This is a genomic window from Pseudomonas sp. LjRoot71, from assembly GCF_964253255.1.
Lineage (GTDB): Bacteria > Pseudomonadota > Gammaproteobacteria > Pseudomonadales > Pseudomonadaceae > Aquipseudomonas.
On sequence record NZ_CAXURA020000001.1, the window covers coordinates 3,685,541 to 3,741,720 of the forward strand.

Consider the following 56,180-nt stretch of genomic DNA (forward strand, 5'->3'; position numbering starts at 1 on the left):
TCTTCTTGCCGGCATACGCCCCGGAGTTGAATCCTGACGAGTATTTGAATTGTGATTTGAAACATCAGGTCCGTACGGGCTTGCCAGCGCGTAATCAGGACGAACTGGAAGGGCGTGTTCGCTCGGTCATGAGACGATTGCAATTACACCCCCAAAGAATCCGTTCTTATTTCCGGCATCCACGTATCGCCTACGCGGCATGATTTGGTGTATTTGATTGCCGGGTTAATAGCATGAAAATCTGCAAGTCCCTCTTTTTCTGAGCAAGGCACGATTACGCAATTTCCTATCATTCGGGCGTGTATAATCGTGCCCGTTCGGCCTGGCGATCATCATTTTTCTGCGTCGGCATCAATAGGCCTTAAAGAACTCCCAGTTTTTGTTGTTAGGTTTTAGTTTCCGGAGTGTGGCCTATGCCAAATACAATGCAGGCGATTATCGCCAAATTCGCCAGCAAAGAGGCCGTTATAGGTATCGTGGGGCTTGGTTATGTAGGGTTGCCGCTGATGCTGCGTTGCAACGCTATCGGCTTTAGAGTCTTAGGCATTGATATTGATGTGGGTAAAGTCAATAGCCTCAATGCAGGCCAGAGCTATATCGAGCATATCGCTGGCGAACACATCGCCAAGGCACGCAATTCGGGTTTTGAGGCGACGACTGATTTCAAGCGTGTGAGCGAGTGCGATGCACTGATTCTGTGTGTTCCTACGCCGTTGAACAAGTATCGCGAACCGGACATGAGCTTCGTGATCAACACCACCGATGCCATCAAGCCATACCTGCGTGCCGGCCAGGTGGTGTCGCTGGAAAGCACCACCTACCCGGGTACCACCGAGGAAGAGCTGCTGCCGCGCGTGCAGGAAGGCGGCCTCACCGTGGGTGAAGACATCTTCCTGGTCTATTCGCCCGAGCGCGAAGACCCGGGCAACCCGAACTTCGAGACGCGCACCATTCCCAAGGTGATCGGCGGTCACACGCCCAACTGCCTGCAGGTCGGCATTGCGCTCTACGAGCAGGCGATCGATCGCGTGGTGCCGGTGAGCTCGACCAAGGCGGCGGAGCTGACCAAGCTGCTGGAGAACATCCACCGCGCGGTCAACATCGGCCTGGTGAACGAAATGAAGATCGTCGCCGACCGCATGGGCATCGATATCTTCGAGGTGGTGGACGCGGCGGCAACCAAGCCGTTCGGCTTTACGCCCTATTACCCCGGTCCTGGCCTGGGCGGTCACTGCATCCCGATCGACCCCTTCTACCTGACCTGGAAAGCCCGGGAATACGGCCTGCATACGCGCTTCATCGAGCTCTCCGGTGAGATCAACAAGGCCATGCCCGAGTACGTGGTGGGTAAGTTGATGGATGGCCTGAATGACATCGGTCGGGCGCTCAAGGGCAGCCGGGTGCTGGTGCTGGGCATTGCCTATAAGAAGAACGTCGACGACATGCGCGAGTCGCCTTCGGTGGAGATCATGGAGCTGCTGGAAGCCAAGGGGGCTCAGGTGGCGTACAGCGATCCGCACGTGCCAGTCTTCCCGAAGATGCGCGAGCATCACTTCGAGCTGTCCAGTGAGGCGCTGACCGCGGAAAACCTGGCGTCCTTCGATGCCGTGGTGCTGGCCACCGACCATGACCGCTTCGATTACCCGCTGATCCAGTCGAGTGCACGCCTGGTTGTCGACTGCCGCGGCAAGTACCGCGCTGCGGCCAGCAACATCATCAAGGCCTGAGCCGTATTGCGGGCCGAGCGTGAGCGCCGGCCCGCCCAACCCGTTCACGAGAGACAGCATGAAACGATTCGCCCTCATCGGCGCCGCCGGCTACATCGCCCCGCGCCACATGCGTGCCATCAAGGACACCGGTAACGAACTGGCCTGTGCCTACGACATCAACGACTCGGTCGGCATCATCGACAGCCTCTCGCCGCAGAGTGAATTCTTCACCGAGTTCGAACGCTTCTACGACCACGCCTGGCGTCTCAAGCGCGATCCGGCCACGGCGCTGGACATTGTTTCGGTCTGCTCGCCCAACTACCTGCACCACCCGCACATCACCGCCGGCCTGCGCCTGGGCTGCGACGTAATCTGCGAGAAGCCGTTGGTGCCCAGCGCCGCCATGCTGGATGACCTGGCACTGGTCGAGCGCGAAACCGGCTGCCGCCTGTACAACATCCTGCAACTGCGCCACCACCAGGCGATCATCGACCTGCAACAGCGGGTCGCGGCGGGCAGCCAGGAGCACAAGCACGAAGTCGAACTGACCTATATCACCAGCCGCGGCAAGTGGTACATGGAAAGCTGGAAGGGTGATCCGCGCAAATCCTTTGGCGTGGCCACCAACATCGGCGTGCACTTCTACGACATGCTGCACTTCATCTTCGGCAAGCTGCAGCGCAACGTGGTGCACTTCGCCAATGAATACAAAGCCGCAGGCTATCTGGAATACGATAATGCGCGGGTGCGCTGGTTCCTGTCCATCGATGCCAACGACCTGCCGGATTCCGTCAAGGGCAAGAAACCGACCTACCGCTCGATTACCTGCGACGGTGCCGAGATCGAATTCTCAGAAGGTTTCACCGACCTGCACACGGTTAGCTATCAGGCGATCCTCGACGGCAAGGGCTACGGCATCGAGGATGCCCGTCACTGCGTGGAGACCGTGGAAACCATCCGCACTCTGGCGCCAAGCCGCGCCCAGGATGGCGAAGGTCACCCGTTCCTTGCCCGGCTGCTGGGCTGAGCCATGGGCTACTACCAGCATCCCAGCGCCATCGTCGATGAGGGCGCGCAGATCGGCGAAGGTTCTCGCGTCTGGCACTTTGTGCATGTCTGCGGCGGGGCGCGCATCGGTCTGGGCGTGTCGCTCGGGCAGAACGTCTTCGTCGGCAATCAGGTGGTCATCGGCGATCACTGCAAGATCCAGAACAATGTCTCGGTGTACGACAACGTGACCCTTGAGGACGGCGTATTCTGCGGGCCGAGCATGGTGTTCACCAATGTCTACAACCCGCGCTCGTTGATCGAACGCAAGGATCAGTACCGCGATACGCTGGTGAAGAAGGGCGCCACCCTCGGCGCCAACTGCACCATCGTCTGTGGCGCCACCATCGGCGAGTTCGCCTTCATCGGCGCCGGTGCGGTGGTCAACAAGGACGTGCCGGCCTACGCCCTGATGGTCGGCGTGCCGGCCCGGCAGGTCGGCTGGATGAGCGAGTTCGGCGAGCAGCTGGACCTGCCGCTGCAGGGCGAGGGCAGTGCCCCCTGCATCCATACCGGCGCCCGCTACGTGCTGCGTGGCGGCGAACTGCGCAAGGAGAGCCAGGCATGATCGAATTCATCGACCTCAAGGCACAGCAGGCGCTGCTCAAGGAGCAGATCGACGCCGGCATCCAGCGCGTGCTTGCGCATGGTCAGTACATCCTCGGCCCGGAAGTCAGCGAGCTGGAAGAAAAACTCGCGGCGTTCGTCGGCGCGAAATACTGCATCAGCGTGGCCAACGGCACCGACGCCCTGCAGATCGCCCAGATGGCGCTGGGCATCGGCCCGGGCGACGAGGTCATCACCCCCGGCTTCACCTACATCGCCACGGCCGAGACCGTCGCTCTGCTGGGCGCCAAGCCGGTGTACGTGGACGTTTGCCCGCGCACCTACAACCTTGATCCGGCGCTGCTTGAAGCCGCCATCACGCCGCGCACCAAGGCGATCATCCCGGTGTCGCTGTATGGCCAGTGCGCCGACTTCGACGCCATCAACGCCATTGCCGCGCGGCATGGCATCCCGGTGATCGAGGATGCCGCGCAGAGCTTCGGCGCTACCTACAAGGGCCAACGCTCCTGCAACCTGACGACCATCGCCTGCACCAGCTTCTTCCCCAGCAAACCGCTGGGCTGCTACGGCGATGGCGGGGCCATCTTCACCAATGACGACGAGCTGGCGCGGGTGCTGCGGCAGATCGCCCGGCATGGCCAGGACCGCCGTTACCACCATATCCGCGTCGGCGTGAACAGCCGTCTGGACACCCTGCAGGCGGCCATCCTGCTGCCCAAGCTGGAAATCTTCCCGCGCGAGCTGGAGCAGCGCGAACGGGTAGCCGAGGGCTATGCCCGCCTGCTCGGCGAGGCCGGCCTCGCCGCGCCCTTCGTCGAGGCGCACAACGTCAGTGCCTGGGCCCAGTACACCGTGCAGGTCGCCGAGCGTGACCAGGTGCAGGAGCGCCTCAAGGTCGCCGGCATTCCGACCGCGGTGCATTACCCGATTCCGCTCAACCGCCAGCCGGCGGTGAAGGACGACGCCGCGCGCCTGCCGGTGGGCGATGCCATTGCCGAGCGGGTGATGAGCCTGCCGATGCATCCGTACCTGGGCGTGGCCCAGCAGGCCACCATCATCCAGTCCCTGCAGGAGAGCCTGGGCGCATGAGCAAGAAAATCGTCACCATCGTCGGGGCGCGCCCGCAGTTCATCAAGGCCGCGGCAGTCTCGCGCGAGATTCTCAAGCACCCCGGCCAGCTCGAAGAGGTCATGGTGCACACCGGCCAGCACTACGATCCGAATATGTCCCAGGTGTTCTTCGACGAGCTGGAAATCCCTGCGCCGCGTTACAACCTGGAAGTCTCCGGTGGCAGCCACGGCGCCATGACCGGGCGCATGCTCGAAGGCATCGAGCGCATTCTGCTCGACGAGAAGCCGGACTGGGTGCTGATCTACGGCGACACCAATTCGACCCTGGCTGGTGCCTTGGCGGCGGCCAAGCTGCATATCCCGGTGGCGCACGTCGAGGCTGGTCTGCGCTCGTTCAATATGCGCATGCCCGAGGAAATCAATCGTATCCTCGCTGATCGTGTATCGAACCTGTTGCTGTGTCCGACGGATGTGGCCATTCAGAACCTGGCCCGCGAAGGCGTGATTCAGGGCGTCCAAAATGTCGGCGATGTGATGTACGACGTGGCGCTTTACTACCGCGAGCGCGCCCGGGTTGGCAGCAGCATCCTGCAGACACTGGGCCTTAAGGAAAAGGCCTTTGCCCTGGCGACCTGCCATCGGGCCGAGAACACCGACGATCCCGTACGCCTAGAGGGCATCGTCAGCGCCCTGGCGCAGATCGCCAGTGACATGCCGGTGGTCCTGCCGCTGCACCCGCGAACCCGCAAGCTGTTGCAGCAGTTCGGCCTGGAGCGGCATCTGGCCGCACTGACCGTGGTTGAGCCGCTGCCGTTCCTCGATATGGTGGCGCTGGAGCAGGCGGCTCGCGTCATCCTCACCGACTCCGGCGGTGTGCAGAAGGAAGCGTTTTTCTATCGCGTGCCGTGCATCACCATGCGCGATGAAACCGAGTGGGTCGAAACCGTCGAGCTGGGCTGGAATCATCTGGTTGGCGCCGATCGGGCACGCATCCTCGAGGCCTACGCGGCATTGGAAGACGGTCGGGCTGAGGTGTCTGGCCAGCCGTATGGCGACGGTCGGGCAGCCGCGCGCATCCTGGCGTTGTTGATGGCGTGAAGCCCCAAGCTGATCTGGGTCAAGGCCATCCGGCAGTGTCGGTAAAGAATCCGCAGGTCTGCGCAGGGGGGCTTCGTCTGCGCAGCCTACTTTTTTATGACGATCACCCCCCTAGCTGCTACAGTGCCTGCCGTTTTGGCCGCCTCGTCAAGGAGATTGAAAATTAACGTTCCCTTTATCGACCTCAAGCGCCTGGAGCCCGGTTTCCATGCGGCGCTGATGGAAAAATTCCACGCCATGACCCTGGGCGCCCAATTCATCGGTGGCGCTGAAGTTTCCACGCTTGAAAGCCGTCTGCAGAGGGAGTTGCAGGTTGCCCATGCTGTGAGCTGCGCCAACGGCACCGACGCCCTGCAGCTGGCGCTGCGTGCGGTTGGCGTGGGCGAGGGCGACGTGGTGCTGGTGCCCAACGTGACCTTCTGGGCGACCTTCGAGGCGGTGGTGAACGTTGGTGCCAAGCCGGTGACGGTGGACGCCGACCTCAGTGATGGCGGCGTCTGCTTCGATGCCTTTGCCCAGGCCATTCGCGAGTCCCGGCCCAAGGCGGCGCTGGTGGCACACTTGTACGGCTGGGGCAGCGCCCGTCTGCTCGAGCTGCGTGCATTGTGCCGCGAGCAGGGCGTGGTGCTGGTCGAGGACGGTGCCCAGGCTTTTGGCGTGCGCTATCAGGGTGAGCCCATCTACAAGGGTGCACACATCTCCACCACCTCGTTCTATCCGGCCAAGGTGCTTGGCGGGGCAGGCGACGGTGGTGCGGTATTCACCGACGACGCCGAGCTCGCCGATAAGGTCCGCCGCCTGGGCAACCACGGTCGCACCGCACACTACGGTTATGGCGACGTGGGCTGGAACTCGCGTCTCGACTCGCTGCAGGCGGCTTTCCTCAACCTGTCGCTGGATCACATCGAAGCCCGTATTGCCTCGCGTCGCGAAGCGGTTGCCTTCTACCAGAAGCACCTGCCCGCCACCGGCATCCAGCTGATGAACGCGCCGGCCGGCTATGAGGGAAACGGCTACTGCAACGTCTGCCTAGTGCCGGATGCGACCATCAAGGCCGGTCTTGAAGCCCGCCTCAAGGCCGAGGGCATTGGTTTTGGCAACATCTATCCCAGTGTCATGTCCAGCCAGCCGGGTGCCGCGGCCTACATCAAGGGCCACTTCGGCGGTCAGGTCGGCGAGCAGCTGTGTGCCTCGGTACTCAACCTGCCGTTGTTCCCCTACATGAATGAAGCCGAGCAGCTGCGCGTGGTTGAAGTGGTGGGTTCGGTCCTCGGAGGTGGCAATGTCCGCTAACGACATCTACATCCATCCCAGTGCCAATGTCTCGGACAAGGCCAGCATCGGCGCCGGCACCAAGATCTGGATCAACGTGCAGATCCGCGAAAATGCGGTGATCGGCGAAGGCTGCATCCTCTCCAAGGACGTCTACGTCGACCACGCGGTGAAGATCGGCAGCCGCTGCAAGATCCAGAACAGCGTCTCGGTCTACAACGGTGTGGAGGTCGGCGACGACGTCTTCGTCGGCCCCAACGCCTGCTTCACCAACGACAAGGTGCCGCGCGCATTCAATGCCGACTGGAAGATCACTCCGACGCGCATCGAAAACGGCGCCAGCATCGGCGCCAACGCCACCATCGTCTGCGGCATCACCATCGGCGAGTTCGCCATGGTTGCCGCCGGCAGCGTGGTGACCAAGGACGTTGCGCCCTACACCCTGGTCATGGGCAACCCCGCGCGTGCGGTAGCCCGCATCGACCGCGAAGGCAATCGAGTTTCCGGAGACGTCTGACGCCATGCAAGAGAAAGTGCTCAAGGTTGGCCTGATCGGCCTCGGCAACATGGGGCGCAACCACTTGCGCGTATTGTCGATGCTCAAGGGCTTCGAACTGGCTTTCGTCGCCGATGCCAATGCCGAGGTCGCCGCTAAGGCTGGCCAGGCGCACGGCATTCCCGGCGTGGTCGATCCGACCCCACTGCTGGCGGAGGCCGATGCGGTGGTGATCTGCACGCCGACCGTGACCCACGCCGACTACATTCGCCTGGCCGCGGCCCATGTGAAGAACATCTTCGTCGAGAAGCCCCTGGCCGCCACGCTGGAAGAGGCGCAGGAGATCGCGACGTTTGCCCGCGAGAAGGGACTTAACGTGCAGGTGGGTTTCATCGAGCGTTTCAATCCGGCGGTACAGGCGCTGAAGACCGTGCTCGATCGTACAGAGCGCGTCATCAGCCTGGACTTCACCCGGACCAACAAGGTCAGCGCGCGCATCACCGATGTCGACGTGGTCACCGACCTGATGATCCACGACATCGACCTGGCGCTGTATCTGAATGGGCCTGCCCGTTCCGTTGCCGCCCATGGTTTTGCCCACGGCAGCATGATCGACTTCGCCTCAGCGTTGATTACCCACGAGAACGGCCAGTTCTCGCGCATCCAGGCCAGCCGCGTGACGGACAAGAAAATCCGCCAGATCGAAGGCACCTGCGTCGACATGTTCGTCGACTGCGACCTGCTGCGTAAGGAAATCCTGATCAACCGCCAGTCCGAGACACGTGACAGCGGCAGCCTGCCCTATGCCATCTCGGCGATTCAGGAAGCTGTGGCCGTACCGCCGCAGGAAGCCTTGCTCACCGAGCTGCAGGCATTCATGGCCAGCTGCCGTCAGCCGGGGGCTGGGCTGGTTCCGGGTGTCGACGCCGGTGTCGATGCAATGAAGATCTGTGCACAAATTCAAGCGGCGGTTCAGGCATGACGATTCGAGAAGGTTTCGCGGGCAAGGGTGTTCTGGTTACCGGCGGCGCCGGTTTCATCGGCAGTCACCTGGTTGACCGGCTGCTGGCCGAAGGCGCCGCGCACGTGGTGGTGATCGACAACCTCTTCGTCGGCTCCGAAGACAACCTGGCTGAGGCCCTGGCCAGCGGCAAGGCGACCTTCTACCGCGACGACGCCGAGCTGAGCACCAGCCTGGAGTACATCTTTGCCAACCACGCCATCGATGTGGTGTTCAACTGCGCCACCAAGGCGCTGAACTACTCCTTCCTCAACCCGGCCAACGCCTTCGACACCAACGTCAAGGTGGTGCTGAACCTGCTCGAGCTGCAGCGCCGCGGGCTGTTCAAGACCCTCTGCCACTTCTCCACCTCGGAGGTGTATGGCTCGGCGGTGTACGAACCCATGGACGAGGCCCATCCGCGCAACCCCACCACCACCTACGCCGCTGGCAAGGCTGCGGCCGACCTGGCGGTGGAAAGCTATGTGCGCATGTTCGGCGTGGACGCCTATATCGTCCGGCCGTTCAACAACTACGGCCCGCGGCAGAACCACAAGGGCATGTTGGCCGGGGTGATTCCGATCACCGCCGTGCGCCTGCTCACCGGCGGCACCCCGGAAATCCACGGCGAAGGTACACAGAGCCGCGACTTCATCTACGTCCACGACACCGTGGACGCGGTGGTGAAACTGCACGACGTGCTGCCGTCCGGCGAAACGGTGAACATCTCCACCGACAACCAGACCACGATCAACGAGCTGATTCCGCGCATCTGTGCCCACTACGGCTACACCGGCGAAATCCTGCGCAAGCCCGCGCGCCATTCCGACGTGCTGTCGCACAACGCCAGCAATGAGAAGGTTAAGGGGCTGATTCAGTACCGCCTGACTCCGTTCGAGCAGGGCCTGGCGGAAACCCTCGACTGGTATACCCATCTGATCGGAAACCGCTCATGAGCCAGATCCGTTTGATGAAGCCCTACATCGGTTTCGATGAAGTCGAAGCCGAGATGCGGCAAATATTTGAAAGTGGCATTTTTACCCGTGGGCAACACGTTGAGGCGTTTCGTAAAGAAATTTGCGCCTATACCGGCGCACGCCACACGCATCTGGCCACTTCTGCCACTACTGCGCTAAGCGTTTGTCTGAAGCTGATTGGTATTGAGCCGGGTGACGAAGTTGTAGTTTCCGATTTCTCTTTCCCCGCCACAGCAAACGTTGTGGAGGATCTGGGAGCGCGTCCGGTCTTTGCCGATGTATCGCTCGATACCTACAACATGCTGCCCAGCGCATTGCGCGCTTGCATGAGTGCAAAAACCAAAGCTGTTATTGCTGTTGACGCGTTTGGTAATCCCAGCGGAATGCATGAAATCGCTGCAATCTGCAAAGAGTATGGCGTGCCGTTCATCGAGGATGCCGCTTGCGCCATCGGCAGCAGCGAACAGGGCGTACGCGTGGGGAATATCGCGGATCTGACCTGCTTCAGTTTCCATCCACGCAAGCTCTTGACCACGGGCGAGGGCGGGGCAATCACAACGAATCGCGATGATTGGTCTGCATGGTTTGACGTGAAGCTCAATCATGGCGCCAGCGGCATGTTGGGCTATGGCCTGGACTTCATCGAGCAGGGCTATAACTATCGTCTTTCCGAACCTCAAGCTCTTATGGGGCGTGTTCAGTTGCGGAAGCTGGATGAAATCGTTGCTGAGCGTAATGAGGTAAGAAGTGAATATGTGCGCTTCTTGGCATCAGCGGGTTTTATACCCCAGCAGCGTGCTTCCGATGTTGTGCACAATGTACAGTCTCTGGTTTTTCGAGTTCCAGAGGGCGTTGACCGTGATTTATTGATAGGTGGTCTGCGTGAAGATGGTATCGAAACAACTATCGGTACCTATTGTCTGAGCGATACGACTTATTACCGCGAGCGTTATGCAGATGTTCAGCGTCACGCAAAACGGCTACAGCAGGAAACCATCACTCTTCCATGCTATCAGGGCGTTGACGTTAAGCGTGTATGCGAGGCTATTGTGCGCAGAGGAATCAAAGCGCGATGATTCAAGGCGTACGTGAATTTCGTTTGCTTAGCGAGTTTCGTGCGCGCCTAGCCCTCGACTTAAACAATCTTGTTGTGGCAACTGAGGCTGGTAGTGGCCCTTTCTTATATTCTTCACTCGCAGCAGCTCTTGCTGGTGCAAGAAAAGTTATTGCAGTTGCTCCTGATAGCGTGTATGCCACGCATCAGGAAATCTCCAAGAAAATTGATAATTTGGCCTCGGCTTGGGGTATCGCAAGTAACTGTATCTCTGTGGTTTCTTCGCGTGAGGAAATTCCAGCAGGAATTGATATTTTCTTAAACCTTGGATTTATTCGCCCTTTGGATGCGAGTCTGCTTGCAAAAGGAAGTCTAAATGCTGTGGTTTCCTATATGTGTGAGGCTTGGGAATATCGGCCTGGGGACTTGGATTTGCAGTTCTGTCGTGAGCTTTCAATTCCAGTGGCAGGTGTGAATGAGGATTATCAGGGCTTTGGGGTCTTTGAGTCCTGTGGACAGTTAGCCTTAAAGCTTCTTTTTGAAGCTGGTGTTGAGGTCGCAGGTTGTAAAGTTGGGCTGCTGAGTGATGATCCTTTTGGTGATGTAATTGAAATTGCACTTCTGGCTAATTCCAGTCAAGTTTTTCGGGTGAAGAGTGCTTCGGAGCTTTCTTTGGAGCATGCTTCGCATCTAGATGCCTTGGTTGTTGCTTCTTACTCGGATTCAGATGATGTGCTCAAGGAGCTAGGTTTTTCATTTGAGTCCCTTGTTGCGACAAATCCTGCCATCAAAATTATTCAGTTTTCAGGTGCCATAGATGTTGAGGCGGTTGTGGCTGCTGGTCTGGATATTTATCCCGCAGCAAGGCTGCAACCTTACAGGATGTCAAAAACCCTATCGTACTTAGGAGTTCGCCCTGTACTTGCCCTTCATTCGCTAGGTCTTAAGGTTGCGCAGTTGCTGTATCAGGAGCGTCGCGGGACTCCCATCCCTTCATCATTTAATGATTTGATTCAAAAAATGATTGACTAGTAGGTGCTCCTCTCTAGGTGAAATGGTCATGAAAATTCTAGCAATTGGTCGTTCTGAGTATTTATTGAATACTCTTCGTGTTTTATCGAAAAGCCATCAGATTGTTGGGGTGATTACAGGGCCTGCTACTGATGAAAGTCTTGCTAAGGAAGAAGATTTTCGAAAATTTGCTGAGCGTCAATCTTGTGGCTATATATGTTCCAGTGTTATTGATAATAGTGTTTTGTCTTTTTGTGATTCTGTAGGGGCTGATGTTGCTGTAAGTGTTAATTGGATTTCAGTTATTGGTTCTCAATTTATTGAGCGTTTTCCTCAGGGCGTCTTAAATGCTCATTGTGGAGATATTCCTGAGTATCGAGGCAATGCAATTCTTAACTGGGCTATTCTTCGTGGTGAAAAGGAATTGACAATTTCGGTTCATAAGATGATGGCTGGAGAATTGGATGTTGGTGATGTTTATGCTCGGCGCTCTTTTTTGCTAAATAAGCAGGATAGTGTTGGTGACTTGGTTGAAAGGTTGGGTAGTGAGATTCCGCTCGCTTACAGTCAGGCTTTAGGTAATTTGGAGCGAGGGGTTTGTCTTCGAGACTATTCTGAAGTTCTGCTTAGGCAGGGTTTTAGATGTTATCCGCGTCTCCCAGAAGATGGCTGTATCGAATGGTCATGCTCTGCTGTAGAAATAGATAAGCTGGTGCGTGCATCTTCTCGTCCGTACCCAGGTGCATTTACTGTTCTTATGTATAAGGGTGAACTGAGAAAACTCATTGTGTGGTCGTCACGAGTTGTGTGTGATGCTACTTTGGATGTCGGGGTTCCTGGGCACGTTATATGGAATGATAGGGATTCAGGTGAGACTCATGTTTATACGGGGTCTGGAGTTCTTGCGCTTAGGTCTGTTCAATGGGTGGGTGGAGAAGATTTTAGACCGGGCGAGTATTTTAAGAGCATTCGTATGAGGTTCGGTTTGTCTCAGGGGCAGCTGATTGAGTTGCTGGCCTTTCGTTGATATCGGGGATTAATTTTGAGGGTTTTAATTGCTCCTGTAGAAGTTGCCGGGATCGCCCAAGGTTTGTATGAGGGTTTTTCGGAGATTGGCGTCGATTCACAAGTATGCCTGTCTTTAGCACACCCTTTTAAGTACTCTGGTAATAAAAAGGAGCCTTGGGTTCTTCGCGTTTGGCAGTTTCTGGGTGGGTGGCGCAGTAAGTTGACCCGGGCTAGTTTGTTTCAGAAGCCGTTTTCAGTCGTGCTTCATAACTTATGGGGTTTTGTTGTTTTATTTTGGGCTATTTTTAGATTTGATTCGTTTATTTTTTTGTACGCTCTAACTTTGACGAATACAAAAATAGAGCTGTGGCTATTGCGCCTTTTGGGGCGAAAAATAGTATTTATATATGCCGGGAGTGATAGTCGGCCACCTTTCATGGATGGTGGTTTTTTTGCCGGTGCTGTATCTGATCCAATTCCTTCGGCGCGGAACATTTTTCGGCTTGTGCGAGGTGTAAAGAGTCGGGTGGCGGCTCAGGAAAAATATGCGGATTTCGTTGTTTGTTCCCCTGCATCTGCTCAATATTTGACTTTGCCATTTGTGGATTGGTTTCTGATGGGGATTCCTAAGTCTTTTGCCTCGTCAGGAAAAAATTCTGATAAGGGTACGGGTATCGTTCGGATTCTTCATGCTCCATCGAATTCTGGTGTGAAGGGGACCGCTACTATAATGGAGACGCTGGAGCGTCTGCGTGAAAAGGGTCATCTGATTGAGGTTATTCTTCTAGAAAATAAGTCGAACTCTGAGGTTTTGGAAGCTCTTCAGAATTGTGATTTCATTGTTGATCAGCTTTATGCGGACACTCCGTTGGCTGCGCTGGCTGCTGAGGCTGCTTTTTTCGGTAAGCCAGCGATTGTGGCTGGATATTTTTCTGGGTTTGTGCAGAGTCATGTACGCAAAGAAAATATTCCGCCCAGTTTGTTTGTTATGCCTTGCGAGCTGGAAGCAGCTATCGAGAAATTGATCGTGGATCGCTGTTTTCGTTGCGAGCTTGGATTGAAAGCTCAAAATTATGTTCGGACTCGTTGGAGTCCTAAGCATGTTGCGCTTCGGTATCATCAGCTTTTAGTAGGTCACGAGATCCCCTCGGATTGGTGGGTAGATCCATATTCGATTCGTTATGTTGACGGAAATGGATTGGATCGAAGAAGAACTGCGAAATTAGTGCGAGAGCTAGTCAATAGCTACGGTAGTTCAGCGCTGATGCTTGCAGACAAGCCAGCGCTTGAACAAGCGCTACTCAGTATGGCTAATCAGGCAGGTTGCGGAGATACAGGTGCTTAAGGCTGTCCTGCGCGACAGCCTCGTCTACGGACTGGCGTCGGTGCTGTCCAAGGGCCTGGCGATCTTCCTGCTGCCGCTCTACACCCGTGTGCTGTCACCGGGCGACTACGGCGCCTATGACCTGCTGATTACCCTCGGTGCTCTGGCCAATCTGGTGGTGGCCCTGGAGATTGCCCAGGGCCTGGCACGCTATTGGGCGGATGCGCACGAGCCGACCGAGCGCAGGCGCCTGGCCAGCACCAGTCTGTGGTTCAGCGTGCTGATGTATGGGCTGTTTCTGCTGCTCGGCCTGCTGGCCGCGCCGCAGCTCAACGCCTTGCTGCTGGGCGATGCCCGCTACCTGGATGCGTTTCGCCTGGGGATCGGCTTCATTGCGGTCAATGGCATCTATTACCTGCTGCTCAACCAGTTTCGCTGGGAGCTGCGCAGCAAAGCCTACGCACTGGCGAGCGTGGCCTATGCCCTGTTCACGCTGTTGTTTGCCCTGGCCTTCTGCTTGTGGCTGGGCATGGGGCTGGTTGGGGTGATGCTGGCCCAGTTGCTGGCGGCGCTGCTGGCAGGCCTGTTGTGTCTGTGGCTGCTGCGCCAGACCTTCGGCTGGCAGTTCGATGCGGGCCAGCTGCGCGCCATGCTGCGCTTCTCGACGCCGCTGGTGCCGGCTGGTCTGGCGGTGTTCATCAGCCTGTATATCAACCGTTTTGCCCTCAATCACTTCGGCAGCCTGGAGGATGTCGGGCATTTCGGTATCGGCAGCCGTATCGCCGGCCTGGCGGCGTTGCTGATTCTGGGAATTCAGGCGGCGCTGACGCCGCTGGTCTACCAGCACTATCGTGACCCGCAGACGCCGGGCCAGATCGCCCGGCTGTTCAGCTGGTTCATGGCGGTGGCACTGGCCGGCTGCCTGTTCCTGGCCCTGTTCGCCCGCGAGCTGCTGATGCTCTTCGCCACCCCCGAGTTCATGGCGGGAGCGGCGCTGGTGGGGGTGCTGGCGCCGTCGCTGTTGCTGTCGCAGATGTACATCTTCGCGCCGGGCATCGCGATTGCGAAGAAAACCCACTGGCAACTGTGGGTGACGCTGCTGTCGGCGGCCGCCAGCGTGGCTGGCAACTGGCTGCTGGTGCCGCTGTGGGGCATCTGGGGGGCCGCCCTGGCGACCTTGCTGGCTTCCTTGTTGTTCTTCCTCTGCTGGCTGACGCTCAGCCAGCGTCTGTATCGGATTCCCTATGCCTGGCGGGCGTTGCTGCTGGCGAGCCTGGGCTTCATTGTGTGCGCCGGGGCGGGCGTGCAGCTGGAAACAATGGGGCTGGCGTTATATGTGACGCTGTTGCTCAAGAGCCTGCTGATGTGTGTGCTGCTGGGACTGGTTGTGCTGTGCGGGTTGCTGCCGCTGGCGGATGTGCGGGCCGCGCTGCAGCAACTGCAGCGTCGTCGGGGCGGGTCTGCCCGTGTGTGATGTGCAGGGCGGCATCGCCTTGTCTTTGGAGATCGGATAGTCATGTGCGGTATCACGGGTGGATGGTGGCCTGGCCGGCCGGCCACGCTGGATCAGAGGTTGGCGCAGGCGCTGGCGGCGATGCACAGGCGTGGCCCGGATGACCGTGGCTACGTGCTGTACCCGGGGCCGGGCGGGGTGACTGCGCTTGGGCATACCCGGCTGTCGATCATCGACCTTTCCGCGGCCGGGCATCAGCCGATGGAGTCGCAGGACAAGTCCGTGTCGATCGTCTTCAACGGCGAGATCTACAACTACCGTGAGCTGCGCGCGGAGCTCGAGCCCCTTGGGCACCGCTTCGTCTCCGGTTCAGACACCGAGGTGCTGCTGGCGGCCTGGCGCCAGTGGGGGCGCGCGTGCCTGCCGCGGCTGGTGGGCATGTTTGCCTTCGTCGTGTTCGACAGTGCGCGGGGTACGCTGACCTGCGTGCGTGATGCCTTCGGCATCAAGCCGTTCTTCTACACCCGCGAGCAGGGCGGATTCCTGTTCGCCTCCGAGGTGGCGGCGATCAAGGCGCTCAAGCAGGAGCGCGTGCAGCTTGACTGGCAGCGCGCCTACGACTACCTGGTGCATGCCGACTATGACAGCGGGGCGCGCAGCTTCCTCGAGGGTGTGTTGCACCTGCTGCCTGGTCATCTGGTCGAGCTGGACCTGGCCTCAGGTGCGCTGGGTGAGCCGCAGCGCTGGTGGACGCCAAGCATCGAGCAGCGCAGCGATCTGAGCTTTGCCGATGCCACCGAGCAGCTGCGCGAGCGTTTTCTGGCCAGTGTGAGGTTGCACCTGCGCAGCGATGTGCCGCTGGGCGCGGCGCTCTCCGGCGGCATCGACTCCTCGGCGGTGGTCTGTGCCATGCGCCATGTGGAGCCGGACCTGCCGATCAACACCTTCAGCTATATCGCCCGCGGCAGTGCGATGTCGGAGGAGGTGTGGGTGGATCGGGTCAACCAGCATGTGGGGGCCCGGCCGCACAAGGTGATGGTCAGCGGCGACGAGCTGGCCCGTGATCTGGACGACATGATCGCTGCCCAGGGCGAGCCCTTCGGCAGTACCAGCATCTATGCCCAGTACCGGGTCTTCCAGCTCGCTCGCGAGCAGGGTGTGACCGTGACCCTGGACGGGCAGGGGGCCGACGAGATGCTGGCCGGCTACAACGGCTATCCGGGGCAGCGCATCCGCAGCCTGCTGGAGAAGGGGCAGCTGGCCGAGGCCTGGCATTTCCTTGACGCGTGGTCCCGCTGGCCGGGTCGCAGCCGTCTGGCCGGGGCCAAGCGCGCGGTGGCGGAAATGAGTCAGGGCGCGCTCTACGATGCCCTGCGCCGGCTCAACGGCATGCACAGTCTGCCGCACTGGATTCGCTCGGCCCCGCTGGAGGAACACGGCATCATCCGCCGTTATCCGCGCCAACGCGCCCAGGACGGCAGTGCCGGCCGCCGGGTGATGGCCGAACTGGCCCTGTGCCTGACCCAACGCGGGCTGCCGGCCCTGCTGCGCCACGGCGACCGCAACTCGATGCGCTTCTCGGTGGAGAGCCGCGTACCCTTTCTCACCCTCGACATGGTCGAGCTGGCGCTGTCGCTGCCCGAGTCCTACCTGATTTCCCCGCAGGGCGAGACCAAGCACATTTTCCGTGCCGCCATGCGGGGAATAGTTCCGGATGATATTCTCGACCGCCGCGACAAAATCGGCTTTGCCACGCCCGAGCAGGAATGGCTGCTAGGCATGGCCGGCCAGGTGCGCAGTTGGCTAGCCGAAGATCTGCAACTGCCATTCCTCGACCAGGCGGCCGTGCTAGCCGAGTTCGATCGCGTGGTGGCGGGCCGCCAGGCGTTTTCCTGGCAGGTCTGGCGCTGGATCAATTTCTGTCGCTGGTATACCCAATTCTTGGGTCGGTAATTTTCATATTTTGTTTGGAAGAGTGATGGCAAGGCCATGCTGAGTATTTTGATGTCGGTGAAGAACGAGGCTCGGTATGTTGAGGTCGCGCTTCGCTCAATAGAGCCTGCCCTGCCAGCCGATATCGAGATGGTGGTGGTTGATGACGGCTCCACCGACGGGACGGCGGATATTGTGGAGCAGCTGAACTTGCCGTTCGTGAGACTTGTGCGAACTGAAGGTATTGGGAAGGCGGCAGCTTATAGTCTTGCATATGAGAATGCTAAGGGCTCCTACTTCATTTTGTTTGCGGGAGATGATCTGCTCGAGCCCGCAGCACTTGAAGCCCGAATTGCGCCATTGCGCTTTTTTGCACAGGATGTGTCGGTTGTTACATTTTGTAAGCTGAAATCATTTTCAAGTCAGAAGAAGTATGACGGTATGGTTCTTCCCAAGAATCCTCGTCTCGGCTTAGAGTCTGGAGGCTGCATAGCATTTAATCGTTGCTTCGCTGAGCGTGCCTTTCCCATTCCGTCAACGCTTGCCAATGAAGATAGCTGGCTGATGCTTCAGGTCCGTTATTCCGGCGTCAAGGTGATTCAGGTTCCGGTAATAGGTCTGTTGTACCGTATACATCAGAACAATAGCTATCAGCGGGGTGTTTCATTTAACACGGTAAACGAGCAAATGTGGATGCGGCAGCGGGCTCTGTTTTTTTTCTATGAGCAATACCGGGAGCAACTTTCCTCAGCTCAGCAGCGAGAAATACTTTTTGAATTGGTCGTTCAATTGCTGCGTTATCTTGGAAGGCCTGTTCCCATGTTGCTGCTGAATGATATCGGCTTGAAAGTGAGGATTAAGGCATTATTCAATTCGACATCGGTTCTCTACTGGCTTCGGGAACGCTTCTACAAATTTTTTTCAGGTAGGTGAGGCGTGCGGATTCTCGTCCTTTCCCAGTACTTCTGGCCGGAAAGCTTCATCATCAATGACATTGTGCGCACGCTCGACGCGCAGGGCCACGAGGTGGTGGTCGCCACCGGCAAGCCCAACTATCCCGATGGCAAGGTCTTCGAAGGCTACCGCGCTGCAGGTACCCAGCGCGAACGTTACCTGGGACGCGTCGAAGTGCTGCGGGTGCCGCTTTGGCCGCGCGGGCAGGGTGGTGCGAAGAATCTGATCCTCAATTACCTGTCCTTTGTATTCAGCGGTCTGCTGTGTTTGCCTTGGATGCTACGTGGGCGCGAGTTCGACGCCATCCTGGTGTTCGCCCCATCACCGATCACCCAGGCAATTCCGGCGATTCTGCTCAAGTGGTTGAAGAGGGCGAAACTTGCTCTGTGGGTGCAGGATCTCTGGCCTGAGAGCCTCTCAGCCACAGGCTTTGTGCGTAAACCCTACCTGCTGCGTGTAGTGGGCTGGATGGTGCGTGGTATCTATCATCAGTGCGACACGCTACTCGTGCAGTCACGGGCTTTCATCGAACCGGTGGCGCACTACGCTGATCGGGCGAAGATTCAGTACTACCCCAACTCCATGGATATAAGCAGTTCGAAGGCTGTGGTGCCGGTGCCGAGCGAGTTGCTTGAGTTGCTTGAGAAGTATTTCTGCATTGTTTTCGCCGGTAACTTGGGTACTGCACAGGCGCTGGAAACCATCGTGCAGGCGGCGGTTCATCTGCGAGATGATCCGCATATCCGTCTGGTTCTGGTCGGCAGCGGTAGCCGCCTGGCCTGGCTCAAGGCGCAGCAGCAGGCGCATGGCCTGGATAATCTGGTACTGCCGGGGCGTTTCCCCATGGAGGCGATGCCACAGATCTTCGAGCGCGCTTCGGCCCTGCTGGTATCGCTGAACAATGAACCGGCTTTTGCACAGACCATCCCTAGTAAAATTCAGGCTTACTTGGCCGCCGGCCGACCGATCATCGCCTGCATGAATGGCGAGGGGGCTCGAGTGGTCTACGAGGCGCGCGCAGGCCTCGCCTCGCCGGCCGAACAGGTGTTGCCGCTGGTGGCTAACATTCAGCGTATCAAAGAGATGGGGGATGCAGAGCGTATTGCTATGGGCCAGTCCGGCAAGGCTTACTTTGATGCCAATTTTGAGATAGAGCGGCAGGTCGAAATCTTGGTGAGGTATTTGGTGGGAACGCCGTCCAGTAAAGGTTGTGAATGATATGAAGGTTCTCGTCCTAGGCGTCACCGGTATGCTCGGTAATGCTGTTTTTCGCGTTTTTGCTGCCGATGTGGCTTGCCAGGCCTGGGGCACGCTGCGCAGTGCTTCGGCCTTGCATCACTTTCCGCAGGACAGCCATGCACACTTGCTCTGTGGCGTTGATGTACTTGACCAAGATGCTTTGATCGCAGTCATGTCGCAGGTGAAACCAGATGTAGTGATCAACTGCGTTGGGCTAATTAAGCAACTGGCCGATGCCAAAGATCCACTGACGGCGCTACCAATTAATGCCATGCTGCCACATCGTCTGGCGCGGCTGTGCGAGTTGTCTGGTGCGAGGCTCATCCATATCAGTACTGATTGCGTATTCTCCGGGCGCAAGGGCTTGTATCTGGAAAGTGATCTCTCGGATGCCGAAGACCTCTACGGCAAATCCAAGTACATCGGTGAGCTGCAAGACCTGCCACATGCGATCACTCTGCGCACCTCAATCATCGGCCACGAGCTGGGGTCGAACTACGCTCTGGTGGATTGGTTCCTCTCCCAGGAAGGTGGGGTCAAAGGTTTCACTAAGGCGATTTTCTCTGGATTGCCGACGGTCGAACTGGCACGGGTGATGAAGGACTTCGTTGTTCCGCACCCGCAGCTCAATGGCCTGTATCATGTTGCCGCCGAGCCGATCGACAAGTTTCGGCTGCTCAGCCAGGTGGCAGCACAGTATGGCAAGACGATCGATATCCGGCCTGACGATGCGCTGGTTATAGACCGTTCGCTGGACGGTTCACGTTTCCGCGAAGCTACCGGTTACGTGGCACCTGAGTGGCCGGAGCTGATCCGGCGTATGTACGAGCAGCGCCAGTAATCACTCCGGCTTGCTGGTGAAAAGGAATCCACGCAGCCTCCGGGCTGCGTTCACGTTCTGGAAGGTTATATGTTTGATAACAAGGTATTGATGATCACCGGAGGCACCGGCTCCTTCGGTCATACGGTGTTGCGGCGATTCCTCGATACCAATGTGCGTGAGATCCGCATCTTCTCCCGTGACGAGAAGAAACAGGAGGATATGCGCATCGCCCTGGCCAACGACAAGATCAAGTTCTACATCGGCGATGTGCGTGATTACGACAGCCTCAAGCAGGCGATGGTCGGGGTGGACTACATCTTCCACGCGGCAGCGCTCAAGCAGGTGCCGTCCTGTGAGTTCTATCCGATGGAGGCGGTGCGTACCAACGTCAATGGCACTGAGAACGTGCTCAATGCGGCCATCTCCAGCGGCGTCAAACGCGTGGTGGTACTTTCTACCGACAAGGCCGTGTACCCGATCAATGCCATGGGCATTTCCAAGGCTATGTCTGAGAAGCTGATGGTTGCTAAGTCGCGGATGATTCCGGCCGGAGGCACCGTGGTTTGTGCCACTCGCTACGGCAACGTGATGGCCTCGCGTGGCTCGGTAATACCTTTATTTATTGATCAGTTACGCAGTGGCGAGCCGCTGACCGTCACCGACCCCAACATGACGCGTTTCCTGATGTCGCTTGAGGATTCCGTCGACTTGGTGCTGCATGCCTTTGAACATGGCGAGCAGGGTGATCTGTTTGTGCAGAAGGCACCGGCGTCCACCGTCGGTGACTTGGCACAGGCGCTCAAGGAGCTGTTCGGGCACGATAACGCCGTGCGTGTGATCGGCACCCGACATGGCGAGAAACTCTACGAGTCGTTGGTGTCCCGCGAGGAGATGGCCAAGGCCGAGGATATGGGCCGCTACTACCGCATTCCTGCGGACAACCGCGATCTGAATTACAAGAAGTATTTCGTCGAAGGCGAGGAGAAGATCGCCGAGTTCGATGATTACACCTCGCACAATACCGAGCGCCTGGACATCGAAGGCATCAAGCAACTGCTGCTCAAGCTCGACTACATCAAGGAGCAGCTCGATGCTTAAGGTTATGACCCTGGTAGGGACGCGTCCTGAGTTGATCAAAATGAGTCGGGTAATTGCCGAACTCGACTGCCAGGTTAATCACGTGTTGGTGCACTCCGGGCAGAATTACGACTATGAGCTGAACCAAGTCTTCTTCGAAGACCTGGAAATCCGCAAGCCAGATCACTTTCTTGGCGCTGCCGGTGAAACTGCTGCACAGACTATTGCAGAGGTAATCGCCAAGGCTGATGCCGTGTTCGAGCTGGAAAACCCCGATGCACTGTTGCTGTATGGCGACACCAATACCTGCTTGGCGGTCATTGCGGCCAAACGTCGGAAGATTCCCGTGTTTCATATGGAAGCGGGAAATCGCTGCTTTGACCAGCGGGTACCGGAGGAGCTCAATCGCAAGGTGCTCGATCACCTGTCTGACATCAACATGGTGCTTACCGAACATGCACGTCGGTACTTGATCGCTGAGGGCATTCGTCCCGAGACTATCATCAAGACCGGTTCGCACATGCATGAAGTACTGGACTACTACCGGCCAAAGATCGAGGCCTCTGACGTGCTTGCTCGCGAGGGGCTGGAGGCTGGCAAGTTCTTTATTGTCAGCGCCCATCGTGAGGAGAACGTCGACACTCCGGATAATCTGCGCGATCTACTTGCCACCCTACGTGCACTGGCCGATGAGTATGGTTATCCGCTGATCGTGTCGACCCATCCACGTACTCGTAAGCGTCTGGAGGCGCTGGGCGAATCACTGGAGCACCCGCTGATTCGCTTTTCCAAGCCATTCGGTCTTTTGGATTACATCAAGCTGCAGATGAATGCGTTCTGTGTGCTATCCGACAGCGGCACCATTACTGAAGAAGCTTCTTTACTCAACCTTCCGGCAGTGACCCTGCGCAACGCTCACGAGCGTCCGGAGGGCATGGACCAGGGCACTCTGATAATGAGTGGATTAAAGAAGGATTCGGTGTTGTTGGCGGTCAAGGTTATTACCAGCCAACATCAACCCGGAGCGCGTCGTATTCCGCTGGTTCCTGATTATGAAGGTGGCCCGGTTTCGTTGCAGGTCGTGCGAGTCGTGCTCAGCTACACCGACTATGTAAATCGTACTGTCTGGCACAAGGGTTAAAGCCATGCGTGTTTTGCTTACGGGTGCCAGCGGTTTCGTTGGGCGCGCAGTGCAGGCACGCCTGCTAGCCGATGGTGTACATGAATTGCGCTGCGCCATGCGGCAGTTACCGACTACTTCCCCGGCTAATTGTGAAGTTTGCCTGTCCCCAGGGCTGGCTTCGGATGCGGATTGGTCGACGGCATTGGCTAATGTTGATGCTGTCATCCATTGCGCCGCTCGGGTGCATGTGATGAACGAGCAAGCTATTGACCCGCTTGCCGAGTTTCGTCAGGTCAATGTTGAGGGCACTCTGCGGCTGGCTCGCCAAGCAGTGGAGGCTGGAGTACGTCGTTTCATCTTCGTCAGCTCGATAAAGGTCAATGGTGAGCAGACCTTACCGGGGCATGCCTATTGTGCCGATGACGTGCCTGAGGCTGTAGACCCATATGGCATATCCAAATATGAGGCCGAAGAAGGGTTGAGGGCGTTGGCTGCCGAGACAGGGCTGGAGGTGGTTATTGTTCGTCCGCCGCTGATTTATGGTCCGGGCGTGAAGGCAAACTTCCACAGCATGCTGCGTTGGTTGCATCGTGGTATACCACTACCCTTTGGGGCTATCGATAACCATCGTAGTTTTGTGGCGCTGGATAATCTGGTGGATTTACTGGTGTTGTGTCTCACGCATCCGGCGGCAAGTGGGCAGCGTTTTCTTGTGAGCGATGGTGAGGATCTGTCTACGACAGAGTTGTTGCGCCGCTTGAGTAGCGCCTTGGGACGCCCGGCCAGATTAATTCCTATTCCTCAATCATGGATCGAGCATGGCGCGGCTTTATTGGGGCAGCGCGCGCTGAGCCAGAGGTTATGTGGCTCGCTACAGGTGAATATAGATAAAACTCGCGAGTGCCTAGGCTGGGTGCCGCCACTTACTGTGGAGCAGGCACTGGCCAAGACAGCTGCACACTTTCTGGAAGACGCCCATTCATGAGTGTTCTGATCTTTAGCTTTTTAGTTGCTGTGTTGTCCTGGACATTGACAGCCTGGTTGCGGCGCTATGCGTTGTCTCGCAGCTTGATGGATGTTCCTAATGCACGCAGTTCCCATAGCCAACCTACGCCGCGGGGCGGTGGCATGGCTATTGTTGCGGCCTTCCTGTTTGCGCTGTGTATAGCTTTCTCCATGGGCATGGGAGTTCAACCTGAGTACTTTTATGCATTGAGCGGTGCTGGTGCGCTTATCGCAGTGCTTGGTTTTCTTGATGACCATGGTCATATAGCTGCTCGCTGGCGTTTGCTTGGGCATTTCACGGCTGCTGCTTGGGTGCTGTTCTGGCTCAATGGTTTGCCACCTGTGCAAGTGTTCGGCCATATAGTTGATTTGGGCTGGCTTGGTTATTTGCTGGCCTCTCTCTATTTGGTATGGCTGCTCAATCTGTACAACTTTATGGATGGTATTGACGGTATTGCCAGTGTCGAGGCTATCAGCGTTTGCCTTGGTGGTGCCCTGATGTATGGCTTGCTTGGGCATTTTAATATGCTGCTCTTACCGCTGTTGCTGGCAGCTGCGGTTGCAGGTTTTTTGTTCTGGAACTTTCCTCCCGCGCGTATTTTTATGGGGGATGCAGGCAGTGGCTTCCTCGGCGTAGTGTTGGGCATCCTCTCTCTGCAAGCCGCGTGGGCCAACTCATCATTACTCTGGGGTTGGTTAATTCTGCTTGGGGTCTTTATTGTCGATGCGACCTTCACCCTTTTCCGGCGGTTGTTACGTGGAGATAAGGTTTATGAAGCCCACCGTAGTCATGCCTATCAATACGCATCACGTCACTTCGGCCGTCACTTACCAGTGACGTTGGCAGTCGTTGCGATCAATTTGTTCTGGTTATTACCAATTGCACTCTGGGTTGCATCAGGTGGTGAAGGCTTGTTTGGGCTGTTGCTGGCCTATACGCCTTTGCTGATCTTGGCTGTCAGGTTTCGAGCCGGAGCGCTGGAGCAAGTATGAGTCCGTTACGAACGTTGTTAGTGCTTGGCGCGGGCGGACATGGCAAGGCTGTTGCTGAGGCTGCATTGCTATCTGGTGAGTGGCAACGTGTCTGCTTTCTCGATGACCGCTGGCCGCAATTAGAGGTGGCCTGTGGGATAGATGTGATCGGTGATCTCGACAGTTTGCTTGAGCCAGGCCTGTCAGTTGCTGGAGGTATTGCCGCTGTGGGTAATAACTCTTTGCGTGAAGTTTGGGCTGCGCGAATTAAAGCTGCAGGTATTGAGTTGGTCAGCATTGTGCACCCGCGCGCCTGGGTGAGTCCGTCAGCTCACATCGGGCAGGGATCGGCTGTACTTGCGATGGCAGTGATTGGGACTGACGCGAGGCTTGGTCAAGGTGCGATCGTCAATGCCGGTGCTGTGGTGGATCACGATGTCTGCATCGGTGACTTTGCCCATCTTGGGGTCGGCGTCAATTTGGCTGGTGGTGTTCATATAGGCGCTTTAGCCTGGCTTCAGGCCGGCTGTAATGCCGGCTATGGTGTTAGCGTTGAATCAGGCGATGTGGTTGCCCCTGGCACCGCATTGCAAGCCAAGCATTAAGGAATAGACATGATTCGCCAGCGGATAGACGCTTTACGTCAGGGTCTCTTGCAGTTGCCGCGTCGACAAAAGCGGTTTTTGCAAGTGGTGACTGATGTCGCTCTGATCTGGTTGGCGCTATGGCTTTCATTTGCCCTACGTCTAGGAGAACTGGATGCGGCCCAACCGTTTGACGGTCATGGTTGGCTATTCTTATTAGCACCCATTATCGCTTTGCCGATCTTTATTCGTTTGGGTATGTATCGGGCGGTGATGCGCTATGTGGGTAATGATGCGCTGCTTACAATTGCCAAGGCTGTTACGTTATCAGCCTTGGTGCTGGCTTTGGCGGTCTACTGGTATCGCGGGCCTACGGCTCTGGTGCCACGCTCGATGGTATTCAATTACTGGTGGTTAAGCCTTTTACTTTTGGGCGGTTTGCGCCTTGCCATGCGCCAGTATTTTGCAGGTAATTGGTTCCAGTTAAATTCAGAGCGAACAGCAGTGGCTCCGCTTTTGCCTAGAGTTGCGGTTTACGGTGCTGGTTCAGCGGGTAATCAATTGGTCGCGGCTTTGCGTATGGGGCGCGCCATGCGACCTGTAGCATTTATTGATGATGACCCAGGCATCGCCAATCGCACCATCGCAGGATTGCGCGTGTACACCCCTAAACACATCTCGCAAATGATTGATGAGACCGGCGCTGATGAGATTCTCTTGGCGATGCCTTCTACTTCACGTGGGCGCCGCCGGCAGATCCTTGAAACGCTGGAAGCATTTCCCCTGCATGTACGCAGTATTCCTGGCTTTATGGACCTGGCCAGTGGCAGGGTGAAGGTTGAGGATGTGCAGGAAGTCGACATTGCCGATCTGCTTGGCCGTGATGCCGTACCGCCGCAGCAGGCGTTGTTTGAACGCTGTATTCGCAGTCAGGTGGTGATGGTGACCGGGGCTGGAGGCTCCATTGGTTCTGAGCTTTGCCGGCAGATTTTACTTAATGGACCTGTAACCCTTTTGCTGTTCGAACACAGCGAATTCAATCTATACAGCATTCACAGTGAGCTGGACGCGAGGGTCAAGCGTGAGTCGTTACCGCTGCGTTTGGTGCCGATTCTGGGCTCAATTCGTAACGCCTCGCGTCTTGCTGATGTGATGTGCACCTGGAAGGTCAATACGGTTTACCACGCAGCGGCTTACAAGCATGTGCCGATGGTGGAACACAATATTGCCGAGGGCGTGCTGAACAACCTGATGGGGACGCTCAATACTGCGCAGGCGGCGGTCAAGGCGGGCGTAACCAATTTTGTGTTGATTTCCACTGACAAGGCGGTGCGTCCAACTAACGTAATGGGCAGCACCAAGAGGTTGGCTGAGATGGTGTTGCAGGCGCTCAGTCGCGAGTCTGCCCCTGTGTTGTTTGCTGATGATGAGGCCGTACATCAACTCAATAAGACGCGCTTTACCATGGTGCGCTTCGGCAATGTTTTAGGCTCGTCTGGCTCGGTGATTCCGCTATTTCATGAGCAGATCCGCAAGGGTGGGCCGGTCACGGTTACTCACCCGAATATCACGCGTTACTTTATGACCATCCCCGAGGCCGCGCAGTTGGTCATTCAGGCGGGCTCAATGGGGGAAGGCGGTGACGTGTTCGTGCTGGATATGGGCGAACCGGTGAAAATTGCTGTGCTGGCCGAGAAAATGATTCACCTCAGCGGGTTGAGTGTACGTTCGGATAAGACGCCGCACGGCGATATCGCCATCGAGTTCACCGGCCTGCGTCCAGGTGAGAAGCTCTACGAGGAGTTGCTGATTGGCGATAACGTCAGCCCAACCGAACACCCGATGATCATGCGCGCCAATGAGGAGCATTTGCCTTGGGAGCAATTCAAGGAGCGCCTGGGTGAGTTGCTGGCTGCAGTTGAGTGCGATGATTATGAGCGCGTGCGGCAGTTACTGAGGGAAACCGTCAATGGTTACAAACCCGAAGGTGAGATTGTTGACTGGATCCATGTTAAGCGCAGTGTTGAGCCCTAATTCGCTCTGTGTGTGATGATGAAAATCACAGTGATTTGACAACTGGATGACAGCAGCTAGTTTTCAAGAGCGTGGAGAGGGAAGTCCCACGCTTTGAGAAAAACTAACGTAAGGATACGCATATGCTGAAAGTCAAACTGTCGTCACTGTTGTTCGCTCTGCTGGCCACTTTCTCTGTTGCAAGCATTGCTGCTGAAACTCCCGCGCAACAAGCACCTTCTGCTGCAGTAACTGAAGCCACCCCAATCAATAAGGTCAATCTCAATACGGCTGATGCCGCCACCTTGCAGCGTGAGCTGACAGGTATTGGTGAGGTCAAGGCGCAGGCGATTGTGGCTTATCGTGATGAGCACGGTGACTTTGCTTCGGTGGATGAGTTGTTGGAGGTCAAGGGCATTGGCGAGGCTACGCTGGAGAAGAACCGCGATAAGTTAGGTATCAACTGACGCATTGACCTGTTGTGCTGAACAAGGCCGGTTCTGAACCGGCCTTTTTGTTTTCTGGCTGAGTGGGCTGCGTATTAACGGTGAGGGTTTATGTTGTGGTCTGCAGTCGCGGCAGATGCGGTGCTGGTCTTTCATCTGCTGTTTATTCTGTTTGCCTTGCTGGGCGGCTTGCTGGTGTGGCGGTGGCGCAGTTTGGTCTGGCTGCATGTGCCGGCGGCCGTGTGGGGTGTGCTGGTGGAGTTGATGCACTGGCCCTGTCCGCTGACGCCACTGGAGCAGAGTTTGCGGCTGGCCGCCGGGCAGCTGTTGTGAGTGGGGCTTAGGCCGCCTTATTCAGATGGATGATGGTGTGCGGGCAAGATAATTTCCCCAGCTACACTGGCCCCATCAATCACAGCAGCAAAGGCAGCTTTCTATGCAAAATCGCATGATGATCACCGGCGCGGGTTCAGGTTTGGGGCGTGAGATTGCCCTGCGTTGGGCGCGTGAGGGCTGGCAGTTGGCGCTGTCGGATGTCAATGAGCCAGGCCTGGTGGAAACCCTGCAACTGGTGCGTGAGGCAGGCGGTGATGGTTTCACCCAGCGCTGCGATGTGCGTGATTACAGCCAGCTGACGGCGTTTGCCCAAGCCTGTGAAGAGAAGCTGGGTGGCATTGATGTGATCGTCAACAACGCCGGCGTGGCTTCTGGTGGATTCTTCAGTGAGCTGTCGCTGGAGGATTGGGATTGGCAGATTGCGATCAACCTGATGGGCGTGGTCAAGGGCTGCAAGGCCTTCCTGCCGTTGCTGGAAAAGAGCAAGGGCAAGATCGTCAATATCGCGTCCATGGCGGCCTTGATGCAGGGGCCGGCAATGAGCAACTACAACGTGGCCAAGGCGGGCGTAGTGGCCCTGTCGGAAAGCCTGCTGATCGAATTGAAGATGCTCGAAGTGGGTGTGCATGTGGTGTGCCCATCGTTCTTTCAGACCAATCTGCTGGATTCCTTCCGTGGCCCAACGCCAACGATGAAGGCGCAGGTCGGCAAGCTGCTGGAAAGCTCACCGATCAGTGCGGCGGATATTGCCGATTACATCTATGAAGAAATTGCCAAGGGCGAGTTCATGATTCTGCCTCATCAGCAAGGCCGTATGGCCTGGGCCGTTAAGCAGAAGAACCCGCAGTTGCTGTACAACGAAATGACCGCCATGGCTGACAAGATGCGTGCTCCGCGCAGCAAATGATGCCGGTGTGAGGATGATCTTGCTGATCATCCGGTCAGCTTAATCGGTGCTTGGGCTTGCCTGAGGCAGGCTCGGGCGTTAGGGTTTGCGGTCATGTCGGCATGGCCGCGAAACTGATGGTATTTCTGTGAAACCTTTCCCGCGGGCCCTGTTGTTGCTGGCCCTGGTTCTGGCTGCAATCAACTTGCGGCCTGGCATCACCTCCCTGGCACCGCTGATCGAGCGGATTGCCGAAGAACTGGCCTTGAGCCGTAGCCTGATCAGCCTGACAACTGCCTTGCCGGTACTGTGCATGGGCCTGCTGGCACCCTTCGCGCCACGTCTGGCTTTACGCTTTGGGCTCGAACGTACTATCGCCCTGTGCATGGCATTGATTGCCGCAGCGCTGCTGCTGCGCCTGATCGGACATGCCAGTGCCATTCTGATCGGCAGTGCGGTGTTGCTGGGCGCGGCCATCGCGGTTGCGGGGCCGTTGCTCTCGGGGTTTATCAAGCGTCATTTCGCTGGGCGTATGGGCAGTGTGGTCGGCTGGTATTCGCTGAGCATGGCGATTGGTGGTGCTGGCGGCGCGGTGCTGACCGTACCGGCCACCCAATGGCTGAGCGATGATTGGACCCGTGGGCTGGCCGTATGGGCCTTGCCGGCGTTGTTGGGCTTGCTGCTCTGGCTGTGCCTGCCCAATCGCGCTGAAGCGGACGCGGACGCCGCCGGTGCTGGCCTACCCTGGGGCAGCCCGCGGGCCTGGCTGATCAGTGCATTCTTTGCCATTCAGGCGGGGCTGTTCTATGCCCTGGCCACCTGGGCGGTGGCGCGTTACCACGAGGCTGGGTTGAGCGTGCTGCACAGCAACAGCTTGTTCAGTGTGTCGATGCTGATGGGCTTGCCCAGTTCATTCCTGCTGCCTTGGTTGGCGCAACGGTTCCACAATCGTTATCTGTTACTGATGGGGTGTGGCCTGTTGTCATCGATCAGCCTGATCATGATCACCTTCCAGCCGACTGTGCTGCCCGAGCTCTGGGCGGTGACCATCGGCTTTGGCCTGGGCGGCTCGTTTGCTCTGTCCCTGGTATTGCCGTTGTATGAGGCGGGCTCGCCACTGGCGGTCAGCCGCTGGACGGCAATGATGCTGTGCATGGGCTACAGCCTGGCGTGCCTGACTCCAGTGCTGACCGGCCTTGCGCGTGATCTGGCGGGCAGTTATCAACTGCCCTTTATGGTGCTCACGGTACTGGCGTTGCTGATGACGCTGTTGGCCTGGCTGATGCGCCATGGCCCGTCGCGCAGCCCTGGCTGAGACGGGTTTTGCCCTCGATAACGCTTATTTGGCAGCAGTTCCTTCCTTGGCCTCGGAGGCTGTGATAGAAGGCAGCCTTGATTTGCTGGAGTGCCTGCGTGGAGTCGGAATCCATCGTTTATGGTTGCATCCGTGACTGGCCGTCGGATAGCCCGGCGGAAAGCCGTTTGCGCCGTGAGATCAATCGCCAGGTGCTCGATGAGTTGCCCGCGGGCGATGCCTGGAGCTTTCTCGGGCGGGAGATGTTTGCCTGTTGCGAGCAACCGGGCGATGGCCTGTACCAGACTCAGGTGATCCACTTCGGTGCCAGCTACCGCACGGTGGAGTATGAGTGGAGCCTGTGGATCAAGCAGTTCGAGGCGCTGCTCAAGCGTCTGTACTGGGCCAGCGCAGTGGTGCACCTGGAAACCGAGCTGAACGGCACCCACACCTTTCGCTGGGAGTCGGATAACGGTTTTCACAGCCCGCAGGAAGGCGAGTTGCGTGTGCGTTGCGCGTGGGAGCGCGAGGGTGGGTTACGTGGTTAACCGCCTTTAATCGTCCAGTCCTTCAAGTGCATCCAGCCATTCTTTCGGCACATCACGCTTCAACGCCAGCTGGCATTGCTGGCTGTCCGCATCGAACACAATCACTGCCTGGCCTTTGCTCAAGGCGTGGCGTACCCGTTCGATACGCGTATCCAGCGGGGTTTCGTCGCCGTTATCGGTGCCGTCACGGGTGACGAAGTCTTCGATCAGCCGGGTCAGGGTGTCAGCTTCAAGCAGGTGATAGGGGATCAGCACGGTAGGGTCTCCAAAAGGCAGCGCGATCCTAACGTGCGCCGTCCAGCCTGGCCATGTTTGCCGTGCAGTTACTGGACGGAGGGTTCAGTAGGCAGCAGGTAGGTTTCCAGGGTGCTGTACAGCTTGGCGCTGTCCAGCGGTTTGCCGAGGAAGTCATTCATTCCGGAGTCGACTCCGTGCTGGCGGTGTTCATCGAGGATATGTGCGGTCAGGGCGATGATCGGCACCGCTGGCAGGTTGTTCTGGCGCTCCAGGCGGCGGATCTGCCGGGTGGCTTCGAAGCCATCCATTTCCGGCATTTCACAGTCCATCAGGATCAGTTGCGTGGCGTTCGGGTCGCGCTGGTATTCGTTGAGTGCCGCCAGGCCGTTGGTAACCAGGCGCACGTTGTAGCCGCGCTTTTTCAGAAAGCCTTGGACGACCAACTGATTCACCGGGTTGTCTTCAGCCACCAGGATGCAGGGCGCACTGCCGGTATCGGTGTGGGTTTTCGGTAGCGGTTTGATCTCCGCTGCACGCGGTTCTTCATAGAGTTCCAGCAGTGCACTGCGCAGGGCATTGATCGCCAGCGGCTGCGGCAGGCCTAGCAGGCGCAGGCCGCCAGAGTTGGGCAATTGCTGACACTGCTCCGGTGCGCAGAGCAGCAGCACGCGCTGACCCGGTTGCAGCAACGGGCGCAGCGAATCCAGCCAGTGCTGGATGCTGCCTGGCCACGGCGCCATCAGCACCAGCAGCGGCGGTGCGGCGAAGTCTTCCAGGTAGCCGTGCAGGGTTTCCGGGTTCTGGCAGCGCTCGGTGCGCATGCCCCAGCGCCCGAGCAGGCGGCTCAGGGCATCCAGGCCCAGGCCATCGAGTGAGGTGAGCAGCGCAGTGCGGCCCTTGAGCAACTCATGCAGTGGGTCGGTGGGCAGCGGCTCGTCAGCCTGTGGAATATCGAAGGCAAAGCGTGTGCCCTGGCCCGGGGTGCTTTGCACCTCGATACGGCCGCCCATCATCTCCACCAGCTCCTTGCTGATCGCCAGGCCCAGGCCGCTGCCACCATAGCGGCGGGTGGTACTGGAGTCGCCCTGGGCGAAGGATTCGAACAGCTGGGTCAGGGCCTGGTCGCTGATGCCGATACCGCTGTCGCTGATGGCGAACACCAGGTGCGGATTGCCCTGGGAGTCATTGCGCCGGCAGACATTAAGCGCCACATGACCTTCGGCGGTGAATTTCAGGGCGTTGCTGAGCAGGTTCATCAACACCTGCTTGAGCCGCGTCGGGTCGCCCTGGGCGCGGCGCGGTACGCCACTTTCCAGGCTGACGTAGAGGCGCAGGCGCTTGTCCAGGGCTTGTCCGGTGAACAGGCTGAGGGTGTCGGAAATCAGCTCCTCCAGATCGAACTCGATATGTTCCAGGCTGAGCTTGCCGGATTCGATGCGCGCGTAATCGAGGATGTCGTTGATCACCGCCATCAGCGAGCTGCCGGAGCTGGAAATGGTGTCGACATAGAAGCGCTGGCTGCGATCCAGCGGGGTTTCCTTGAGCAGCTGCAGCATGCCCAGCACGCCATTGAGCGGGGTGCGGATTTCGTGGCTCATCTTGGCCAGGAAGCGGCTCTTGGCCAGGTTCTCGATTTCCGCCTGCTCGGCGGCGCGGCGAGACTGGAAGCCTTCCTCCTTGAGCAGGTTGATGCGATCGGCCAGGCCGATGGACAGGGTGATCAGTTCGATGGTCACACCAATTTTCACCGCCGTAGCACCGAACACCCCCAGCACTTCCAGGCCGAGCGAGCCGGTGGTGGCCTGAATAAAGGCGAACAGCAGGATGGCCCAGGCCAGGGTGTAGTAGGAGCCGTAGCGTACGCCGCGGCGCCAGATATACAGGCCGGTGAGCAGCAGGGTTAGCGAGACCAGTGACACCGTGACGCTGGCGAGGATATTCCAGGCGCTGAAGCCGATCAGTGGCACTGACAACAGGCAGCCGGCACACACCAGCATCAGCAGGCGCAGGCCAGTATCCAGGCGTGGGAAGTACTGCGGCGCATGCAGGAAATGCCGGCTGAACTGAATCGCCGTCAGGCAGTGCAGGTACATCAGGATGTAGATGCTTACTGACTGGAAGGCCACATGCTCAGGCAGCAGTTTGAACAGCATGCCGTCAAAGCAGGCCGCCAGCACACCGACGTTGAGGTTGTAGGCCAGGTACCAGAAGTAGGCGGATTCGCGCAGTGAAATAAACAGGAACAGGTTGTAGCAGAACATCGCAAACAGCACGCCGTAGAACGCACCGTTGAAGCCCATAAGGTTTTCCTGGGCGGCTGCGCTGGCCTGGTAGGTGCTGAAGAACACCGGCATGAAGATCGTGCTGCTGGTCTTCACCCGAATCAGCAGGGTGCTCTCGCCGGTGGGCAGTTCAAGTGGGAACCAGAAATTGCGCACCTGTACCGGGCGTTGGGAGAAGGCATAACGGTCGCCGCTTTCCTGCATCTGCCACTGGCCATCGGCATGGGCCAGGAACACCTGCAGGTGATCGAGCAGCGGGTAGTTGATTTCCAGATAGCCGGCCAGGTTCTGCGCCAGCACGTTGTTCAGGCGGATCTTGAACCACCAGGTGGCGTCATTCTTGCCGAGGTTGGCGTGCGGGCCTTGCACTGGGGTGAAGCGTTCATCCGCCAGGGCCGCGACCTGTTCGATGCTCATGTCACCCTGGGGGTCTTCCAGGTAGGCCATGGCGGGGCCCAGTGACAGGCGTAGGTCACTGTTATCCAGCGTTGCAGGCTGCAGCGCCCACGCCGATCCGCACAGCCAGAAGAGCACCACCGCCAGCCAAATCCGAGGCATTCAGCGACCTCAATATTATTTTCTGAGGCCTGATCCGGCCCCGCGTCATGCCATCACTTTGCCCTGATGCGCGCGACCCTTCAAGCGTCCTGATCACGTGGGCGCAACAGGCTGTCAACGCTGGGCACGCGGGTGTCGCTGGCCATCTGTGCATCGTGTTCCAGTTGATGGCTGAAACGCTCCAGCGAGCCCTGTGCCGGCTGAGCATCGCTGGCAAATACCGGTGGGCTGAGCAGGTAGGCCGTGAGCAGACTGCTGAGGGATTTGAGGCTGTCGAGATGCGTGCGTTCGTAGCCATGGGTGGCATCGCAACCAAAGGCCAGCAGGGCGGTGCGGATGTCGTGGCCGGCAGTGACCGCTGACTGTGCGTCGCTGTGGTAGTAGCGAAACAGGTCGCGGCGCACCGGGATTTCATGCTCACTGGCCAGGCGCAGCAGCTGGCGCGACAGGTGATAGTCGTAAGGCCCGCCTGAGTCCTGCATGGCCACGCTGATGGTGTGCTCGCTAGACTGCTGGCCTGGCGCAACCGGGGCGATATCGATGCCAACAAACTCGCTGACATCCCAGGGCAGAGCGGCTGCCGCACCAGAACCGACTTCCTCCGTGATGGTAAACAGCGGGTGGCAGTCGATCTCCGGCTCCAGGCCGCTTTCCTGGATGGCCTTGAGCGCGGTGAGCAGCGCCGCAACGCCGGCTTTGTCATCCAGGTGGCGCGCGCTGATATGACCGCTTTCGGTGAACTCTGGCAGTGGGTCGAAGGCGACGAAGTCACCCACCGAGATACCCAGCGATTCGCAGTCGGCGCGGGTGCTGCAGTAGGCATCCAGGCGCAGTTCGACGTGGTCCCAGCTGATCGGCAATTGGTCCACGGCGGTATTGAAGGCATGTCCCGAGGCCATCAGTGGCAGCACGCTGCCGCGAATCACGCCCTGATCGGTAAACACGCTGACGCGGCTGCCCTCGGCAAAACGGCTTGACCAGCAGCCGACGGCGGCCAGGCCCAGGCGGCCGTTGTCCTGCAGTTCGCGGACGATGGCGCCAATGGTGTCCAGGTGCGCGGAAACTGCGCGATCCGGGCTGCTCAGTTTGCCTTTGAGGGTGCCGCGAATGGTGCCGCGACGGGTCATCTCGAAGGGGATGCCGATCTCCTCCAGGCGTTCGGCGACGTAGCGCACGATGGTGTCGGTAAAACCGGTAGGGCTGGGAATGGCGAGCATTTCCAGCAGCACTTTCTGTAGGTAGGCGAGGTCGGGTTCGGGGAGTTTTTGCATACAGCTGCTCCTTGCGACAAGTGTTCGAGAGGCCTACGATCTCATGGAGTGGATAACGCCGGGTTACGGGTCTGCTGATGCTTCAAGCCACCTGGCTAAGCGGGAACAGCAGGTCGATAAAGCGCTCGGCGGTGGGTTGCGGCTGGTGGTTGGCCAGGCCGGCGCGTTCGTTGGCTTCGATAAACACATACTCGGGTTGATCGGCCGCGGGCACCAGCAAATCGAGGCCGACCACTGGGATATCCAGGGCGCGGGCGGCTTTTACCGCAGCATCGGCCAGCGCTGGGTGAAGGATGTCGGTGACGTCTTCCAGGCTGCCGCCGGTGTGCAGGTTGGCAGTTTTGCGCACGGGCAGGCGCTGGCCGGCCGGCAGCACGCTGTCGTAATCCACCCCAGCGGTATGCAGGGTGCGCAGGGTCTCAGCGTCTTTGGGGATGCGGCTTTCACCTTCGGTGGCCGCTTGCCGGCGGCGGCTCTGCGCGTCGATCAGCTCGCTGATGCTGTGCTGGCCATCGCCAACTATTTCAGCTGGACGACGAATCGCCGCAGCGACCACGGCAAAGCCGATCACCAGAATGCGCAGATCAAAACCAGGGTGAAAGCTTTCCAGCAAGACGCGGCTGTCGAAGGTGCTGGCGCGTTCGATGGCGTCCTGAACATCCAGCGGCGTGCGCAGATCCACCGCCACGCCCTGGCCCTGTTCGCCATCCACCGGTTTAACCACCAGGCTGCCGTGCTCGGCGAGAAACGCGGCGTTTTCGTCAGCGCTACCGGCCAGGCGCTGAGCGGGTAGGTGCAGACCGGCCTGCGCCAGGGCGCGGTGGGTCAGGTGTTTGTCCTGGCACAGGGTCATGCTTACCGCACTGGTCAGGTCGCTCAGCGATTCCCGGCAGCGGATGCGCCGGCCGCCGTGGCTCAAGGTAAACAGCCCGGCGTCGGCATCGTCGACCTGTACCTCGATGCCACGGCGCAGCGCTTCATCGACGATGATCCGCGCGTAGGGGTTCATCGGGGTGTGCGGGCCAGGGCCGAGGAACAGCGCTTCGTTGATGCCGTTCTTGCGTTTGATGCTGAACGTCTGCAACTCACGAAAGCCCAGCTTTGCGTACAGGCCCTTGGCCTGTTGGTTGTCGTGCAGCACGGACAGGTCCAAGTGGCTCAGGCCTCGGCTCATAAAGTGTTCGATCAGGTGGCGCACCAGCACCTCGCCGACGCCAGGTCGGCTGCAGCGTGGATCGACCGCCAGGCACCACAGGCTGCTGCCATGATCCGGGTCCTGGTAGGCCTTGCTGTGGTTGAGGCCCATGACGCTGCCGATCACCGCGCCGCTGTGCTCATCCTCGGCCAGCCAGTACACCGGCCCACCCAGGTGGCGCGGGGTGAGTGTGTCGGGCTTGATCGGTAGCATGCCGCGCAGCTGATACAGTGCATTGATCGCCTGCCAGTCCTCGGCATTCTGCGCGCGGCGTACACGGTAACCACGAAAGCCTCGGCGCGCGGGACGGTAGTCGGTAAACCACAGGCGCAGGGTGTCCGACGGATCGAGAAACAGCTGCTGCGGCGCTTGCGCGAGCACCTGCTGTGGGGCCGCCACATACAGGGCGATGTCACGCTCGCCGGGCTGCTCGGTCAGCAGATCGCTGGCCAGGGCAGCAGCATCCGGGTAAGTGTGGCCGATCAGCAGACGGCCCCAGCCACAATGTACGGCGTGCGGTTGGCTGGGCGGTGCGCTGTGATCCTCGGCCAGGCGCGCGGTCAGCCGCTCGTAGGAGGGCGCCTGACCGCGCAACAGGCGTTGGTTAAAGGCAGTGGTACGCATGGGATAGTCCTTTGCTCATTCGCTTGGCCTGGGCTGTGCCAGGTTGTGGGTTTGAGCCGCAACACCCCCGGATTGCATCCGGGCTACGGCGGTGTTGTCGAGGTCTACAGGCCGTGTTCGTTCAACCAAAGATTCAGCGCAGCCAACTGCCACAGTTTGGAGCCACGCAAAGGCGTCAGCTGGCCCTGCGGATCACTCAGCAAACGATCGAGCATGGCCGGGTTGAACAGGCCGCGATCCTGGCTGGGGTCGAGCAGCAGGTCACGCACCCAGCCCAGAGTGGCGCCTTCCAGGTGCTTGAGGCCGGGCACCGGGAAGTACCCCTTGGGCCGGTCGATCACCGCGCTGGGGATGACCCGGCGGGCTGCTTCCTTGAGTACATGCTTGCCGCCATCGGGCAGCTTGAAACGTCCTGGAATACGCGCTGAAAGTTCGGCCAGGCGATAGTCGAGGAACGGTGTGCGCGCCTCCAGGCCCCAGGCCATGGTCATGTTGTCGACCCGTTTGACCGGGTCATCGACCAGCATCACCGTGCTGTCCAGGCGCAGCGCCTTGTCCACGGCGGCCACGGCGCCGGACTGAGCGAAATGCTCACGGACGAAGTCACCGGCCATGTCGCCGGTCAGCCATGCGGGCTGCACGCAGGCGGCGTACTCGTCGTAATCGCGGTCGAAGAACGCTGCGCGATACGCACCGAAGGCATCCTCGGCGGCGTCCACCTGCGGGTACCAGTGGTAGCCAGCGAACAGCTCATCGGCGCCCTGGCCGCTCTGTACCACCTTGCAGTGCTTGGCCACTTCGCGTGACAGCAAATAGAAGGCGATACAGTCGTGGCTGACCATCGGCTCGCTCATGGCGCGAAAGGCCGCCGGCAGCTGTTCGAGAATCTCGTGCTCACCGATACGCAGCTGATGGTGGCGGGTGGCGAAGTGTTCGGCGATCAGGTCGGAATACTGAAACTCGTCACCGCGCTCGCCGCCGGCATCCTGAAAGCCGATGGAGAAGGTCGACAGATTTTCCACCCCGGCTTCACGCAGCAGGCCGACCAGCAGGCTCGAATCGACACCGCCGGAGAGCAGCACGCCGACATCCACGGCGGCGCGCTGGCGGATTGAGACCGCTTCACGCATGCCGTCGAGCACGCGCTCTTGCCATTCCTCCAGGCCGAAGGCGATTTCTTCGCGCTGCGGGCCGAATGTCAGGTTCCACCAGGTCTGCTGTTCACAGTTGCCCTGGGCGTCGATGCGCATCCAGCTGGCCGGTGCCAGTTTCTCCACCCCGGCCAGCAGGGTGCGCGGCGCAGGCACCACGGCGTGGAAGTTCAGGTAGTGGTTGAGGGCGACGGGGTCGAGGGTTTTACCGATATCACCGCCGGCCAGCAGCGCCGGCAGGCTGGAGGCAAAGCGCAGGCGTTCGCCAGTGCGTGACAAGTACAGCGGCTTGACCCCGAGGCGGTCACGGGCGATGAACAGCTGCTGGCGGTCACGCTCCCAGATGGCGAAAGCGAACATGCCATTGAGCTTGGGCAGCAGGTCGGTGCCCCAGGCGTGGTAGCCCTTGAGCAGCACTTCAGTGTCGCCATCGGAGAAGAAGCGGTAGCCGAGGGCTTTCAGTTCTTCGCGCAGTTCCGGGTAGTTGTAGATGGCGCCGTTGAACACCATCGTCAGGCCTAGCTCGCTGTCGATCATCGGCTGGCCCGAGGCTTCGGCCAGGTCCATGATCTTCAGGCGGCGGTGGCCGAGGGCGAGTGGGCCCTGGCTGTGAAAGCCGTGGGCATCGGGGCCGCGGGCGGCCATGTGGTGGGTGATTCGCTCGACTGCAGCCAGGTCGGCCGGTCGTTGATCAAAACGTAATTCTCCAGCGATTGCGCACATAATTCCTTACCGGTATTGCCGTTGGGGAGTGGTTCGAGGCTGCCGAACCTTTTACACCAAAACAAAATAATGATTTCATGTCAAAGTTTTATGTCGAATTAAAAGGCATTTATGGCTGATAAAAAGGTTTCTACTGAAATAGATTTGTCATCTGTTGCGGCCTTCGAGCTGCCGCTCTTTCAGGCCTTGCGGCGTTTACAGCAGGCCGGTGAAGTGCATGCCAAACGTCTAGGCCGCTTTGGTGGGCTGACGCCAATGCAGTTGATGATTTTGCAGGTGCTGGCGGGCGAAGCACGCCTGACGGCCAGCGACCTCAGCGGTCGGGTCAGCCTCACGGCGGCGACCCTGTCGGGCATGCTCGACAGGCTGGAGGAAAAGGGCCTGCTGCAACGCCAGCGTGATGATCAGGATCGTCGCCGGCAGTGGCTGCTGCTCAGCGAACAGGGGCGCACGCTGCTGCAAAAGGCGCCGAGCCTGCTGCCGCCGGAGTTTGTCGAGCGTTTTGCCGGGTTGCAGGAGTGGGAGCGCCACAGCCTGACCGCCGCCTTGTTACGCGCGGCGCAGCTGTGTGGGGAGATGGAGTAGAACCCCGCGCCTGGATTGGCGCGGGGTTGGTCGAGCGACTAACGCTGAGCGCTGAGCTTGGGCTGCTTGTACAGATCCAGCAGCACCTGATCGAGAATCGACGAGGCGCCCCAGGGGCGTGGGTCGTTGAGGATGGCCACCACGGCCCAGCTGTTGCCGTTGCTGTCGCGGCTGAAGCCGGCAATGGCGCGTACGTTGTTCAGCGTACCGGTCTTGATTCGCGCCTCGCCTACCAGCGGGGTGCGGTGCAGGCGTTTGCGCATGGTGCCGTCCATGGCTACCAATGGCAGCGAGGCCATAAATTCGGCGGAGTAGGGGCTTTTCCAGGCCGCCTGGAGCAAGGTAGCCATTTCCCGCGCGCTGACTCGCTCGGCACGTGACAGCCCGGAGCCGTTCTCCATCACCAGATGCGGCGCAGTGATGCCCTTGCGCGCCAGCCAGCTGCGGATCACCCGTTGCGCGGCCTTGCTGTCGTCTTGGTCGGCGGAGGTGCGGAACTGTGCGCCTAGGCTGAGGAACAGCTGCCGGGCCATGGTGTTGTTACTGTATTTGTTGATGTCGCGGATGATTTCGGTCAGGTCCGGCGAGTAGGCGCGGGCCAGCAGTCGAGCCTTCTCCGGCACCGGGCCGAGGCGGTTCTTGCCCATGATGCTGCCACCCAGTTCCTGCCAGATGGCGCGGACGGCACCCGCAGCGTAGCCAGGGTGATCGAGCAGTGAGAGATAAGTCTGCGAACTGCAGCCTTCGGCCAGCTTGCCGGTGACGATGACCGTGGTGCCGTCGAATTCGGCCACCGGGTTGTAGCGCACATCCGGCCAGCCTGGGCATTTGGCGGCCGGCAGGGCTTTGACACGGTTGTCGATGCGGATGTCGGCAATCGGCGGCTCGGCGGCGATATGCACTTTGCCGCCTTCGGTGCGGGCGATAAAACGCAGCGCCTTGAGGTTGACCAGCAGCGAGTCCGGGGTGACCAGGAATGGCTTGTTGGAGTCGCCACCATCGTCGTTAAAACTCGGTAACTGTGGCTGTACAAAGTGGCTGCGGTCGAGTACCAGGTCGCCCGTCACCTGCAGCACGCCGTTGGCACGCAGGTCGCGCATCATCAGCCAGAGTTTTTCCATGTTCAGCTTGGGGTCGCCGCCACCCTTGAGGTAGAGGTTGCCGTTGAGCACGCCATTCTTCAGTTGGCCGTCGGTGAAGAATTCGGTTTTCCACTGGTGGGTCGGGCCGAGCAGTTCCAGCGCCGCGTAGGTGGTGACCAGCTTCATGGTGGAGGCCGGGTTTACCGAGATATCGGCGTTGTAGAAGGTGCTACTGCCGGGGCCGTTGAGTGGCACGGTGACCACCGACAGCGACTGACTATTGATCTTGTTGGCTTTCAGCGACTGCTGAACCTTGTTCGACAAACCGCCATTGGCGGCGGCCAGCGGCAGGCATACAGGCAGCAGCAGGCTGGCAATGGCCAGGCGACGCAGGGATTTGATCATGGGTGGCAACCCTCCAGCTGAGGGACAACAACGATGAGGCGAGGCATGTAATGGGAGCTCGTCGCGGCTTGGGATGATGCACGCGATTATGCCCCATTCCAGTGTTGGCGGCGTGTGTTGGCGGGGCTTTCTGCGTGTTATCGACTGACCTGTCATCTTCGAAACGGGCACGCAGCCCGCGAAACTGCTAGAGTGCCGCGCGTTATCACTTTTGAGGATTGTTCCATGGCTACTAACCGTTCCCGCCGTCTGCGCAAAAAACTCTGCGTGGATGAATTCCAGGAGCTGGGTTTTGAGCTGAACCTGAACTTCAAGGAAGATCTGAGCGATGCTGCCATCGACACCTTCCTGGAAGACTTTCTGCGTGACGCCATGACCGCCAATGGTCTGGGTTATGTCGGCGGCGATGACTTCGGTCTGGTGTGCCTGGGCAAGCGTGGCTCGGTCAGCGAAGAGCAGCGCGCTGCCGTTGAGGCCTGGCTGAAAGGCCGTAACGAGCTGGTGGACTTCACTGCCAGCCCGCTGATCGACGTCTGGTACCCGGACAACGCGATCAATCAGGCTTAAAGCCTGTAAACAGGGCATGCCTCGCGCATGCCCTGTTGCTTTTCCCGCCTCAACTCTCCTGTCTCAGCCGCCCAGGCCAGCCTTGGCCAGTATGCTCGCGGCATCGACCTGATCAATCTGTTCAGGGCGCAAAAAGCGCTCGGCGTATTGCAGGTAGATCTTTTCCCGCACGAACAGCCCGAACAGCTCTGGATCGATATGCGCGCCTTTGCACATACCAGCCATGATGCCGAGTGATTCGGACAGCAGTTTGCCTTTCTTGTAGGGCCGATCCACGGCGGTCAGCGCTTCGAAGATGTCGGCTATCGCCATCATCCTGGCCGGCAGACTCATCTCTTCACGTTTGAGGCGTTTCGGATAACCCGTGCCGTCCATTTTTTCATGGTGGCCGCCGGCAATCTCGGCGACGTTGGCCAGGTGCGGCGGGAAGGGCAGGTGGCTGAGCATGCGTATGGTTTGCACCATATGGCCGTTGATGATGAAGCGTTCTTCGTTGGTCAGGGTGCCGCGGGCGATCCCCAGGTTGTATAGCTCGCCGCGGTTATGTTTGTAGGCCGGCACGTCGAGTTTGAAGCCCCAGGGGTTATCGGCGGCGATCAGCTCGCTGTCGGGGCGCTCGATCAGGTGTTCGGGCTTGTCACTGAGCAGCGCTTCCTGCACCGGTAAGGGCTGCGCGGGCGTGCGTGACTGGCGCAGGTTTTCCTCCCAGGATACGCCCAGGCGATCATCCAGGGTGCGCGTCCAGGTCCGTGCGGCGATGCTGCGCAGGCGCTCTAGATCGGCCTCTGCCATGACTTCGCCGCCTAGGTTGCAGCGGGCAATAAAGGCAAATTCGTCATCCAGTGCTACGAGCAGTTCGTCGCGTACCTGAGCCAGGTTGACCGCTTCACCACCCTGACTCACACCCTGCCAGTAGGCAATCCAGGCATCGCGCTTGAGTACTTCGAAGCGCATGCGCACCTCATGGATACGGTCACAGATGGTTTCCAGTTTGGTGGCCTTGTCCACCACATATTCAGGTACGGTAACCTTGCCACAGTCGTGCAGCCAGGCCGCGATATGCAGGGCTTCCCACTCTTCCTCGCTGGGCTGGTAAGCATCGAATGCCGGGTCTTGGCTGTCGGCTGCGGCGCGGGCCAGCATCAGGGTCAGTTCTGGCACGCGCTGGCAGTGGCCGCCGGTATAGGGGCTCTTGGCATCGATAGCGCCGGCGATCAGCTGGATAAAAGAGTCCAGCAGTTTCTTCTGCTGATCGAGCAGGCGCTGGCTCTCGATGCACAGCGCCGCCACCCCGGAGACGGCTTCCACGTAGGCGATTCGTTCCGGGCGCAGCATGGCCAGTTCAGCTTCATCACCAGTGTCGCGATGCAGCAACAGCAGAACGCCCAGGGTCTGCCCCTGACGATTGTGCAGGCCGGTGCAGACCAGATGCGCACGTGGGCTGTCGAGGGTATACAGCAGGCTCTGGAACCCCTGTGCTTGTTCAAAGCCCAACGCCACGGTGACGCTGCCGCCGCCCATGGCGGTTTGCGCCAGCCAGCTGGGTGTGGCGGGATCGCCTTGGTCAAAGCTAGGGATGCGGTGTTCTTCCAGGTTGTGCTGCTGCTCGTTGATAAACAGGCCGTAGGGTTCCAGGCGACCGCTGCTGGCATCACGCAGATAGAGCAGGCCGCCACTGGCTTCGCTGAGGTCGACGGTTTCCCGCAGGACCCGGCGCAGCAGGGCGTCGAAACGGGTTTCTGCCGACAGGCTGGCAGCAATGTCGAGGAAGCTGGCGATGGTGTCTTTCATGCGCGTCATCGACACGGCCAACTGGTCGACTTCCTTGACGAAGGAGCGGCCGCTGGCGGGGTAGTCGAAGTTGAAACTGCGAATGGCCTCGGCCTCCCCGACCAGCATGCGCAGCGGTTTGACCAGAATATTGGAGAGCAGCCAGCCGATCGGAATGCACAGCAGCAGGATGCCCAGAGTCAGCATCGCGCCTTGCCAGCGGATGCGGTAGGCATCGGCCAGCAGTTCGTGCTCTGGTGCCAACAGAGCCAGGCGTAGGCCTTCGGGGCCGCCTTCGCTGAGTTTGGTGTAGGAAATCTGCCAGCGTTGCTGGTTCAGTTGCACGGCACCCTGGCGATCCTCATTCAGCCCCAGCTCCAGAAAATTGGCCAGCAGTGGGCTGAGCGTCTTGACCTGCGCCAGTTGCAGGGTTTCTCCAGGGATGACCAGGCGCGCGCTGTCGGGGTAGGCCACGGCGCTGCCGTCCGGGCTGTACAGCACCACTTCAGTGGAAGGTGTCAGGCGATGCGCGGCCAGGGTAGCGGAGAGGTCATCCAGGGTCAGGTCGGCGGCCACGACGGTGCTGTCGGCGCTTTTGCGGGCGATGGTGGTACCGATCTCCCCGGTGGAAAAGAAGGCATAGGGGGCGGTGGTGAAATGCTCTGCGCTCTGTTGTGCGCCCTGATACCAGGGGCGTTGGCGCGGATCATAGGTTTCCTTGAGGTTCTGCCGGCGGCTGATGGGTTGCAACTGGGCATCGAAGAACTGGTATTCGGAATCCAGGCGCTGTTCGCTGATGCGGTCAATGCTCCACACCTGGTAGGCCGCATCTTTGGGGGCGAAGAAAATCTGTCGCAGTTTCTGGCTGCGTAGGGGGCGCACCATGAAGAAGCCGCCATCGCCATAACCGACGTAGATCGAGGCCAGCTTGGGGTTGTCGCGCAGGGCCTGGGCGAAGATCGGCAGCATGATCATGCGCTCGTGGCGATCACGGCCATTAACCTGCTCGTTACGCGCCAGCAGGTTGATCATGTAGCGGATGGGTTGGTAGGTGTTGCGCAGGTCTGCCTGCACTTCTTTGCGCATCTGGCTGAACAGTTGGTCGCTGCTGCTCAGGATGATATTGCTGGTCTGTTGGTAGTTGAAGAAACCCAGCACCACCCCAGAACCCAGTAGCAGCAAGGTAAACAGCACGCTGATATGGATGTGGAGAGGAAAACGCCGTTCCCTTGACCCTGGCTTCTGTTGCATTGCACCCATCCTTAAGAGCCATAACCCAGCGCCAAGCATAGTGAAGCCTGGGTGGCTTTGCCTGGCTGGGTTAAAGGTTTTTCAGGTGGGCAGGAGGGGCTGAGCAGGGCTTGCGCGCTGCACTTTTGCGGTGCATTACGGTGAAGTGCCGGGATTGCTGCTGGAGCGGGTATGTGGCTGGTTTCGCCGTTGCAGCCAGCGCTCCAGGCCATACACCAGCAGCGCCACCAGCAAGGCCAGGGCCACGCCGATCAGGCTGTTGAACAGACGCACCTGCGGCAATTGCCAGTCATGCGCCAGGCTTTCGGCCAGCAGTACGAAGCACACCGTGGTCTGCAGTACGAACAGCCCGTAATGATTGGCCTGCAGGGCGCGGCTGAGGGCGATCAGCGGCAGCAGGGTGGCGACCATCAAGGCCGGGTTCTGCAGGCTGTGGCCGAGCAGGATCAGCAGCGCTGCCGCGCCCAGGCTGGCGAGGATCGATTGCACGGCGCGCACCAGGCTGCCCTGGAAATCCAGTTGCAGGGTGGTCACCACTGTCAGGGTCAGCCAATAGCCACGGTGCAGTTCGGCCAGGTTGACGATCAGCCCGGAAAGGGCAAACGCCAGGGTGCAGCCCAGTGCATGCAGGCGCCACTTCTGCTGCGGCAGACGTTTGGCATGGCGCCTGAGCACCTTGAAGATGCTGATGAAGCGCGGCATGTACGGCCACATGCGCAGGCCATGCATGCCGCGCAAGCCGAAGGCCAGGAGCATCACCCAGAGACCGCCGAGGATAAACAGCATGGCGATGGCGTAAGGGTTGTTCAGCGAACCCAGGCCTTGTTGGCCCTGACCCAGACACAAGCAGATGGCCAGGCCGATGCCCAGCTTGCCAGCTTCACTGCCAAAGCGTTGTAACCAGGCCAAGAGAAAACCGAACAGGGCGAAGATCAGCAGGCTCGCATAAGGGTGGCTGGCGGACCAGAAACCCAGACCGGCGCTGCAGGCTCCCAGGCCGCAGAGCATCAGCATGCGCAGCATGCCCAGGCGATGCAGCGGGTTGGCCTGCGCCGCCTGGAAGGCTCCGGCCGAGGCCCAGAGAAAGCCGGGATGCGCGCTGAACAAGCCGAGCAGCAAGGGCAGGGCGCAACCCAGGCCGGCGACCATGGCCGGGCCCCAGGCGGGAGGCCCGGCATGCCAGCTGAAGGTTTGTCGCAGTACGCTGCTCATGGTTTATACCGGGCTTGAACGGCCCGTCATCTCACGGGCCATTTCAGTAGCGTAGCTGTCGGTCATGCCGGCGATAAAGTCGATCACCCGCATGAACGAGCGATACAGCGGCCAACCGGGTTCCGGTGCGTAATAGCTGAGCAGGTCGAGAATGCGCCGGTGCTTGAACGACAGCGTGCGCCCGCTGTGCTGCTCCAGTGCCGCGCCACAGAATGCATTGAGGAGAATCTCCAGTGTGGTGTAGGCGCCGATCTCATGCAGCGTTTTGCGCTTGTCGTGGAAAATCTTCTCACGTGCCAGGGACTTCGCGCTCTGTACGCAGTGCTTGGCCGCGCCGTGCATGTGCTCGACCAGATCGCCCTGCAAGGTGCCGGCGAGCAGTGCATTCTGCTGTTCAACAAAGGCATGGGCGGCGGCATTGGTCAGGTGCTCGATGGCCTTGCCGCGCAGAATCGCTAGCTTGCGTCGGCGTGAGTCTTTCGGGCCGAGCTGGCGATAGGTTTCCGGCAGGTCATCGCCCACCAGGTCGAGTAGCAATGCCTCCACTTCGGTGTAGTCGAGCAGTTCCATCTCCACGCCGTCTTCCAGGTCGATCAGGCCGTAGCAGATGTCGTCTGCGGCCTCCATCAGGTAGACAAGTGGGTGACGTGCCCAGCGTTGTTCTTCCAACTGCGGCAGGCCGAGTTTGGCGGCGATCTGTTCGATCAATGGCAGCTCGCTCTGGTAGCAGCCGAACTTGTGCTTCTTGTAGCCCAGGGCGTCGGCGTGGCGTGCGGTCCAGGGGTACTTGAGGTAGGTGCCGAGGGTGGCGTAGGTCAGCCGTGTGCCGCCGTCGAACTGGTGGTACTCCAGTTGGGTGAGCACGCGAAAGCCCTGGGCATTGCCTTCGAAATTGAGAAAGTCGCCGCGTTCGGCGTCGCTCATTGCATCTAGCCAGCCGCGCCCGGCGGCTTGTTGGAACCAGTGGCGAATGGCGTCTTCGCCGGAGTGGCCGAACGGCGGGTTGCCGATATCGTGGGCCAGGCAGGCGGATTGTACGACCATGCCCAGGTCGCTCGGTGTGCACCAGCTTGGCAACTCGTCACGCAGCATCTCGCCGACACGCATGGCCAGCGAGCGGCCGACGCAGCTGACTTCCAGCGAGTGAGTCAGGCGCGTGTGGATATGGTCGTTGCTCGACACAGGGTGTACCTGGGTCTTGCGCCCCAGGCGGCGGAAGGCGCCGGAGAAGATGATGCGATCATGGTCTTTGTGAAACGGCGTACGCCCCAGTTCGGCGACGCTGTGCGTTGGTTTACCGAGTCGTTCACGGTTGAGCAGGGTTTGCCAATCCAAGATAGATCCTCGCCGTTACCTGGCTGTGGCAGCTAGCTTCGGGGTTCTAGGCCGATGATGCAAGGCGAGGTGCTGCTAAAACCCGGCGGCGTCGATATCGATCAGCAGCAGGCGTTTGCCGTTGTCGATAAATTGCCCGGCGGTCAGGCAGTACTGGTTGGTGGTGGCATCGCGGTAGGTGCTGGAGAGAATCAGCCGTCGTTCTTCCCAGCCTTCGGCCAGTAGCTGATAGAAGTAGGGACGCCATGACCAGTTGTGGCCGATGTAGCGGCTGTCGCTGTGCCAGGTATGGTCGTGCCATTCCAGGTTGGCGGTCAGCTGGGTGCCGTGACGGTCGCACTGGAAGATCCGCAGCAGCCAGGGAGTGGCATGTGGCTGCGGCAACTGGTCGGCCTGCGCGCCGGCTTCGATCCAGGCCTTGAAGCTGTTCATCAGTTCGCCGAGTTGCTGGCGCAGGGTCATCAGGCGGGCGCGTTCGGCAAGCTTCTGCTGCACATAGCGGTCGCGCAATTGGGCAAAGCGTTTGACGAAGGCATTGCTGTTGAAAAAGGCCTGCTCGGGTTTGGCAAACAGGTAGCCCTGCAGGTAACGCGCACCGCACTCCAGGGCGAAATCCAGTTCGGCTTCGGTTTCCACACCTTCGGCAATGATCCAGCAGCCGGTCTTTTCCGCCATCTGCGCCAGGGCCTTGACCACCTCGCTGCTGGGGCCGCCACGGGCGGCCTGCTGGAACAGGCGCATGTCCAGTTTGAGGATGTCCGGTTGCAGGGCCAGCACCCGGTCGAGTTGCGAATAGCCTGCGCCGAAGTCGTCGATGGCAATCCGTGCGCCTGCCTGTCGATAGCGCTCCACCACGCCGGGCAGGCGCGCGCTGGCACCCCCCAGTTCGGTGATTTCAAAGACGATGCGTGCTGGGTCGATGCCGCTGTGTTGGAGCTGCTTGAGGCTGGGCAGGGGCTGCTCGGGCCGCAGGCGGCTGATCCAGCGGGGCGAGATATTCAGGCTGAGGAACCAGTCCTCGGGCGCTTGATGAAAGCCTGCCAATGCGTGCTCGCGCACTTGCCGGTCAAGGCGGCGCAGGGCTGCAGGCGGCGTTTTGGGGTCACTGAACAGCGGGCCGGCCGAATGCAGTTGTCCATCATCGCTGCGTAAACGTGCCAGCGCCTCGACACCGGCAATACGACCGGTGGCGGTGTCGATAAAGGGTTGGAAAACAGCAAGCGGTTGACCATTGAACACTGCACGGTTCCTTAGGCAGGCAAATGCCCCGGTGGGCGGCTAAGCCAAGTCACTAAGCAAGATCGTGGCCAGATTAATCCCCTGCTTCAGTATCTCTATGTGGGGCTGCTGTAGCGTCCGGCTGACGTGGCGGATGGCGCCGTAACAGCGGGAAAGCGATCAGTGCAATGCGCAGCCAGCGGCGCCAATGACCCTTGCGAATACCCAGGGTGGCCAGTAACAGGGCGCCGCCAGCGACCCAAAGTGGTGCGTTGCTGCCATGCAGTTCGGTGCGCCAGTGTTTGCGCAACTGTTGTGCCTGGCGCAATGGTTGCAGCATCACCAGGGCTTCGTGGCGCAGCTCCTGACGGTGCATTTCCAGGCGCATGCGCAGCAGGGTTTTGCGCAGCTCACGGCGCGAGGCCTTGGCCGGTAATTCGGGGAGGTTCATGGCAGCAGTTGCTCACGGTCACGGGCCAGTTCTTCCAGGCTGGCGCTGAAGGGCGCTGGGGCATTGCGTACGCGCAGCAAGAGCGTGATCAGTGAACTGAGCATGGCCAGTGCATAGAACACGCAGAGCGCACTGATGACCAGCAGGCGGTGGCTGTCCCAGAACGCAATCAGCAGCGCGGCGGACAAGCCGATCAGCAACAACAGGCCGAACAGCAGGCTCAGGCTGGTCAGCACCAGCAGGCTCAGGGTATGGGTCTGCTGCTCTTTGAGTTCTTCCGCGAACAGTGCGATATGGCCTTGCAGCAGGCCCAGCAGGGCACCGGCGAAGCGCCGTGGCGAACTGCCACGGCTCGGTGGGTTAGGCGGTGTTGCATCCATTGCGTTTCTCTTTAGCGCCGGGAAATCAGCATGCCCAGCAACAGGCCGATGGCGGCAGCAATGCCGAGGGTTTGCCAAGGGTGAGTCTGCACATAGCCTTCGGTGGCTTCAATAGCTGCCTTGCCGCGTTCGTGCAGGGCTGCTTCAGCGTTGTGCAGGGTGCCACGGGCGCGGCCGAGGCTACTGCGGATCTGCTCGCGCAGCTCCTCGGCCTGATCACCGGCCAGGCTGGCGGAGTGCTGCAGCAAACGTTCGGTGTCGCTGACCAGCGCCTGGAATTCTTCGAGCAGTTGGTCCTTGCTGGCGGGAGTCGTGGTTTTACGGGCCATGGTGTTTCTCCTTCTGAAGGCAACAGTGTAGGGGTTCGAGTACCCCGGGGAGCAGTGGTTCCTTTTTTCTACCAATTGCCGTGCTGCCTGCGTGGCAAGGGCTGGTACAGCGCTTGCATTGTGCTGGTGCGCGCCCTTGATGATGCGCTCCGTTATGGGGCTTCTGGAAATCTGGCCAGGAAGCTGTGGTGCAGCAATAACTCATTAATAACTATGGATTAAGTACTTCGATAACAGGTTTGAACGGCACCGTGTTGGTGCTGTGAGGGGTTGGGGTCGGTTAAGCGGGATACGGAAATTGCTGCCATATGGTGCGTAATTTCCGCTGTGTGATCCGCTTTGGTGCTTTTTCCCGCGACGGAGTTTTCTTCGTAGATGGATAACATCAACAGTGCTGTGGAAACCCTGATTCACGGCTCCAATACCCTGTTTATTCTGCTTGGTGCGGTAATGGTGCTGGCCATGCACGCCGGCTTTGCCTTTCTCGAAGTGGGCACCGTACGGCAGAAGAACCAGGTCAACGCCTTGTCGAAAATCATTTCCGATTTCGCCGTATCGGCTCTGGCCTATTTCTTTGTCGGCTACTGGATCTCATACGGTGTGAACTTCCTGGCACCGGCCAGTGTGCTGACCGAGGGCAATGGTTATGCCCTGGTGAAGTTCTTCTTCCTGCTGACCTTTGCTGCGGCCATTCCGGCGATCATTTCCGGTGGTATCGCCGAGCGCGCCAAATTCGGCCCGCAACTGTGTGCCACGGTGCTGATCGTGGCCTTCGTCTACCCGTTCTTCGAGGGCATGATCTGGAACGGCAACTACGGTGTGCAGGCCTGGCTGGAGGCGCAGTTCGGTGCCACCTTTCATGACTTTGCCGGTTCCGTGGTGGTGCACGCCATGGGCGGCTGGCTGGCCTTTGGCGCGGTGATTCTGCTGGGGCGTCGGGATGGGCGTTACCGTGACGGCCGTCTGGTGGCTTTTGCACCGTCGAATATTCCGTTTCTGGCGCTGGGCTCGTGGATCCTGATCATCGGCTGGTTCGGCTTCAACGTGATGAGTGCTCAGACCCTGGGCAGCGTCAGTGGTCTGGTGGCGGTCAATACCCTGATGGCGATGGTCGGCGGTACGGTAGCGGCCTTGCTTGTAGGTCGTAATGACCCAGGCTTTCTGCACAACGGCCCGCTGGCTGGCCTGGTGGCGGTGTGTGCCGGTTCCGATCTGATGCACCCGGTTGGCGCGCTGATTACCGGCGCGATTGCCGGTGCGCTGTTCGTCTGGGCGTTCACTGCAACCCAGGTGAAATGGAAGATCGACGACGTGCTGGGCGTATGGCCGTTGCACGGTCTGTGCGGTGTGTGGGGCGGGATTGCCTGCGGCATCTTCGGCCAAGAGGTTTTGGGCGGCCTGGGCGGTGTAAGCCTGGCCAGCCAGTTTATCGGCACCGCGCTCGGCGTGGTGGTGGCCTTGATTGGCGGCGTGCTGGTGTACGGTGTGCTGAAAGCGACCGTTGGCATTCGCCTGAGCCAGGAGCAGGAGTACTACGGTGCTGACCTCTCGGTGCACAAGATTGGCGCCATCAGCCAGGATTGATCAATAAGCATCAAGCAAAAGGCCCGGAGCGTATCCGGGCCTTTTTATTGCTACCGCTTAAACCGTGAGGCTTAGAACAGCGGCAGGGTGTAGCTGACGATCAGGCGGTTCTCGTCGATATCGTTGGCGAAGTTCGAACGCACTGTTGCATTACGCCAGCGCACGCCCAGGTTTTTCAGAGCACCTTCCTGGAACACGTACATCAGCTCGGTGTTGCGCTCCCACTCTTTGCCTTCCGAGCGGTTGGCGCCCAGTTCGACGTTGTCACCTGTCAGGTAACGGGTCATAAACGTCAGGCCCGGAATACCGACGCTGGCGAAGTTGAAGTCATAACGCGCCTGCCAGGACTTTTCATCCTTGTTGGCAAAATCGCTGATTTGTACGTAGTTGAGCAGGAACGGATCGGTGCCGTTGATATAGGCAAAGCCGGTGTCACCGCTCATCTTCTGGTAACCCAGGCCGAAGCTATGACCTTCAATGCCGTAGGTGACCATCGCGCCAAGCGCCTTGTTATCAATGTTGCTGCGGCTTTCATCGGTTGAGCGGGCATAGCGCAGGTCGGTTTTCAGGGTTTGTTTGTCGCCCAGTGGCAGGACATGCACCAGGTTGAAGGAGTTCTGCTTGTACATGTCCTCCAGCCTGGAGAGGTAGTAACCCGCAGTGAGATCCGGCGTGAGTTTGTAGCTGCCGCCGAAGAAGCTGAACGAGTCAGTGGTCACGCCGCCAGTCGTGGTGATGCCGCGACGGCCACCGGTGGTCAGGGCGATGTCTTCATAGTCATTGGAGTTGCGGTTGTTCACCTCACGGACATGGCCCATGTCCAGGGTAAGGCCATCGATTTCCTGGGACAGCAGATGGCCGCCCTGGAATATCTGTGGCAGCAGGCGGGCGTCGCTGGACGCAATTGCCTGGTTCTTGAACTGCATACCGCCGACACGCAGGGTGCTTTTGGAAATTTTGGCCTTGGCTGCGACAGCCAGGCCGGAATAGTTGTCCTGCGAGCCACCGGACGAACGATCCGGAACCAGCAGGCCGCTGCCGGCAGTACCGTCACCGGAGTCCAGCTTGAAGCCGAACATGCCGATTGCGTCGAGACCGAAGCCTACGGTGCCTTCGGTGTAACCCGAATCTGCGCGCAGGATAAAGCCCTGCGCCCACTCTTCTTGCTTATGTTGGGCCGCGCCAGCCTGGCGGAAATCACGGTTGAAGTAGAAGTTACGCGCCTCGACGGTGGCTTTGCTGTCCTTGATAAATTCGGCTTGTGCCAGCGATGGCAGGGTGAGGCAGGTACCCAGTGCGGCGAAGGCCACAGCGCGGGCGAGGGGAGATTGAGTCATTATTGTTAGTTCCTCGTGTGTGCGGGTCGGCTTGTGGCCGATCTGTTACAGCGAGGCGCAATAAAACATGGGGTGACAGCCTGTGGCCTTTAGACTTTGGTCGCCCCGCGCGTCGATATCGCAGGGCGAGCCGCGCACGGCGCGCGAGTAAACCCCTCTAACAGGCAACTGTGCCGTTGATCGGTTAGCCGGGTACGCGCGCTAAAGTTTCTCCCTTGGCAGCCGCCAACCAGTCAGATACACCGCCCAGGTACTTTGCCATGAATCCGCTGCCCTCACTTTCATCCTCCCCATCGCGTTCTGCTGCGGCCATTGCCCAGCCGTCCGTCCGCAATCCGGCTGCCGATGCACAGGCCACTTTGGCCAATCGTCTGGCTGAGCGCCTTGGCCTTGAGCCCGGCGCCCTGGCGGGTAAAGCCAATGACTACACCCCGGAGAAGGTCGCCGGACGGATTCTTGGCTTTATCGAGCAGCGCCTGCAGAGTGAGCAAGCGGCGGGCGCGGACCCGAGCAAGTTGCAAGGCTTGCTGGAACAGGCGCGCAGTGGTGTGGAAAAGGGCTTTGCCGAAGCCCGCAAGATTCTTGACGGTATGGGTGTGCTGCAAGGCAAGGTGGCGAGCGATATTGACGACACCTACCAGAAAATCCAGGACGGCTTCAGTGCTCTGGATAAACGCTTCAATCCGAGCACGCCAGCCAGTACCGGCAACGTTGCTGTGGCTGCCTACAGCGAGCGTTTCGCCGCCAAGGCGGAAACCTTCGAGATGCAAGTGACCACCCGTGATGGTGATCGCCTGCGCATTTCCATCGCCCAGGCTTCGGCCAACTGGTCGCAGAGCGGGGCAGCCGCCAGCAGTGACGGCAAGACCAGTTCGCTGGTGGCCAGCAGTCAGTCTGGTAGCCTGCAGATCGGCGCCTGGCAGGTCAGTGTCGAAGGTGAACTGGATGATGAGGAGCGCGGCGCGCTGGAGAAACTCTTCGGCCAGGTGCAAGACCTCTCCAACAAGTTCTATGCCGGTGATCTGTCTGGTGCTTTTGATCGCGCCATGGCCCTGGAAATGGATGGTGAACAGCTGGCGTCAATGTCTCTACGCCTGACCCAGACCACCGTACGCCAGGCCACTGATGCCTACAGCGCCGTTGCCCAGGATGGCGGTCAGGCGGCCAGTGCGGTGAACAGCTCGTTGATCGACTATGCCCAGGGACTGCTTGATGCTTTGCGCAGCGCCAATCAGGTGGCCGAAGAAGGCAGCGCCAAGGGCAACTTGCTGGATCTGCTCAAGGGCGGGTTCTCGCTGGATGAGCGTTTCGACAGTGCGCGCCTGGATAAGGCCGAGCAGCTCAATAACCGTTTGCTCGACGGCCTGCAAAGCCTGCTCAACCCCGCGCTAGACAGCAGTAAGTCAGCAGACGTGTAAGCCAGGGGCAATGCTAAACTGCACCTTCAGTCGTCAGTGGAGGTACGCAGATGCTCCCGGAATGTCAGTTATTCGGTACGCTCGGCTGCCACCTGTGTGAGGTGGCAGAAGCGTTGCTGATGCCCTTTGTCGAGCATGGCCTGCTGGTTGAGCTGATCGATATCGCCGAACAGGAACACTGGGTCGAAGACTACGGCCTGCGCATCCCCGTGTTGCGCCGTGTTGACACCGGCGCTGAGTTGAACTGGCCGTTCGAGGCCGAGCATATCGTCGAATTCTTGCGTGATACCCATGCTTGACGGGTGGGCGGGGATGGCACTTCTACAGGGAACATACGCATGAGCATGGTGCTGGGTGACGCCTTGTCACTACTGCTGTTTCGTCTGCACAGCGGCCGCCTATTGGGCATCAACCTGCTTAAAGTGCAGGAAATCATTCCCTGCCCAACGCTGACCAAATTGCCCAGCCGGCATCCCCATGTACGCGGTGTGGCAACTCTGCGCGGCTCTGCACTGACGGTGATTGATCTGGGCAAGGCGATTGGCGAGCAGGGCGTTCCCGGCAACCACGACGGCTGCCTGATTGTTACCGAACTCAGCCGCTCGCGTCAGGGCCTGCATGTGCAGAGCGTCGAGCGTATCGTGCAGTGCTACACCCGTGACGTTCGCCCGCCACCGGCCGGCTCTGGTCGCACGGCCTTTATCACCGGGGTGACACAGATCGACGGCAAGATCGTGCAGATTCTCGATATCGAGAAAGTGCTCCACGAGTTGGCTCCAGCACTGGTTGAAGACATCGACGAACAATTGCTCTCCGATCACGAGCGCGTACTGCTCAGAGGGCGTCGGGTACTGGTGGTGGATGATTCCCAGGTGGCGTTGCAACAGACCATGATTACCTTGCGCAAGCTTGAGCTGGACTGCCAGATGGTGCGCAGTGCGGCGGCTGCGCTGGAGTTGTTGCAGGCACAATATGCGGCGGGCCAACCAATCGAGGTGCTGGTGTCGGATATCGAGATGCCAGAAATGGATGGCTACGACCTAGTTCGCACGTTGCGCAAAAAGCCCGATATCGGTGATATCTATGTGCTTTTGCACACCTCACTCGACAGCACCATGAACACCGAGAAAGCCAATGCGGTGGGTGCTAATGACGTGCTGACCAAGTTCTCTACCGTCGACCTCAGCAAAGCCCTGGTGCGTGCGTTCGAAAGCTTGCAGTAGGCTTTTCTTTCGCCCATAAAAAAGCCCGCTATCAAGCGGGCTTTTTTATGGGATCTGGTCAGAGACAGGGTTAGAACTAATCGGGTAAGGTGCTGATATTATTGGTCTTTACGGTTTTCGTATAAATCTGGCATACCAATCGGCATACCAATTAGTTTATTTGTCCTCAACCGCCTGCCGGTACTGGGCTGTGAACGCTAGCATCTCTTTGCTCAGATCCATAGCGCGCACGCTGTTGGATTGACCGACATACCGGCGAGCTTCGTTCAGCAGTTCCACTGCCCTGGCCAGTGCATCGTCCTTCGGTTGAGGGGTGGTTGCTTCTCCCATGATAGGCACTCCTGGCGCAGATGCGCGCCGCTGCAGTGATGGTCATGCCGTTTTGGCTGGCGACGTAACGCTCACGTAGGGCGCCGCGTGATTCCGACCAGCCCGGCAGTAGGGCGATGGTGTCGCAGGTCAGCAGCTGGGGGATGCATACATCCATGTAGGCCTCCCAGCTGTCCTGGGGTGGGTTCTCTGCTGGGTTTTCGACGTGGTACCCGAGCGCTCGGAGACGGGCGGCCTCGGCGTTGAAGGCCGGGTAGTTGAAGCCGGGTAAACCTGTCATCGGGCCACTGAGGTACAGCCGCACCATCGGGCGCGGATTTAATGTGAGTCTCTTTGAGGGCATGTGATTGGCGGCTGGGCTGATTTGCTGGGTAACCCGCTGGTTTGCAGCCTGGCGAAGCTTCGAGCACTTGGCGTGATTGCCGGTGCTGCGCGGCTTTAAGCACTGGTCGCAGGTGTTGGCCCATTCGTACAGGCCGCCGTTGTTGCGTTTGCGTGCGGTCATGGCTTCACCTTCGCTTTGCTTTCTTTGGCTTCAGCGGCAGCAGCCAGCTTCAGCAGGTTGATGGTGGTGCGCTTGAAGCCTTCGGTATTCGGGTAGAACTCATGCTTATGGCCTGCTGGGAATGAACCCCACGGGCCATGCCACATCCAGTTCATCTGCCACGCCGCCCAAACGGTGTAGGCGTCGCAGCCTTCGCCCCAGTAGTCCACGCCGCCGCCTACACTGAGGACGTGACTGACCCGCGAACCCTGTTCGTAGGCCAGTACGCTTGGTTCGTCCTTGTCGATCCATGCGCCGGGGAAAAGGCTCGGGGCGATCTGCGCCAGGCGCTTGCTTAGCTTCTTCTCGATGCGGGCCTTCATGGACGATGCTCCAGGCAGTCAACATCGAAGAACCCAAGCCGGCCCTTGAGTCGCATGAATTGCAGCGGCTTAGGGTCGCGCAGCACAAAGCCCTTTTCGCCCATGTACCAGGGCGAGTCGCTGTGATCGACGGAATCGACCAGCTCAACTGAGCCGATGATTCCGCCGCGTTGCAACGAATCGAGGGTCGGTATTAGCAGCTCAGGGTTAGCTACCATGGCAATGTCATAGGCTTCTTCGTACTCGCGCCTGGTCATACCCTGCGAGGCATGCACCAGAAAGCGCCCACGATGCTTGGTGTGCCAGGTTCGGTTCTCGATATCCTTGCCACCATGGATGATCAGCCAGGCCCAGGGCTGGCGAATGCTCAGGGTTTTCATGGCTGCTTGCTCCCTACCAGAACATCGCTGACGATTTCCCACAGTTGGGATGGCGACCATTGGTAGCGGTCGAACTGATCGTCAGGTTTCACGCCGA

Annotated in this window: 54 protein-coding genes (2 of these 54 running past the window's edge); 36 read left to right on the top strand and 18 right to left on the bottom strand. The window is 59.3% G+C overall.

Translation table 11 applies throughout. The annotated features are described in order from the left end of the window. The 30 genes from ACSQ17_RS17280 to ACSQ17_RS17425 all read left to right on the top strand — a co-directional run. Positions 1-203 carry the 3' end of an IS630 family transposase gene (locus ACSQ17_RS17280; protein ID WP_126624845.1) on the top strand. It extends 835 nt beyond the left edge of the window, so the window shows 203 of its 1,038 coding nt (coding positions 836-1,038); its start codon lies beyond the left edge, outside the window; it ends in the stop codon at positions 201-203. A 222-nt stretch (positions 204-425) separates the two neighbouring features. Further along, entirely contained in the window at positions 426-1,727 is a 1,302-nt protein-coding gene (gene wbpA, locus ACSQ17_RS17285; RefSeq protein ID WP_436070509.1) for a UDP-N-acetyl-D-glucosamine 6-dehydrogenase, read from the top strand. Positions 1,728-1,785: 58 nt separating this feature from the next. Next, positions 1,786-2,736: a Gfo/Idh/MocA family protein gene (locus ACSQ17_RS17290; RefSeq protein ID WP_436069827.1), complete on the top strand. Its 951-nt coding sequence runs from the start codon at positions 1,786-1,788 to the stop codon at positions 2,734-2,736. 3 nt (positions 2,737-2,739) lie between these two features. After that, positions 2,740-3,324: a UDP-2-acetamido-3-amino-2,3-dideoxy-D-glucuronate N-acetyltransferase gene (wbpD, locus tag ACSQ17_RS17295; protein WP_436069828.1), complete on the top strand. Its 585-nt coding sequence runs from the start codon at positions 2,740-2,742 to the stop codon at positions 3,322-3,324. Then, the gene (locus ACSQ17_RS17300) at positions 3,321-4,412 is read left to right on the top strand and encodes a DegT/DnrJ/EryC1/StrS family aminotransferase (RefSeq protein WP_436069829.1); all 1,092 of its coding nucleotides are present in this window, start codon (positions 3,321-3,323) and stop codon (positions 4,410-4,412) included. Before wbpD ends, ACSQ17_RS17300 begins: the two co-directional genes overlap by 4 nt. Then, positions 4,409-5,491, top strand: a complete 1,083-nt coding sequence (gene wecB, locus ACSQ17_RS17305; RefSeq protein WP_436069830.1) for a non-hydrolyzing UDP-N-acetylglucosamine 2-epimerase — start codon at positions 4,409-4,411, stop codon at positions 5,489-5,491. The genes ACSQ17_RS17300 and wecB (ACSQ17_RS17305) overlap by 4 nt, the downstream gene beginning before the upstream one ends. 156 nt (positions 5,492-5,647) lie before the next feature. Beyond that, the gene (locus ACSQ17_RS17310; protein WP_436069831.1) at positions 5,648-6,784 is read left to right on the top strand and encodes a DegT/DnrJ/EryC1/StrS family aminotransferase; all 1,137 of its coding nucleotides are present in this window, start codon (positions 5,648-5,650) and stop codon (positions 6,782-6,784) included. Then, entirely contained in the window at positions 6,774-7,280 is a 507-nt protein-coding gene (locus ACSQ17_RS17315; protein WP_436069832.1) for an acyltransferase, read from the top strand. The genes ACSQ17_RS17310 and ACSQ17_RS17315 overlap by 11 nt, the downstream gene beginning before the upstream one ends. A 4-nt stretch (positions 7,281-7,284) precedes the next feature. Next, the gene (locus ACSQ17_RS17320) at positions 7,285-8,241 is read left to right on the top strand and encodes a Gfo/Idh/MocA family protein (protein ID WP_436069833.1); all 957 of its coding nucleotides are present in this window, start codon (positions 7,285-7,287) and stop codon (positions 8,239-8,241) included. Beyond that, positions 8,238-9,215: an NAD-dependent epimerase/dehydratase family protein gene (locus tag ACSQ17_RS17325; RefSeq protein WP_436069834.1), complete on the top strand. Its 978-nt coding sequence runs from the start codon at positions 8,238-8,240 to the stop codon at positions 9,213-9,215. The genes ACSQ17_RS17320 and ACSQ17_RS17325 overlap by 4 nt, the downstream gene beginning before the upstream one ends. Continuing rightward, complete coding sequence (locus tag ACSQ17_RS17330) at positions 9,212-10,312, top strand: DegT/DnrJ/EryC1/StrS family aminotransferase (protein WP_436069835.1); 1,101 nt, start codon at positions 9,212-9,214, stop codon at positions 10,310-10,312. The genes ACSQ17_RS17325 and ACSQ17_RS17330 overlap by 4 nt, the downstream gene beginning before the upstream one ends. Then, complete coding sequence (locus ACSQ17_RS17335) at positions 10,309-11,322, top strand: hypothetical protein (protein WP_436069836.1); 1,014 nt, start codon at positions 10,309-10,311, stop codon at positions 11,320-11,322. Before ACSQ17_RS17330 ends, ACSQ17_RS17335 begins: the two co-directional genes overlap by 4 nt. A 28-nt stretch (positions 11,323-11,350) precedes the next feature. Continuing rightward, positions 11,351-12,328 (top strand): methionyl-tRNA formyltransferase, encoded by a 978-nt coding sequence (locus ACSQ17_RS17340; protein WP_436069837.1) that lies wholly within the window; start codon positions 11,351-11,353, stop codon positions 12,326-12,328. 15 nt (positions 12,329-12,343) lie between these two features. Further along, positions 12,344-13,654 carry a hypothetical protein gene (locus ACSQ17_RS17345; RefSeq protein WP_436069838.1) on the top strand — a complete coding sequence of 437 codons (1,311 nt, stop codon included), beginning with the start codon at positions 12,344-12,346 and terminating at the stop codon, positions 13,652-13,654. Next, on the top strand, positions 13,647-15,107 hold the full coding sequence (locus ACSQ17_RS17350; protein ID WP_436069839.1) for a lipopolysaccharide biosynthesis protein: 1,461 nt from the start codon (positions 13,647-13,649) through the stop codon (positions 15,105-15,107). The genes ACSQ17_RS17345 and ACSQ17_RS17350 overlap by 8 nt, the downstream gene beginning before the upstream one ends. 42 nt (positions 15,108-15,149) lie before the next feature. After that, positions 15,150-17,039 (top strand): asparagine synthase (glutamine-hydrolyzing), encoded by a 1,890-nt coding sequence (asnB, locus tag ACSQ17_RS17355; protein ID WP_436069840.1) that lies wholly within the window; start codon positions 15,150-15,152, stop codon positions 17,037-17,039. Positions 17,040-17,075: 36 nt separating this feature from the next. Further along, positions 17,076-17,951 (top strand): glycosyltransferase family 2 protein, encoded by an 876-nt coding sequence (locus ACSQ17_RS17360; RefSeq protein WP_436069841.1) that lies wholly within the window; start codon positions 17,076-17,078, stop codon positions 17,949-17,951. Between the two features lie 3 nt (positions 17,952-17,954). Beyond that, positions 17,955-19,190: a glycosyltransferase family 4 protein gene (locus tag ACSQ17_RS17365; protein WP_436069842.1), complete on the top strand. Its 1,236-nt coding sequence runs from the start codon at positions 17,955-17,957 to the stop codon at positions 19,188-19,190. 1 nt (position 19,191) lies between these two features. Next, positions 19,192-20,052, top strand: coding sequence for a dTDP-4-dehydrorhamnose reductase family protein (locus ACSQ17_RS17370; RefSeq protein ID WP_436069843.1), 861 nt, complete (start codon positions 19,192-19,194; stop codon positions 20,050-20,052). A 69-nt stretch (positions 20,053-20,121) separates the two neighbouring features. Beyond that, positions 20,122-21,132, top strand: coding sequence for a polysaccharide biosynthesis protein (locus ACSQ17_RS17375; protein ID WP_436069844.1), 1,011 nt, complete (start codon positions 20,122-20,124; stop codon positions 21,130-21,132). Then, complete coding sequence (gene wecB, locus ACSQ17_RS17380) at positions 21,125-22,252, top strand: non-hydrolyzing UDP-N-acetylglucosamine 2-epimerase (protein WP_436069845.1); 1,128 nt, start codon at positions 21,125-21,127, stop codon at positions 22,250-22,252. Before ACSQ17_RS17375 ends, wecB (ACSQ17_RS17380) begins: the two co-directional genes overlap by 8 nt. Before the next feature lie 4 nt (positions 22,253-22,256). Continuing rightward, on the top strand, positions 22,257-23,219 hold the full coding sequence (locus tag ACSQ17_RS17385) for a UDP-glucose 4-epimerase family protein (protein ID WP_436069846.1): 963 nt from the start codon (positions 22,257-22,259) through the stop codon (positions 23,217-23,219). Further along, entirely contained in the window at positions 23,216-24,232 is a 1,017-nt protein-coding gene (locus ACSQ17_RS17390) for an MraY family glycosyltransferase (protein ID WP_436069847.1), read from the top strand. The genes ACSQ17_RS17385 and ACSQ17_RS17390 overlap by 4 nt, the downstream gene beginning before the upstream one ends. Further along, the gene (locus ACSQ17_RS17395) at positions 24,229-24,816 is read left to right on the top strand and encodes an acetyltransferase (protein ID WP_436069848.1); all 588 of its coding nucleotides are present in this window, start codon (positions 24,229-24,231) and stop codon (positions 24,814-24,816) included. The genes ACSQ17_RS17390 and ACSQ17_RS17395 overlap by 4 nt, the downstream gene beginning before the upstream one ends. Positions 24,817-24,825: 9 nt before the next feature. Next, entirely contained in the window at positions 24,826-26,829 is a 2,004-nt protein-coding gene (locus ACSQ17_RS17400) for a polysaccharide biosynthesis protein (protein ID WP_436069849.1), read from the top strand. A 122-nt stretch (positions 26,830-26,951) separates the two neighbouring features. Continuing rightward, positions 26,952-27,275: a ComEA family DNA-binding protein gene (locus ACSQ17_RS17405; RefSeq protein ID WP_436069850.1), complete on the top strand. Its 324-nt coding sequence runs from the start codon at positions 26,952-26,954 to the stop codon at positions 27,273-27,275. Between the two features lie 90 nt (positions 27,276-27,365). Continuing rightward, positions 27,366-27,587: a DUF2784 domain-containing protein gene (locus ACSQ17_RS17410; protein WP_436069851.1), complete on the top strand. Its 222-nt coding sequence runs from the start codon at positions 27,366-27,368 to the stop codon at positions 27,585-27,587. 103 nt (positions 27,588-27,690) lie between these two features. Next, positions 27,691-28,497 carry an SDR family oxidoreductase gene (locus ACSQ17_RS17415; protein WP_436069852.1) on the top strand — a complete coding sequence of 269 codons (807 nt, stop codon included), beginning with the start codon at positions 27,691-27,693 and terminating at the stop codon, positions 28,495-28,497. 127 nt (positions 28,498-28,624) lie between these two features. Further along, a complete protein-coding gene (locus ACSQ17_RS17420; protein WP_436069853.1) occupies positions 28,625-29,791 on the top strand; it encodes an MFS transporter in 1,167 nt (388 codons plus the stop codon). Between the two features lie 98 nt (positions 29,792-29,889). Next, positions 29,890-30,318, top strand: a complete 429-nt coding sequence (locus ACSQ17_RS17425; protein WP_257778120.1) for a hypothetical protein — start codon at positions 29,890-29,892, stop codon at positions 30,316-30,318. Positions 30,319-30,324: 6 nt separating this feature from the next. Here the strand turns inward: ACSQ17_RS17425 and ACSQ17_RS17430 are convergent, their stop codons facing one another. From ACSQ17_RS17430 to ACSQ17_RS17450, 5 genes are all read right to left on the bottom strand, one after another. Then, positions 30,325-30,573 (bottom strand): YheU family protein, encoded by a 249-nt coding sequence (locus ACSQ17_RS17430; RefSeq protein ID WP_233684265.1) that lies wholly within the window; start codon positions 30,571-30,573, stop codon positions 30,325-30,327. Between the two features lie 68 nt (positions 30,574-30,641). Further along, on the bottom strand, positions 30,642-33,395 hold the full coding sequence (locus ACSQ17_RS17435) for a 7TM diverse intracellular signaling domain-containing protein (RefSeq protein ID WP_436069854.1): 2,754 nt from the start codon (positions 33,393-33,395) through the stop codon (positions 30,642-30,644). An 80-nt stretch (positions 33,396-33,475) separates the two neighbouring features. Then, positions 33,476-34,666 carry an osmoprotectant NAGGN system M42 family peptidase gene (locus ACSQ17_RS17440; protein ID WP_436069855.1) on the bottom strand — a complete coding sequence of 397 codons (1,191 nt, stop codon included), beginning with the start codon at positions 34,664-34,666 and terminating at the stop codon, positions 33,476-33,478. Positions 34,667-34,748: 82 nt separating this feature from the next. Continuing rightward, on the bottom strand, positions 34,749-36,485 hold the full coding sequence (gene ngg / locus ACSQ17_RS17445) for an N-acetylglutaminylglutamine synthetase (RefSeq protein WP_436069856.1): 1,737 nt from the start codon (positions 36,483-36,485) through the stop codon (positions 34,749-34,751). Positions 36,486-36,589: 104 nt separating this feature from the next. Then, positions 36,590-38,359, bottom strand: coding sequence for an N-acetylglutaminylglutamine amidotransferase (locus ACSQ17_RS17450; RefSeq protein WP_436069857.1), 1,770 nt, complete (start codon positions 38,357-38,359; stop codon positions 36,590-36,592). Between the two features lie 111 nt (positions 38,360-38,470). Here ACSQ17_RS17450 and ACSQ17_RS17455 point away from each other — a divergent pair, with 111 nt between their 5' ends. Beyond that, positions 38,471-38,944, top strand: a complete 474-nt coding sequence (locus ACSQ17_RS17455; RefSeq protein ID WP_436069858.1) for a MarR family winged helix-turn-helix transcriptional regulator — start codon at positions 38,471-38,473, stop codon at positions 38,942-38,944. Between the two features lie 38 nt (positions 38,945-38,982). Here ACSQ17_RS17455 and dacB read toward each other — a convergent pair whose 3' ends face one another. Then, the gene (dacB, locus tag ACSQ17_RS17460) at positions 38,983-40,431 is read right to left on the bottom strand and encodes a D-alanyl-D-alanine carboxypeptidase/D-alanyl-D-alanine endopeptidase (protein WP_436069859.1); all 1,449 of its coding nucleotides are present in this window, start codon (positions 40,429-40,431) and stop codon (positions 38,983-38,985) included. Positions 40,432-40,656: 225 nt separating this feature from the next. Between dacB and ACSQ17_RS17465 the strand changes: the two genes are divergently transcribed. Then, positions 40,657-40,998 carry a YggL family protein gene (locus ACSQ17_RS17465; protein ID WP_233684272.1) on the top strand — a complete coding sequence of 114 codons (342 nt, stop codon included), beginning with the start codon at positions 40,657-40,659 and terminating at the stop codon, positions 40,996-40,998. Positions 40,999-41,061: 63 nt separating this feature from the next. On the opposite strand, the gene ACSQ17_RS17470 is transcribed toward ACSQ17_RS17465, so the two are convergent. From ACSQ17_RS17470 to ACSQ17_RS17500, 7 genes are all read right to left on the bottom strand, one after another. Continuing rightward, complete coding sequence (locus ACSQ17_RS17470) at positions 41,062-44,019, bottom strand: HD domain-containing phosphohydrolase (RefSeq protein ID WP_436069860.1); 2,958 nt, start codon at positions 44,017-44,019, stop codon at positions 41,062-41,064. Between the two features lie 135 nt (positions 44,020-44,154). Next, positions 44,155-45,231: an FUSC family protein gene (locus ACSQ17_RS17475; RefSeq protein ID WP_436069861.1), complete on the bottom strand. Its 1,077-nt coding sequence runs from the start codon at positions 45,229-45,231 to the stop codon at positions 44,155-44,157. 3 nt (positions 45,232-45,234) lie between these two features. Next, complete coding sequence (locus tag ACSQ17_RS17480; protein WP_436069862.1) at positions 45,235-46,566, bottom strand: deoxyguanosinetriphosphate triphosphohydrolase; 1,332 nt, start codon at positions 46,564-46,566, stop codon at positions 45,235-45,237. Positions 46,567-46,641: 75 nt separating this feature from the next. After that, a complete protein-coding gene (locus tag ACSQ17_RS17485; RefSeq protein WP_436069863.1) occupies positions 46,642-47,805 on the bottom strand; it encodes an EAL domain-containing protein in 1,164 nt (387 codons plus the stop codon). 73 nt (positions 47,806-47,878) lie between these two features. Then, entirely contained in the window at positions 47,879-48,235 is a 357-nt protein-coding gene (locus ACSQ17_RS17490) for a hypothetical protein (RefSeq protein WP_436069864.1), read from the bottom strand. Beyond that, positions 48,232-48,615, bottom strand: a complete 384-nt coding sequence (locus ACSQ17_RS17495) for a phage holin family protein (protein ID WP_436069865.1) — start codon at positions 48,613-48,615, stop codon at positions 48,232-48,234. Before ACSQ17_RS17495 ends, ACSQ17_RS17490 begins: the two co-directional genes overlap by 4 nt. Positions 48,616-48,626: 11 nt before the next feature. After that, complete coding sequence (locus ACSQ17_RS17500) at positions 48,627-48,944, bottom strand: DUF883 family protein (protein ID WP_233684279.1); 318 nt, start codon at positions 48,942-48,944, stop codon at positions 48,627-48,629. 375 nt (positions 48,945-49,319) lie between these two features. On the opposite strand from ACSQ17_RS17500, the gene ACSQ17_RS17505 reads away from it, so the two are divergent. Beyond that, the gene (locus tag ACSQ17_RS17505) at positions 49,320-50,528 is read left to right on the top strand and encodes an ammonium transporter (protein ID WP_436069866.1); all 1,209 of its coding nucleotides are present in this window, start codon (positions 49,320-49,322) and stop codon (positions 50,526-50,528) included. A 71-nt stretch (positions 50,529-50,599) separates the two neighbouring features. On the opposite strand, the gene ACSQ17_RS17510 is transcribed toward ACSQ17_RS17505, so the two are convergent. Beyond that, positions 50,600-51,865, bottom strand: coding sequence for an OprD family porin (locus ACSQ17_RS17510; protein WP_436069867.1), 1,266 nt, complete (start codon positions 51,863-51,865; stop codon positions 50,600-50,602). 260 nt (positions 51,866-52,125) lie between these two features. Between ACSQ17_RS17510 and ACSQ17_RS17515 the strand changes: the two genes are divergently transcribed. Genes ACSQ17_RS17515 through ACSQ17_RS17525 form a run of 3 tightly spaced genes read left to right on the top strand, consistent with a single transcriptional unit; the run spans position 52,126 to position 54,506 of the window. Continuing rightward, a complete protein-coding gene (locus ACSQ17_RS17515; protein WP_436069868.1) occupies positions 52,126-53,283 on the top strand; it encodes a DUF5610 domain-containing protein in 1,158 nt (385 codons plus the stop codon). Between the two features lie 50 nt (positions 53,284-53,333). Continuing rightward, a complete protein-coding gene (locus ACSQ17_RS17520) occupies positions 53,334-53,582 on the top strand; it encodes a glutaredoxin family protein (protein ID WP_233684283.1) in 249 nt (82 codons plus the stop codon). A gap of 39 nt (positions 53,583-53,621) precedes the next feature. Further along, positions 53,622-54,506, top strand: coding sequence for a chemotaxis protein CheV (locus ACSQ17_RS17525; protein WP_436069869.1), 885 nt, complete (start codon positions 53,622-53,624; stop codon positions 54,504-54,506). A 166-nt stretch (positions 54,507-54,672) separates the two neighbouring features. Here the strand turns inward: ACSQ17_RS17525 and ACSQ17_RS17530 are convergent, their stop codons facing one another. The 4 genes in view from ACSQ17_RS17530 to ACSQ17_RS17545 are tightly spaced (each overlapping or abutting the next) and all read right to left on the bottom strand, a layout consistent with a single transcriptional unit that may run on beyond the window. Continuing rightward, positions 54,673-55,341, bottom strand: coding sequence for a DUF4406 domain-containing protein (locus ACSQ17_RS17530; protein WP_436069870.1), 669 nt, complete (start codon positions 55,339-55,341; stop codon positions 54,673-54,675). Next, entirely contained in the window at positions 55,338-55,703 is a 366-nt protein-coding gene (locus tag ACSQ17_RS17535) for a hypothetical protein (RefSeq protein ID WP_436069871.1), read from the bottom strand. Before ACSQ17_RS17535 ends, ACSQ17_RS17530 begins: the two co-directional genes overlap by 4 nt. Continuing rightward, positions 55,700-56,083 carry an ASCH domain-containing protein gene (locus ACSQ17_RS17540; RefSeq protein WP_436069872.1) on the bottom strand — a complete coding sequence of 128 codons (384 nt, stop codon included), beginning with the start codon at positions 56,081-56,083 and terminating at the stop codon, positions 55,700-55,702. Before ACSQ17_RS17540 ends, ACSQ17_RS17535 begins: the two co-directional genes overlap by 4 nt. Further along, on the bottom strand, positions 56,080-56,180 hold the end of the coding sequence (locus ACSQ17_RS17545; protein WP_436069873.1) for a hypothetical protein. Its footprint extends 466 nt past the window's final position; 101 of the gene's 567 nt are visible here — the last part of the coding sequence; the start codon falls outside the window, past its right edge; it ends in the stop codon at positions 56,080-56,082. Before ACSQ17_RS17545 ends, ACSQ17_RS17540 begins: the two co-directional genes overlap by 4 nt.

Excerpts from the sequence above, each read along its gene's own strand:
- wbpA (WP_436070509.1), top strand. The coding sequence starts at position 426 with ATGCAGGCGATTATCGCCAAATTCGCCAGCAAAGAGGCCGTTATAGGT.
- ACSQ17_RS17290 (WP_436069827.1), top strand. The coding sequence starts at position 1,786 with ATGAAACGATTCGCCCTCATCGGCGCCGCCGGCTACATCGCCCCGCGC.
- wbpD (WP_436069828.1), top strand. The coding sequence starts at position 2,740 with ATGGGCTACTACCAGCATCCCAGCGCCATCGTCGATGAGGGCGCGCAG.
- ACSQ17_RS17300 (WP_436069829.1), top strand. The coding sequence starts at position 3,321 with ATGATCGAATTCATCGACCTCAAGGCACAGCAGGCGCTGCTCAAGGAG.
- wecB (WP_436069830.1), top strand. The coding sequence starts at position 4,409 with ATGAGCAAGAAAATCGTCACCATCGTCGGGGCGCGCCCGCAGTTCATC.
- ACSQ17_RS17315 (WP_436069832.1), top strand. The coding sequence starts at position 6,774 with ATGTCCGCTAACGACATCTACATCCATCCCAGTGCCAATGTCTCGGAC.
- ACSQ17_RS17320 (WP_436069833.1), top strand. The coding sequence starts at position 7,285 with ATGCAAGAGAAAGTGCTCAAGGTTGGCCTGATCGGCCTCGGCAACATG.
- ACSQ17_RS17325 (WP_436069834.1), top strand. The coding sequence starts at position 8,238 with ATGACGATTCGAGAAGGTTTCGCGGGCAAGGGTGTTCTGGTTACCGGC.
- ACSQ17_RS17330 (WP_436069835.1), top strand. The coding sequence starts at position 9,212 with ATGAGCCAGATCCGTTTGATGAAGCCCTACATCGGTTTCGATGAAGTC.
- ACSQ17_RS17335 (WP_436069836.1), top strand. The coding sequence starts at position 10,309 with ATGATTCAAGGCGTACGTGAATTTCGTTTGCTTAGCGAGTTTCGTGCG.
- ACSQ17_RS17340 (WP_436069837.1), top strand. The coding sequence starts at position 11,351 with ATGAAAATTCTAGCAATTGGTCGTTCTGAGTATTTATTGAATACTCTT.
- asnB (WP_436069840.1), top strand. The coding sequence starts at position 15,150 with ATGTGCGGTATCACGGGTGGATGGTGGCCTGGCCGGCCGGCCACGCTG.
- ACSQ17_RS17360 (WP_436069841.1), top strand. The coding sequence starts at position 17,076 with ATGCTGAGTATTTTGATGTCGGTGAAGAACGAGGCTCGGTATGTTGAG.
- ACSQ17_RS17370 (WP_436069843.1), top strand. The coding sequence starts at position 19,192 with ATGAAGGTTCTCGTCCTAGGCGTCACCGGTATGCTCGGTAATGCTGTT.
- ACSQ17_RS17375 (WP_436069844.1), top strand. The coding sequence starts at position 20,122 with ATGTTTGATAACAAGGTATTGATGATCACCGGAGGCACCGGCTCCTTC.
- wecB (WP_436069845.1), top strand. The coding sequence starts at position 21,125 with ATGCTTAAGGTTATGACCCTGGTAGGGACGCGTCCTGAGTTGATCAAA.
- ACSQ17_RS17385 (WP_436069846.1), top strand. The coding sequence starts at position 22,257 with ATGCGTGTTTTGCTTACGGGTGCCAGCGGTTTCGTTGGGCGCGCAGTG.
- ACSQ17_RS17390 (WP_436069847.1), top strand. The coding sequence starts at position 23,216 with ATGAGTGTTCTGATCTTTAGCTTTTTAGTTGCTGTGTTGTCCTGGACA.
- ACSQ17_RS17395 (WP_436069848.1), top strand. The coding sequence starts at position 24,229 with ATGAGTCCGTTACGAACGTTGTTAGTGCTTGGCGCGGGCGGACATGGC.
- ACSQ17_RS17400 (WP_436069849.1), top strand. The coding sequence starts at position 24,826 with ATGATTCGCCAGCGGATAGACGCTTTACGTCAGGGTCTCTTGCAGTTG.
- ACSQ17_RS17405 (WP_436069850.1), top strand. The coding sequence starts at position 26,952 with ATGCTGAAAGTCAAACTGTCGTCACTGTTGTTCGCTCTGCTGGCCACT.
- ACSQ17_RS17410 (WP_436069851.1), top strand. The coding sequence starts at position 27,366 with ATGTTGTGGTCTGCAGTCGCGGCAGATGCGGTGCTGGTCTTTCATCTG.
- ACSQ17_RS17415 (WP_436069852.1), top strand. The coding sequence starts at position 27,691 with ATGCAAAATCGCATGATGATCACCGGCGCGGGTTCAGGTTTGGGGCGT.
- ACSQ17_RS17435 (WP_436069854.1), bottom strand. The coding sequence starts at position 33,395 with ATGCCTCGGATTTGGCTGGCGGTGGTGCTCTTCTGGCTGTGCGGATCG.
- ACSQ17_RS17440 (WP_436069855.1), bottom strand. The coding sequence starts at position 34,666 with ATGCAAAAACTCCCCGAACCCGACCTCGCCTACCTACAGAAAGTGCTG.
- ngg (WP_436069856.1), bottom strand. The coding sequence starts at position 36,485 with ATGCGTACCACTGCCTTTAACCAACGCCTGTTGCGCGGTCAGGCGCCC.
- ACSQ17_RS17450 (WP_436069857.1), bottom strand. The coding sequence starts at position 38,359 with ATGTGCGCAATCGCTGGAGAATTACGTTTTGATCAACGACCGGCCGAC.
- ACSQ17_RS17455 (WP_436069858.1), top strand. The coding sequence starts at position 38,471 with ATGGCTGATAAAAAGGTTTCTACTGAAATAGATTTGTCATCTGTTGCG.
- dacB (WP_436069859.1), bottom strand. The coding sequence starts at position 40,431 with ATGATCAAATCCCTGCGTCGCCTGGCCATTGCCAGCCTGCTGCTGCCT.
- ACSQ17_RS17465 (WP_233684272.1), top strand. The coding sequence starts at position 40,657 with ATGGCTACTAACCGTTCCCGCCGTCTGCGCAAAAAACTCTGCGTGGAT.
- ACSQ17_RS17470 (WP_436069860.1), bottom strand. The coding sequence starts at position 44,019 with ATGCAACAGAAGCCAGGGTCAAGGGAACGGCGTTTTCCTCTCCACATC.
- ACSQ17_RS17475 (WP_436069861.1), bottom strand. The coding sequence starts at position 45,231 with ATGAGCAGCGTACTGCGACAAACCTTCAGCTGGCATGCCGGGCCTCCC.
- ACSQ17_RS17490 (WP_436069864.1), bottom strand. The coding sequence starts at position 48,235 with ATGAACCTCCCCGAATTACCGGCCAAGGCCTCGCGCCGTGAGCTGCGC.
- ACSQ17_RS17495 (WP_436069865.1), bottom strand. The coding sequence starts at position 48,615 with ATGGATGCAACACCGCCTAACCCACCGAGCCGTGGCAGTTCGCCACGG.
- ACSQ17_RS17500 (WP_233684279.1), bottom strand. The coding sequence starts at position 48,944 with ATGGCCCGTAAAACCACGACTCCCGCCAGCAAGGACCAACTGCTCGAA.
- ACSQ17_RS17505 (WP_436069866.1), top strand. The coding sequence starts at position 49,320 with ATGGATAACATCAACAGTGCTGTGGAAACCCTGATTCACGGCTCCAAT.
- ACSQ17_RS17510 (WP_436069867.1), bottom strand. The coding sequence starts at position 51,865 with ATGACTCAATCTCCCCTCGCCCGCGCTGTGGCCTTCGCCGCACTGGGT.
- ACSQ17_RS17515 (WP_436069868.1), top strand. The coding sequence starts at position 52,126 with ATGAATCCGCTGCCCTCACTTTCATCCTCCCCATCGCGTTCTGCTGCG.
- ACSQ17_RS17520 (WP_233684283.1), top strand. The coding sequence starts at position 53,334 with ATGCTCCCGGAATGTCAGTTATTCGGTACGCTCGGCTGCCACCTGTGT.
- ACSQ17_RS17525 (WP_436069869.1), top strand. The coding sequence starts at position 53,622 with ATGAGCATGGTGCTGGGTGACGCCTTGTCACTACTGCTGTTTCGTCTG.
- ACSQ17_RS17530 (WP_436069870.1), bottom strand. The coding sequence starts at position 55,341 with ATGACCGCACGCAAACGCAACAACGGCGGCCTGTACGAATGGGCCAAC.
- ACSQ17_RS17535 (WP_436069871.1), bottom strand. The coding sequence starts at position 55,703 with ATGAAGGCCCGCATCGAGAAGAAGCTAAGCAAGCGCCTGGCGCAGATC.
- ACSQ17_RS17540 (WP_436069872.1), bottom strand. The coding sequence starts at position 56,083 with ATGAAAACCCTGAGCATTCGCCAGCCCTGGGCCTGGCTGATCATCCAT.